This is a genomic window from Pararoseomonas baculiformis (assembly GCF_017813395.1).
GTDB lineage: Bacteria > Pseudomonadota > Alphaproteobacteria > Acetobacterales > Acetobacteraceae > Roseomonas > Roseomonas baculiformis.
Map to the genome: position 1 here is coordinate 169,204 of NZ_JAGIZB010000002.1, position 54,048 is coordinate 223,251.

Below are 54,048 nucleotides of genomic sequence, written 5' to 3' on the forward strand. Positions count from 1 at the left end.
AGCCTTCGATCCGGGCTGGCTGCTGAACCCGGCCAAGGTCTTCCCGCTCTCCGACAATCCCCTGCTCTCCGCATGAGCGCCGTGCCCGACCTGGCGCCGCGCACCGAGGAGGAGGTGGCCACCGCCCTGCGTAATGCGGCGGGGCCGCTGGCGATCGAGGGAAGCGGCACCACCATGGGCATGCTGCGGCCGGTCCAGGCCTCGCGCACCCTGTCCACGCGGAAGCTCACGGGCATCACCCTGCTGCGGCCGCAGGAGATGGTGATCTCCGCCCGCGCCGGGACCACCCTGCCGGAGATCGAGGCGGCGCTCGCCGGGCACAACCAGATTCTGGTGCCGGAACCGCCGGACCTCCGCGTGCTGATGGGCGTACCCGATGCGCCGCCGCCCAGCATCGGCGGGCTGGTCGCGGCGAATCTCTCCGGCCCGCGCCGGATCACGGGGTTCGCGCTGCGGGACGCGGTGCTGGGCATCCGCTTCGTGAACGGCGCGGGCGAGGTGCTGCGCTCCGGCGGGCGGGTGCACAAGAACGTCACGGGGCTGGATCTCTGCAAGCTGCTGGCGGGCAGCCATGGCACGCTTGGCGTGATCACCGAGGTGACGCTGAAGCTGGGCCCCGCGGCCGAGCGCGTGGCAACGCTGGTGGTGCGGGTGGCCGATGAGGCGGAGGGCGTGGCCCTTCTCTCTGCCGGGCTGACCAGCCCCTACGGGGTGACGGGGGCGGCGATGCTGCCGCGCGGCGTCTCGGCCGGGGGTGTCGCGGGGCCGGTGGCTCTCCTGCGGCTGGAGGATGTGGAAGCCTCCGTCACCTACCGGATGGCGCGGCTTCGGGCCGCCATGCCCGGTGGCGAGGTTCTGGAGGGCGAGGCCTCCCGCGCGCTGTGGCGGGCCGTGCGGGACGTGCTGCCCCTGGCGCCCGCGCCGGACGAGGCGGTGTGGCGGGTTTCGGTCCGCCCCTCCCGCGCGCCGGGCATGGTGGCCGCGCTGCGCGACGGAATCGGTGCGCGGGTGCTGCTGGACTGGGGCGGTGGCGTGGCCTGGGTGGCCGGGCCGGCAACGGCGGAAGCCCATGCGGCCGTGATGGCGGCGGCGGGGGTGGCCGGCGGCATCTTCATTCTGTTCCGCGCCCCCGATCCGCTGCGGGCTGCCATGGCGGTGATCCCGCCGGAGCCGCCGGCCCTTGCCGGACTCTCGGCAAGGGTGAAGGCCGCGCTGGACCCGGCTGGGCGGCTCAACCCGGGCCGGATGCGGGCCGGAGGCTGAAACAGGCCGTGTGCCGTCTTGCGTAACCCTCACGCAATGCTGTGTGTTCCAGGCTGAACCAAGGGGCCTACATCCCGGGCCGACGGTTACACGGGGAAGAGAAAAATGCCTTTGGCGATGCTGCGGCGGGGCGTGCTGGCGACGAGCCTCCTTCTGGCCGGGATCGCGCCTTCGATGGCGCAGAACAGCGACCCGAGCTTCAACGTCGTCAACCGTTCCGGCACGACCATCCAGGAGCTCTATGTGTCCTCGGCGGAGGTGAACACCTGGGGCGAGGACCTGCTCGGCCGGAACGTGCTGTCGAACGGGCGCTCCTTCCCTGTCCGCCTTCCTTCGGGCCAGTGCGTGAACGACCTCCGCGTGGTCTATGAGGGCGGGCGGGCCGAGGAGCGGCGGGCGGTGGATACCTGCCCGCTGAACGAGGTGGTGTTCGGCAACCAGCAGGGTGGCGCGACCGCCGGCGGCAAGCGCGGGCCGACCACCTCCGGGCGGACGGGCAATCCCTCCTTCAACCTGGTGAACCGCACGGGCAAGACCATCCAGGTGCTGCGCGCCTCGCCGACCTCGGATGGCAGCTGGGGCGAGGACCGGCTGGGGAACGACGTGGTGCCGCCCGGCGGGACCTTCGCCATCCGCCTGCCGGCCGGCGAGTGCACCTATGACATCCGGGTCGAGTATGAGGACCGGGCAGCCGAGGAGCGGCGGGGCGTGGATCTCTGCAGCGTGGCGAACGTCACCTTCCCCTGAGGGGAGCGCCTGTCTATTGGTCCCTGCACCGGGCGGCCGGCCGCCCACAGGCAGGGAACTGAGCATGCAGATCATCGGACGCCGCACGGCGCTCGGCCTTGGCGCGGGCCTCCTCGCGGCGCCGCGCCTCTCCCTGGCGCAGGCGCCGCAGCGGGTGAAGTTCACCCTGGACTGGGTGCCCCATGGCGCCTACGCCTTCGCCGTGGCGGCGGAGCGGAACGGGATCTTCCGCAAGTACAACCTGGAGATGCCGGTCAACCGCGGCTACGGCTCTGGCCGCGTGCCGGTGGATGTGGCGGCCGGGACCTATGAGCTGGGCTTCGGCGACCTGACGCCGCAGCTGCGCTTCATGGCCGAGAACCCGGATCGCGGCCTGGTCTGCGTGGCCGTCCTCTATGACCGCTCCCCCCTCTCGGCCACGGTGCGGGCCGATGGCCCGATCCGCGATCCGAAGCAGCTGGCGGGCAAGACCCTGGCGGCGCCGGAATTCGACAGCGGCCGGCAGATGTTCCCGGTCTATGCCCAGGCGATCGGGATCGACCCGGCTTCGGTGAACTGGATGAGCGTCTCGCCGGAGCTGCGCGAGCCGATGCTCGTGCAGCGCCGGGCCGATGGCATCACCGGCTTCGTCACCTCCACGGCGCTCTCGCTGAAGGCGCTGGGCATGGACCTGCCGCAGCAGCGCGTCTTCTACTACCGCGATGCCGGGATGGATTTCTACGGATCGGGGCTGGTGACCACCCGCGCCGTGCTGCGCGAGAAGCCGGAGGCGATCCGCGCCGCGGTGGCCGCGCTGATCGAGGGGATGGTCTTCGCCTACCGGAACCCGGCCGAGGCCATCAACCTGCTGAAGGCGCGCGAGGCGCTGACGGATGTGCCGATCGAGACCGAGCGGCAGAAGCTGGTCTTCGAGCAGATGCTCGTCTCGGAGAATGTGCGGCAGCACGGGCTGTCGCATGTGGAGCCGGGGCGGCTGAAGCGGCAGATCGACGCGGTGGTGGACACCTTCAAGATCGCGAACCGCCCGACGCCGGAGCAGGCCTACACGGACGAGTTCCTGCCCCCGCCCGCCGCGCGGATGCTGTAGCTCAGGGCCATGGCAGAGGCGGGAGGCGGGCGATCACCGCCTCCCAGCCCTCATCCCGCGCGCGGCGGTGGAGGCGCATGGATGGGTACCAGGGCGTGTCCGCGCGCCCGAGCATCCAGCGCCAATCCGGCAGGGGCGGGATGAGGAGGTGGGTGGGCCGGCCGAGGCTGCCCGCCAGATGCGCCACGCTGGTGTCCACGCAGACCACCGCATCCATGGCCATCAGGGCGGCGGCAGTTTCGGTGAAATCGGTGAGCATCGGGCGCAGGTCCATCAGGCCCGGTGTCCCGGCCAGGAAGGCTTCGTCAGCCTCCCGCAACTCCGTCTGGATCAGGAAACCCTGGACCCCGGGCCTGAGCAGCGGCGCGAAGAGCGCCAGCGGGATGGAGCGGTGCCGGTCCCCGCGATGCTGGGGGTTCCCGGAGCAGACGATGCCCAGGCGCCTCCCCGGCGCCGGCAGCACATGCTGCCACGCCTCGGCCCGTGCGGAAGGGAAGGGGATCGGCGGTGGGATGGTCTCCAGCACCGTGCCCAGGGCCAGCGGCAGGCTCATGAGCGGGCACTGGGCGTCATGTGGCGGTGCCGGCTCGCCGAAGGGGATCACCGCTTCCACCCCTGGCAGGCTCCGGAGCAGCGGGACGAGCGGGCGCTGCACCTCCAGCAACATGCGCGCCCCCCGGGCGGCAAGCATCGGAATGTAGCGCACCATCTGGATGGTGTCGCCGAGGCCCTGTTCGGCATGGAGCAGCAGCCTGCCGGCGGGCACGGGGCCGCCAAGCCAGAGCGGGCTTTCGGCATGCCGCCGCTCGGGATGGGCGCGGCGGCGCCACCGGGCCTCGTATCCCGCGAAGCCTTCCGGCAGGCGCCCAAGCGCGAGATGGCTGAGGGCGGCGTTCCACTCGGCATCGGCGAAGCCGGGATCGAGGGCCAGGGCCTCGGCGAAGGCAGAGACGGCCTCCTCATGCCGTCCCAGGCCGCGCAGCGCGTTGCCGCGGTTGTAGGGGATGCTGCAAGCACCCGGATGCAGCGCCTCGGCCTGCCGGAAGCAGTCCAGCGCCTCCTCGAAGCGGCCCAGCTCCACCAGCGCATTGCCCCGCCCGTTCCAGGCCTCGCCAGAGGCAGGATCGCCGCGCAGGGCGGCTCGATCGGCGGCCTCTGCCTCGCTGTGGCGGCCGAGCAGGGCAAGGGTGGCGGCGCGGTTGCGATGGGCGGTCGCGCTGTCGGACAGGGCCAACGCCGTATCGGCGCTGGCGAGGGCCTCCTCGTACCGCCCGAGGTCGCAGAGCGCGGCGGTGCGGCTGGCATGGGCATCGGCTAGGGAAGGGGCCAGGGCGATGGCCCGGTCGAAGCAGGCCAGCGCCTCCTCCGGCCGGGCAAGGGCGCGGAGGATGATGCCCTGCGTGTTCAGGAAGCCCGGATGGTCCGGACTGAGCATGAGGGCGATGGCAATGCTCGCCAGCGCCTCCGGCTCCCGGTGCAGGTCGGCCAGCGCGGTGGCGCGGTTGGCATGGGCGGCGGCATAGGTGGGCCGGCGGGCGATCGCGGCGTCATAGGCCGCCAGCGCCTCCACAGGGCGCGAAAGGCCCCGCAGCGCGTTGCCGCGGTTGTTGTGCAGCTCCGGCATGTCGGCGCCCAGGGCGCGGGCGGAGTCATGGGCGTTCAGGGCTTCCGCATGGCGCCCCAGCGCGTAGAGCGCGTTGCCCCACCCGACCCGGGCCTCCAGCAGCCCGGGCTCGAGCAGGATGGCCCGCTCAAAGGCTGCCAGCCCTTCCTCGGCCTGGCCGAGCTCCACCAGGGCGTTGCCGAGATTGCTGTGGACGAAGCCATGGCTGGCATCCTCGGCCAGGGCACGGCGGAGAAAGGGGAGGGCACCGGCCGGATCCCCGGCCGTGGCCCGGAGCAGGCCGAGCAGGTGCAGGGCCTGGAAATGGCGGGGATCGGCCGCGAGCGCGGCGCGGTAGAGGGGCTCGGCCTCCTCCAGCAGGCCCTGGCGGTGCAGGGCGAGTGCCTGGGCGGCGAGCGAGTCCGGCGTCGCGCCGGGCGGAAGGGGGCGCGCGCCGGATGGCGCGATCCCCGACTGGGTCTGGACTTGCAAGCGGGTCCCTCCGGCCATCCTGGCGGAAGGGCATGCTGCGCGACGGGGGTGAAGAAGCCGTGAAAACCGGGAGGCGGTGCCTCCACCCCCCCTGGACGCGGCCGTTAATTCCCGAGCTGCGGGGTGTTCACCTCGATGGCCACCGCCTGCATCGCATCCTCCACCCGCGGCAGGCGTGGAAGATTGCCCAGCTGCTCGAGCATCGCGGCGCCGCCCACGGGGCGAAGGGCGGCGATGGCGGCCGGGGTATCGTAGCGGTCCAGCGCGTCCACGGCGGTGGCGAAGGCGCGAATGGCGACGGGCGGTGGGACAGAGGCCGGCAGGCCCAGCGCGCCGCGCATCTCCCGCCGGGCGATCTGGAGCTTGGGCAGCAGCGTCGCGTCGCGCGGATGGGTCCAGGCCGGGTCGGTTTCGGCGGCATGGGCGAAGGCCTCCGTCTCCGCGGCCAGGCGGGCGCCCGCCCTGGGGCTGCCGGCGGTATTCGTGCCTTCAAAGGCCGCGGTGCGGGCCACGTCGCGCAGCGGGTCGGAGAGCCCGATGCGGCTGGTCACCTCGGAGACCGTGCCACCGCCGCCTCCGCCGCCGCAGGCCGCCAGCAGGAAGGGAAGGGTGAGAAGGATGCGCTTCATTCTGGGAATCCGTGGCGATTGTTGCCCGCCGGGCGGCTGGGCTGGCTTATGGGGCCGCCATGACGTGGCGGGGTGGCTGATTCGGGCGCTGCGGGGTTGCGGCGCGGGGCCGGCGCTGCCATTCACCCCGCGAAAAAGCCGCGAGCGTCCCCCTTTTCCCCCATGACCGACGATCTCCTCGATTCGGCCAACCCGGCCCTGCTGCCCGCCGGCCTGTCCGACCTGTTGCCGCCTGAGGCGGCACGGGAGGCGGCGCTGGTGGAAGCCATGATGGCCGTCTTTGCCGGCCATGGCTATGAGCGGGTGAAGCCGCCCCTGCTCGAATTCGAGGAAGGGCTGCTGACCGGTTCCGGCGCTGCGCTGGCCGAGCAGACCTTCCGGCTGATGGACCCGGTGAGCCAGCGCATGATGGGGTTGCGGGCCGATACCACGCCGCAGGTGGCGCGCATCGCCGCCACGCGGTTGCGGGAGGTGCCCCGGCCGCTGCGCCTTTCCTATGCCGGGCAGGTCCTGCGGGTGCGCGGCACGCAAATCGCGCCCGAGCGGCAGCTTCCCCAGCTGGGCGCGGAGCTGATCGGCGTGGACAGCGCCGAGGCGGATGCCGAGGTGGCGGCCCTGGGCGTGGAGGCGCTGGCGGCGGTGGGCATCACCGGGCTGGCGCTGGACATCACCCTGCCTTCCATGTCCCCCGCGCTGCTGGACGCGGCCGGGCTGGAGGGCGTGGCGCGCCACCGCCTGGCCCGCGCGCTGGACCGCAAGGATGCCGCCGAGGTCGCGCGGCTGGCCGAGATGGCCGGCCCGCCCGCGATCTTCCTGACCGAGCTCCTGGCCGCGGCCGGGCCGGCCGACGGTGCGCTGGCCGCCCTTCGCGCCGCGCCGTTGCCTGAGGGGCCGCGCCGGATCGCGGACAACGCGGCCGAGGTTGTCGCGGCGCTGCGCCGGCGGCTGCCAGGTCTGCGCATCACCCTGGACCCGGTGGAGTTCCGGGGCTTCCGCTACCATACGGGCGTGGCCTTCACCCTCTATGGCCCGGGGCGCACCGGGGAACTGGGGCGCGGCGGGCGCTACATGAGCGGGGATGAGCCCGCGACGGGCCTCAGCCTCTATCCCGATGCGGCGCTGCGCGCCGCGCCCGTGCCGCCCCTGCCGCAACGCGCCTTCCTGCCCGCCGGGCATGATCCCGAAGCGGCCGCCGCGCTGCGGCGCGCGGGCTTCGTCACCATCGCCGCCCTCTCTCCCGCCGATGACGCGCGGGCGCTGGGCTGCACGCATGAACTGCGCGGCACCGAAGCCGTGAAGCTGAGCTGAGGAGTAGTTCCATGGCCAATGTCGCCATCATCGGCGCCCAGTGGGGCGACGAGGGCAAGGGCAAGGTGGTGGACTGGCTTGCCAGCCGCGCCGACATCGTCGTTCGCTTCCAGGGCGGCCACAATGCCGGCCACACGCTGGTGGTGGGCAACCAGACCTACAAGCTGAGCCTTCTGCCTTCCGGCGTTGTCCGCGGGAAGCTGGGCATCATCGGCAACGGCGTGGTGCTGGACCCCGATGCACTGCTGGGCGAGATCGCCAAGGTGACGGCACAGGGCCTGAAGGTGACGCCCGAGAATCTGCGGATCGCCGAGAACACGCCGCTGATCCTCCCCCTGCACCCTGCGCTGGACAAGGCGCGCGAGGCGGCGCGCGGCGGCGACAAGATCGGCACCACCGGCCGCGGCATCGGCCCGGCCTATGAGGACAAGGTGGGCCGCCGCTCCATCCGCCTCTGTGATCTGGCGGAGCCGGAGACGCTCTCGAAGAAGCTCGACGAGCTGCTGCTGCACCACAACTCGCTGCTGCGCGGCCTGGGCGCGCCGGAGTTCGAGAAGGAGGAGCTGATGGAGCAGCTTCTCGGCTGGGCGCCGAAGCTGCTGCCCTTCATGGAGGCGGTGTGGGAGCGGCTGGACACGGCGCGGGCCGAGGGAAAGCGCGTGCTGTTCGAGGGCGCCCAGGCCGTGATGCTGGACGTGGACCACGGCACCTTCCCCTATGTCACCAGCAGCAACACGGTGGCCGGCAACGCGGCCGCCGGATCGGGCATCGGGCCGCACGCGATCGGCACCGTGCTCGGCATCGCCAAGGCCTACACCACCCGCGTCGGCTCCGGCCCTTTCCCGACGGAGCTGTTCGACGATACGGGCAAGCTGCTGGGCGAGCGCGGCCATGAGTTCGGCACCGTCACGGGCCGCCCGCGCCGCTGCGGCTGGTTCGATGCCTGCCTCGTGCGCCAGGCCGTGAAGGTGGGCGGCGTGCAGGGGCTGGTGCTGACCAAGCTCGACGTGCTCGACGGGCTGCCGGAACTGAAGATCTGCACGGGCTACGAGATCAACGGCGAGACCGTGAAGCGCCTGCCGGCCGCCATGGCGGCCCAGGCCGCGGCCAAGCCGATCTATGAGACGGTCGAGGGCTGGTCGGGCAGCACGCGCGGCGCACGGAGCTGGGCGGAGCTGCCGGCGCAGGCGATCAAGTATGTGCGCCGGATCGAGGAGCTGGTGGAGGCACCGGTGACGCTGCTATCCACCAGCCCGGAGCGGGACGACACCATCACGGTGACGGATCCCTTCGCGGGCTGACATTGCACGGCAGGGGCGATGTTTCGCCCCTGGCCGCCCGGCGTCAGGCAGTGCCGGCCTGGCGGGACAGGCCGCGCGAAGCGGCGGGGCCGCCCATGGGAAGAACGCGGCCCCCATCGCCGGGGAAGCGGCTTCTGTGCCGGGGCACCATCGTGAGCAGCGCCGCCTCTCTCCGGGCCTCCTGCGGTCCCAGCCGTGCATGGTCCGGGCGCAGCGGCTTGGCGCGGCGGATGGGCAGAACGGGCATCGTGCGGCTGTGTCCCTCGCTTGTTCTTTTGAAGCCCTTCGGGGCGTGTTCTACTTGATGGGAACGGACGTTCTTGTTCCGGGTTGCGCTCGCAACGGGCGCTCCATGGGGGGAAGCGGATGAAGACGGAGTTCACCGAGGCGCAGCTGGCCGATCCCGATATCCGCGAGTCCAACAAGATCCTGCGGACCTGCGTGCATTGCGGCTTCTGCACGGCCACCTGCCCGACCTTCGTGCTGCTGGGCGATGAGCTGGATAGCCCGCGCGGGCGGATCTACCTCATCAAGGACATGCTGGAATCCGGCCGCGCCGCCTCCAAGGAGGAGGTGGTGCATGTGGATCGCTGCCTCTCCTGCCTGTCCTGCATGACCACCTGCCCGAGCGGGGTGCACTACATGCACCTGGTGGACCATGCGCGGCACCACATCGAGGAAACCTACAGGCGCCCGCTGATGGAGCGGCTGATCCGGGCGACGCTCGCGGTGGTGCTGCCCCGCCCGGCGCTGTTCCGGGCCGCGCTGGCGGGGGCCCGTCTGGCCCAGCCCGTGAAGGCGCTGCTCACCGGCCGGTCCACGACCGTGAAACGCCTCCGCGCGATGCTGGACCTGGCGCCCTCCGTGGTGCCGCCGCCGGGCCCCTCGGCCACGGCCATGGTGCACCGGGCCGAGGGCGTGCGGCGCGGGCGCGTGGCGCTGCTGACGGGCTGCGCGCAGACCGTGCTCGCCCCTTCCATCAACGAGGCGACGATCCGCCTGCTGACGCGGATGGGGATCGAGGTGGTGGTGACGGCCGGGCAGGGATGCTGCGGCGCGCTGACGCACCATATGGGGCGCCAGGATTCCTCCCATGCGCTGGCGCGGCGGAACATCGATGCCTGGGTGCGGGAGGCGGAAGGCGAGGGCCTGGACGCGATCGTCATCAATGCCTCGGGCTGCGGCACGACGGTGAAGGACTACGGGCACATGTTCCGCGAGGCGGAGCCGGGGCTGCGCGACCGCGCGGCGCGGGTGGCCGAGCTGGCCAAGGATGTCTCCGAGGTGCTGGCGATGTTCGACTACCAGCCGGCGCGGGAGCCCCCCGGCATCGCGGTGGCCTATCACGCCGCCTGCTCGCTGCAGCATGGGCAGCAGATCACGGGCGTGCCGAAATCGCTGCTGGAAAATGCGGGGTTCGAGGTGCGCGTGCCGGCCGAGGCGCATCTCTGCTGCGGCAGCGCGGGCACCTACAACATCCTGCAGCCCGAGATTGCCGGGAAGCTGCGGGACCGCAAGCTGGGCTTCCTGCACAGGACCGGGGCGGACATCGTTGCCTCCGGTAATATCGGCTGCCTCACGCAATTGGGTGGTGGCGGGCTGCCGGTGGCGCATACGGTGGAGCTGCTGGACTGGATGGCAGGCGGCCCGGCGCCGGCGGCCGTGATGGCGGCGCGCGCCCGGCAGGAGACCCTGGCGGCGGAGTAGCGCCGCCAGGCCGAGAAGGAGGACGGGATGCGGCGCTTTGCTGGGATGACGGCGCTCTTGCTCATGCTCTCGGGCGCTGCCCCGGCGCAGGTGCTGCCCATACCCGGCGCGCCCGGGGTGGCCCCGGCGATCCCGCCCCCCGCCGTGCCCATGCCGCGTCCGGGCGCGGCGGAGCAGCGGCGCGAGGAGCTGAACCGGCTCATGGACGCCCTCGCCAAGGCTCCGGACGAGACCTCGGCCGCACCGCTCCAGGCCCGGATCCAGCAGCTCTGGGCCGAGGGCGGAACGCCTGCCGTCGGACTGCTCCTCCGCAAGGGGCTGCGGGCCATGGAGGCCAATGCGCTGGAGGAGGCGGTGGAGGACCTGGATGCCGCCATCGTGCTGCAGCCGGATTTCGCCGAATCCTGGGTGCTGCGGGCGCAGGCCCAGGCGGCCGCCGGAGACCGCCGCGCGGCGGCCGCGGATCTGCGGGAGGCCCTGCGGCTGGAGCCGCGGCATTTCGGCGCGCTGCTCGCCCTTTCCCAACTTCAGGAAGAAGCCGGGGACTCGCCAGGGGCGCTGCGGAGCCTGGAGGCGGCGCTGCGAATTCATCCGCAGCTGCCCGGGGGCGCGCAGCGCCGGCGGGAGCTGCGGCGCCGGGCGCAGGGGGATGCGACCTGAGCCATTCCGCCGCAACGGGCGGATGGCCCCTGCGGCGGCGCATGGGCGACATGACGGCATGCGCGACACAGCCGAACTGACCATCTCCCACCCGGACGAGGAAGCGCTCTGGCAGTCGCTCCTGCGGCGCGAGGCCGTTCCCGGCTGGTTCTATGGCGTGACGAGCCAGCGGATCGTCTGCCGGCTGGGTTGCCCGGCGCGCCCGCCCCTGCGGCGGCATGTGCGCTTCTTCCCGGGCGTGGCCGAGGCGGTGGGGGAAGGTTTCCGCCCCTGCCGCCGCTGCGATCCGGACGGGGCGCGGGCCGCGATCCATGCCGGCGCGGTGCGGATGGCCTGTGCGGCAATGGAGGCAGCGATCGAAGCGGGGGAGGATCTGCCCTCCCTGGCCGATCTGGCCGCGCGGGCGGGTTATGCGCGCCACCATTTCCTGCGGCTGTTCCGGGAGGTGGCGGGGCTGACCCCCCATGCCTATGCGGCGGCGCTGCGAGCGCGGCGGCTGGGCCAGGCACTGGCGGAGGGCGAGCGGGTGGTGGATGCGGTGATCGGGGCCGGGTTTTCGAGCGAGAGCCGGGTCTATGAGGATGGGGCGCGGCTGCTGGGCATGACGCCCGGCACCGCACGGCGGGGCGGGGCGGGCGAGGTGATCCGGACCGCTTTCGGGGAAAGCGCGCTGGGACCCGTGATGGTGGGGCTGACGGCGCGGGGGGTCTGCGCGATCGAGTTCGGGGAGGACGAGGCGGCGTTGCGGCGCTCCCTCGCGGCCCGCTTCCCCCAGGCGCGGATCGAACCGGCGGACGAGGCGGCGCAGGGCGCCGTCGCGCGCGTGCTGGAATGGGTCCGGGAGCCGCGGGCCGCCCTGGATCTCCCGCTGGACCTGCGCGGAACGGCATTCCAGAAGCGGGTTTGGGAAGCCCTGCGGTCCATTCCGCCCGGCGATACGCTGGACTACGCGGAACTGGCGACGCGGCTGGGAATGCCGCGTGGAGCGCGGGCCGTGGCACGGGCCTGCGCCAGCAACGGCATTGCCCTGGCCGTTCCCTGCCACCGGGTCATCGGCCGGGACGGGGCGCTGCGCGGCTACCGATGGGGGCTGGAGCGCAAGGCGGCGCTGCTGGCGCGCGAGGGCGGGACCGCCACGGCGAAGTAACGAGTTCATCTCGCGTGGCGCGACACGCCCTGCCAACATGCCCGGACAACAGGCCGGGCCGGTCCCGAGTCCCGGCCCGCAACGGGAGGGCAGACGCGTGCAGCGGCATCCGACCTATGATGATCCCTTCCGCCGGCGCGGCGCCCGGCCGGGGCGCGAGGCGGCCGTGGGCCGCTTCGCCGAGGCGGAGATGGCGCCCTGGGATCCCAGCGGCCCGCCGGACGAATGGACCGAGGATGAGCGAAAGGGCGCTGCCGTGCTGCGCGCCGTGCGGCTTCTGCTGTGGCTGACAGTGGTCGGCGCCATCGCCGCCCTGGCCGTTGGCCTCTGGCGAGTATTCCTCGGGGAATAGGCCTCCCCGGCTCTGCGAATGGGGCGGCGCCGGGCGAGGCGGCGCCTCACCCAGCGCTCCCCGCCACTACGGGCGGGGCCGTGTCGGCGCCGCGGCCGGCGGGGCCTGGGGCGCGGTGCGGGCAGGCGGCGCCTCGACCGGGGTGAGGTTCTCCGTGCCGATGGCGCTGCTGCCGACGATCGTCCACTGGCCGGTCATGCCGCCATCAGAGGTGACCTGATAGATGGCGATGCCGGGCGACTGGCCCAGGGTGAAGCCGATGGAGAAGACGGGCCCGGCCGACATGCCATAGCCCTCGAAGCGGTTCTCGCCGATCTGCCAGGCCACGCGCCAGGAAGCGAGGCCGACCTGCTGGATCAGCATCTGGCCGGTATAGGCCGAGCCGTCCGGGTTGGTGCCGTTGACCTGGTAGAGCCCGTTCCGCTGGGCCTGGGCCGGAACCGCCAGCAGGGCCAGGCCGGAAGCCGCCAGGGCGGCCATCGCGATACGCTTCATCATCGTCCTCATGCCACGCCATCCCAGGCGCCCCTGCCATATGCGGCGCAGGGGCGCCTCCTGTGAATGGGGATCGGTAACGCGCTAATCCACGATGGCGACGCGCAGGGCGTTTGTGGTGCCGGGTGTCCCGAAGGGCACGCCTGCCACCACCACCACCTCGTCGCCCGCTGTGGCGAAACCCTCCGTTGCCGCGGCGCGCACGCCCTTGGCCACCATGTCCGTCATGCTGGACGGCTCCTTGCTCGGCACGGGGTGCACGCCCCAGACCAGGGCGAGGCGGCGCGCCGTGCGCTCGCTGGCGGTCATGCCGATGATGGGCGCGCCAGGGCGCTCCCGCGCCACGCGCAGCACGGTGGACCCGGTGGAGGTGAAGGCGGCGATCGCCTCGGCGTCGATGGTGGTGGCCACCTGCCGCGCGGCGGCCGCGATGGCGTCGGAGGAGGTGTGGCGCGGATCGGGGCGGTTGTTGTCCGTGATGGCGCGCCAGCCCGGGTCCTGCTCGGTTCGGGCGACGATGCGGTCCATGATGTTCACCGCCTCGAAGGGGAACTGTCCGGCGGCAGTCTCGGCCGAGAGCATCACGGCATCCGCCCCGTCGAAGACGGCGGTGGCCACGTCGCTCGCCTCAGCGCGGGTGGGTGTGGGGGCGGAGATCATGCTCTCCAGCATCTGGGTGGCCACCACCACGGGCAGGCCGCGCGTGCGGGCGCCACGAATGATGCGCTTCTGAATCAGCGGCACCTCCTCGGGCGGGCATTCCACGCCCAGGTCGCCGCGGGCGACCATGACGGCATCGGCGATGTCCAGGATGGCGTCCATCTGCTCGACCGCCTGGGGCTTCTCCATCTTCACCATGATCCAGGCGCGGCCATCGGCGATTGCCTTGGCCTCGGCCACGTCCTCCGGCCGCTGGACGAAGGAGAGGCCGATGAACTCCACGCCCTGGTCCAGGGCGAAGGCTAGGTCGGCCCGGTCCTTCTCGGTCAGGGCGGGGATGGGGAGGGCGACATCGGGCACGTTCACGCCCTTGCGGTCCGAAAGCGGGCCGCCGACGAGCACCTCGGTTTCCAGATGGTCGTCGCGCTGGCGGGTCACGCCGAGGCGGAGCTTGCCGTCATCCAGCAGCAGTGTGGTGCCGATGCGGGCCGCATGGATGATCTCGGGGTGCGGGAGCTGCACGCGGCGGACATCGCCGGGGACAGGGGAGAGGTCCAGGCGGAAGGGCTGGCCGGTCTGGAGCTGGACACGGCCGCCGGCGAACTTGCCGACGCGAAGCTTCGGGCCCTGCACATCGGCCAGGATGCCGATCGGGCGGCCGGTGCGGCGCTCGATCTCGCGGATCGTCACGATCCGGGCGGCGTGGTCCTCATGCGAGCCGTGCGAGAAGTTCAGGCGGAAGATATCGGCGCCGGCGCGGAACAGGCGCTCGATGACCTCGGGCGAGGTGCTGGCCGGGCCCAGGGTGGCGATGATCTTGGTGCGCCGGCGGCGGCGGATCGGAATGCGGCTGGCCAAGCGGGACGCTCCTGGGGGCTTGGGATCGGGTTGGAAGAGCGTTTCGGGCGCGACATCCATGATGCGCGCTACCTCCTCGACACGCTCAGGCGGGATGCGGCGCCACTGGGACACGGCGGCGGTGGAGATACCCAGGCCGGCCGCAATCCGGGTGACGGCGCCGCGCTGGGCGAGCAGGGTTTCGAGGGACTTGTCGCGCATGGCCCCCACTTAGGTGGTTTAAGTTAACTCTTCGAGGGGGCTGGAGCTTACAAATACTAAGTTATGATGACAGCCCGGAAGTCGTTCACATTGGTCAGCGTGGGCCCGGTGACCACAATGTCTCCCACAGCCTTGAACACATGGTGGCTGCGGTGGTTCGCAAGCGCGCCGATCGGATCGATGCCCGCCTGCCGGCTGCGGGCCAGGGTATCCGGCGTGGCAATGGCGCCTGCATTGTCCTCTGACCCATCAATGCCGTCGGTATCGGCCATCAGGGCCCAGATCCCCGGATGCCCGGCCAGGGAGGCGGCGAGGCCGAGCAGCGCTTCGCCATTGCGTCCCCCCGCACCCTGGGCGCCGCCGAGGGTGACGGTCGTCTCCCCGCCAGAGAGAAGGACGGCCGGGCCGCGCACCGGCAGGCCGTGGGCGGCGACCGAGCGGGCAATGCCGGCGAGCAGCGTGCCGGCCTCGCGTGCCTCGCCCTCCAGCGCGTCGCCGAGGATGAGTGGCGTGAGGCCGAGCCCCTCTGCCTCGCGCGCGGCGGCCTTCAGCGCCATCAGCGGCGTGGCGATCAGGTGGTACTCCGCGCGGGCAAGTCGGGGGTCCCCCGGCTTGGGGGATTCGTCCCCGGCCGCTTCCAGATGCGCGCGGACGGCGTCCGGCAGGGCGATGCCGTAGCGCGCGACAATGGCGCGGGCATCGGCGAAGCTGCTGGGATCAGGCACCGTCGGGCCGGAGGCGATGGCAGCCGGGTCGTCCCCGGGCACGTCGGAGATGGCAAGGGTGACAATCCGGGCCGGCCATGCCGCGGCCGCCAGGCGCCCGCCCTTGATGGCCGAGAGATGGCGGCGGACCACATTCATCTCGTTGATCGTGGCCCCGCAGGCGAGCAGGGCGCGGTTGACGGCCTGCTTGTCGGCCAGGGTCAGGCCGGGGGCAGCCAGCGGCATGAGCGCGGAGCCGCCGCCGGAGATCAGGGCGAGGACGAGGTCATCCTCCGTCAGCCCTTCAACGGCCTCCAGGATCCTGGCTGCGGCCTTCTCGCCGGCGGCATCCGGAACGGGGTGGGAGGCCTCCACCACCTCGATCCGGGCGGTGGGAACGGCATGGCCATAGCGTGTGACGACGAGGCCCTGCATCGGCACCTCCGGCCAGGCGGCTTCCAGTGCCGCCGCCATGACGGCCGAGGACTTCCCGGCGCCGACCACCACGACACGGCCCTTGGGGCGCTCCGGCAGGAAGCCGGCCAGGATGGCCCGGGGATCAGCGCTGCGCACGGCGGCATCGAAAAGGCGGCGCAGCGCGACGCGGGCGCGCGCATCATCCCATTGGCTCAACTCAGGCCCTCCCGTTCGCCGGCATCATGACCAGCCTTCCCCGCCGGGCAAGGTGGGGCCGTGGTGATTTCCGCTTGTGGTATGGAAGGTTGCATGGAAGAACGTCCCCGGGTGAGGAGACGGGCCTTGGCTTCAGTGGCCGCCGAGCCGCATGAGCGGCAGGGTGAGCGTTTGCAGGATCTCGGTGCTTGCGCGCTGGCGATGGGCGGAAAGGGCTGCGCGGGCGCCATCCGCATCACCGGCGCCGATGGCCGTGAGGATGCGCCCATGCTCCTCCGCCGAACCGCGGGGCTCCGGGCGAAGCGCCGCGGTGGCCAGCCGGGCGCGCTGGGCAAGATCGGCCGCTTCCTGCGCCAGCCGGGCGAGGCGGGCATTGCCGCATCCCTGGATGAGGGCACGGTGGAAGCGGTCATCGGCGCTGGCCCAGTCACGGCGGTCGCCGGCTTCCAGCGCGGCGCGCATGGCCTGGGTCGCCTCGGCCATCGCCGCGGTGGCGGCCGGGTTCGGATGGGTGGCCAGGCGCGCGGCGGCAGCGCCTTCCAGGGCGATCAGGATCTCGTATGTCTCGGCCATCCCCGTCGGGTCGATGGGCAGCACGCGGATTCCGCGGCGGGGCTGAACCTCCAGGAAGCCTTCGGATTGCAGGCGCAGCACGGCCTCGTGCACCGGCGTGCGGCTCATGCCGAGCTGCGCCGCCAGCTCCCCCTCGCTGGCCTGGTGGCCAGGGGGCAGCGTCATTTCGAGAAGCCGCACGCGCAGGGCGCGATAGGCGGATTCCCCAAGGCTCGTGCGCGCCTTCGCGTCCGGGTCGTCGATCATCGGGCCCGGCATGCCAGCCGACGCCCGGAATTCCAACAGGCAAGGACAGGTTACTGATTATGCGCCGTCACCGCATCGCCGCCATTCCCGCCGACGGGATCGGCAAGGAGGTCATCCCCGCCGGGCTTCGGGTGATGGAGGCGCTGGCCCGGCGCGATGGCGGCTTCGCGCTGGAGGTGGAAACCCTGCCCTGGGGCAGCGACTACTACCGCCAGAACGGCGTGATGATGCCGGAGGACGGGCTGGAGGCGCTGCGGAAGTTCGACGCGATCTATTTCGGCGCCGTGGGCGACCCGGATTTGCCGGACAGCATCACGCTCTGGGGCCTGCGGCTGAAGATCTGCCAGGGCTTCGACCAGTACGCGAATATCCGCCCGACCCGCGTCCTGCCCGGGCTGACGAGCCCGCTGCGCGCAGTGGAGCCCGGCGACATCGACTGGGTGATCGTCCGCGAGAACTCCGAGGGCGAGTATGCCGGCCATGGCGGCCGGGCGCATCGCGGGCACCCGGAGGAGGTCGCGACGGAGACCTCCATCTTCACCCGCGCGGGGGTGGAGCGGATCATGCGCGTGGCCTTCGACATCGCGCGCGCTCGGCCCCGCAAGCTGCTGACGGTCGTCACCAAGTCCAACGCGCAGAAGCACGGCATGGTGATGTGGGACGACATCGCGGCCGAGGTGGCGCAGCACTACCCGGACGTGACCGTGGAGAAGGAGCTGGTGGACGCGATGGCGGCGCGCATGGTGCGCAAGCCCGCCAGCATCGACACAGTGGTCGCCACGAATCTCCATGCCGACATCCTCTCCGATCTTGCCGGCGCGGTGGCGGGCTCGCTGGGCGTGGCGCCGACGGCCAATCTCGATCCCTCGCGCCGCGCGCCCTCCATGTTCGAGCCGATCCATGGCTCGGCCTTCGACATCATGGGCAAGGGCATCGCCAACCCCGTCGCCACCTTCTGGACCGGGGCGATGATGCTGGAGCATCTGGGCGAGCCAGCCGCCGCCAAGGCGCTGATGGGCGCGGTGGAGCGGGTCTGCGCCGACGGCGTCCTCACCGCCGATCTCGGCGGGACGGCAGATACCGAAACCGTGACGCGCGCGGTGATCGCCGCGATCGAGGGAGCGAACGCTCCGGCCTGACTTCCGTGCCAGAGTGAAACCAACAAAGGAGGAATCGTCCCATGTCCAAGCTGCTGCGCCGTGCCCTGCTCGCGGCGTCCTTCGCGGTGCTGGCCGCGCCGTCCGCGATGGCCCAGTCCTTCCCGAGCCGCCCGATCACCGTCATCGTCCCCTTCGCGGCGGGTGGGCCCACCGATGTCATCGCGCGGCTCGTCGCCGAGGGCATGTCGAAGGATCTCGGCCAGCCCGTGGTGGTGGAGAATGTCACGGGCGCGGGCGGCACCATCGCTGCCGCGCGCGTGGCCCAGGCGCGGCCGGACGGCTACACGCTGCTGGTCCACCATATCGGGCACGCCACCGCCGCCACGCTGTACCGGCAGCTGCCCTATAACGTGGAGACATCCTTCGCGCCGCTCGGCCTCGTCTCCGACGCCGCGATGACGATCGTGGCGAAGCCGGATTTTCCGGCGAATGACATGGCGGGCTTCATCGCTGCGCTGAAGGAGCAGGGCGACCGGCTGAACCTCGCCCATTCCGGGCTGGGTGGCGCGAACCAGCTCTGCGGCATGCTGGTGCAGCAGGCGGCCGGCAAGGCGCTGACCACGGTGGTGTTCCGCGGCTCCGCGCCCGCGCTGCAGGAGATGATGGCGGGCCGCATCGACGTGTTCTGCGACCAGGCGACCAACACCGCTCCCTTCATCCGCGACAACCGCATCAAGGCCTATGCGGTGACGCTCGACCGCCGCGTGGAGGGGCTGAACCTGCCCACCACGGCCGAATCCGGCGCGCCGGGGATCGCGATGAGCACCTGGCACGGCGTCTATGCCCCCGCGGGCACGCCGGAAGCGGTGCAGGAGAGGCTTTCCGCCGCCATCCGCGCCGCGCTGCGCGAGGAGCGCCTGCGGGCCCGCTTCGCCGATCTGGTGACGGAGGTCGCCTCGCCCGAGCAGGCGACCCCGGCGGCGCATCGCCGCCACCTCGCGGCCGAGGTGGCGCGCTGGCGGCCGATCATCCAGGCGGCGGGGGTTTACGCGGACTGACCGGGATCCGGTCGCCAGGGCTTGATCGCTTCCACCGCGATCAAGCCGCAGCCGGGCCGGTCCTCACGGGTTTCGTCATCTGTCACGCGGAACCAGGCGAGGAGAAAGCCCGCAATGCCCGACTCGATCCTCATCGGTTTGGTGGTGGTGGCCGTCGCCATCGTCGGCCTTGTCGTGCTGCAGCGGATGGAGCTGCGCAGCGTCTTCAAGCGTCGGCGGGGGCGGGCCGATCCGCCGGGCTGACCGGGTCTCGGGCCGCGGGGCCGCGCGTGCCCCTTCGCCCAGATTTTGCGCAGCGGCCGCCAGGCCACATGAAGGACTTGGCAAACCAGATCTCCTGCCGGGGCGCGCAGGGAGAGCAGTGATCCCCTTGCCGCTGATGGGTTAGGTTTTCCCGCCCGGCAGCACGGCGCTCATCACCTGCCGTGCGGTTTCCTTGAGAACGCTGCCCCGCTCCGGCTCCCCGACCAGGGAGGCGGCGAAGCTGGCGGCCTGCTTGGCCGTGGCATGCGGCGGCAGGGGCGGGACATTCGGGTCCGTGCGGATTTCCAGCACCACGGGGCGGTCGGAGGCGAGGGCCTGGTCCAGCGCCTCGGGCAGCCTGGCCGGATCATCCACGAAGATGCCACGCAGGCCGGCGAGCTCAGCAAAGCGGTGATAGGGGAAATCAGGAATGCGCTGGGTGTCCTCGAATTTGGGGATGCCCGCCATCACGCGCTGTTCCCAGGTGACCTCGGTCAGGTCCTGGTTGTTCAGCACGATGCAGATCCAGGTCGGGTTGGACCAGCCCTGGCAGTATTTGGCGACGGTGATGAGCTCGGCCATGTTGTTCATCTGCATGGCGCCGTCGCCCACCATGGCGATCACGGGCCTGTCCGGATGCGCCATCTTGGCGGCGAAGGCATAGGGCACGGCAGCGCCCATGCTGGCGAGGCCGCCGGAGAGGGACGCCATCATCCCGCGCCGCATCTGCAGGTTCCGTGCGAACCAGTTGGAGCAGGATCCGGAATCGCTGGTCAGGATCACGCGCTCCGGCAGGCGGGGCGAGAGTTCCTGGAAGGGCAGCTGCGGGTTGATAGGATCAGCTGCGGCGCGGGCGCGGTTTTCCAGCGTTTCGCGCCAGTCCTTGTTCCAGCCGGCGATCTGGTCCCGCCACCCGGTATCCGTCTTCTGGTCGAGCAGGGGCAGCAGGGCGCGAAGGCTTTCGGCGGAATCGCCGCAGAGCGGCACCTCCATCGGGTAGCGCAGGCTGAGCATGGCGGGCCGGATATCGACCTGCACGCCCCGGGCCTGGCCCTCCTTGGGCAGGAATTCGGCCCAGGGAAAGCTGGAGCCGATCATCAGCAGCGTGTCGCACTCCGCCATCATGTCCGAGGATGGGCGGGTGCCGAGAAGGCCGATGCAGCCGGTGACCCAGGGCAGGTCGTCCGGCAGCACGGCCTTGCCGAGCAGCGCCTTGGCGGCGCCGGCGCCCAGCCTGTCGGCGACCTGGATCACCTCCGCCATCGCCCCCGCGGCCCCGGCGCCGACGAGGATGGCGACCTTGCTGCCCTCGTTCAGCACGGCGGCGGCGCGCCGCAGGTCCTCGTCGCGCGGGATAATGCGGGGCGGGTTCCATCCCACGCCGGAGTGGGTGCTGCCGTGCTGGTGCGGGGGATCCTCATAGGGCTCGTCGCCCAGGTCGTTCGGGATGATGAGGGCGGTCACGCGGCGCTCCCCCATGGCGGTGCGCATGGCGCGGTCCACCAGGTGGCGCATCTGGCCGGGCACCATGGCCTGCTGCACGAAGGCGCCGGCCACATCCTTGAAGGCGGAGACCAGGTCCACCTCCTGCTGGTAGTGGCTGCCGACCGCGGTGCGGGCGGACTGCCCGGCGATGGCGAGCAGCGGCACGTGGTCCGCTGCCGCGTCATACATGCCGGTGATCAGGTGCGTGGCGCCGGGGCCGCTGGTGGCGAGGCAGACGCCGACCTCTCCGGTGAACTTGGAATGGGCGGTGGCCATGAAGGCCGCCATTTCCTCGTGCCGGACCTGGATGAACTCGATCCGGTCGGTGCCGAAGCGCTGCAGCCCGGCGAGAAGGCCGTTCACCCCGTCCCCGGGATAGCCGAAGACGCGGCGCACGCCCCATTCATGGAGGCGTTCCCAGAAGAAATCGCCGACCTTCTTCGCCATGGAGACCTCTTGCTTGCGGGGAGGGAAGGCGCCGCCCCGGGCGGCGTTCCGGCACCGGCAGGGTGGCGCCGGCGGATCGGGGACAGGCCCCACCTGTCTGGTAACGGAAAAGTGGCGGCATGGTTCATGCCCGGCATTGCCCGGCGTTTCGCGCGCCGCCACTGGCGCGCCATGCCGGGCCGGGATGGTTCCCCGGCGGCGGGGCCGGTGTCAGTCTCCCATCCCGCTCAGGGGGGGAAGCGCCGATGCTGACAGGTGGATGCCATTGCGGCGCGGTGCGCTACGAGGCGCATGGCACGCCCTTCAACACGACGATATGCCATTGCGAGGATTGCCGCCGCGTGGCGGGTTCACCCTGTGTTGCCTGGTTCAGCGTCGCCCGGGTGGATCTTCGCGTCGTGCGCGGGGAGATGCGGCACTACGCCTCCAGCCCGCGTGCAATGCGGGGCTTCTGCGCGGCCTGTGGCACGCCCATGACCTTCGCCGCGCATGACCTGCTCGAGGAGATCGACGTGACGACGGCGAGCCTGGACGAGCCGGACCGGGTGCCGCCGGCCGACCATACGCGCACGGCCGCGCGGATATCCTGGCTGCACGTCTCCGATGGGCTGCCCGCCTATCCCGGCAGCCGGGAGGACGGGCAGGGGCGGGGATAGCGCGCCACGCCGGGCGGCACCATCTTGGGCGCCCGACGAACTGACCCGGACGCCTGGACCTTTTGGGGGAGCCCATGACCGAGATCGATGAGAAGACCCGCACGGAGCTTGAGGCGGCAGCCTTCCGCCGGTTGGTGGAGCATCTGCGCGGGCGCAGCGACGTGCAGAACATCGACATGATGAACTTGGCGGGCTTCTGCCGGAACTGCCTGAGCCGCTGGTACCGCGAGGCTGCCGAGGGGCAGGGGATCGCCCTGACCGATCCCGAGGCGCGGGAGATCATCTATGGCATGCCGTACAAGGAGTGGCAGGCGAAGTACCAGCGCGAGGCGACGGCCGACCAGAAGGCCGCCTTCGCCAAGGCGAATCCGGGGCACTGAGCGCGCGTGTCCGCTGTTCTCACCAGCCTGCTCCTTCCGCTCGGCCAGGTTTTCGACAAGGGGTTCCGCGGGCCGCTGCTGAAGGGGGTGCTCGGCGCCGTGCTCTCCCTGGGCGGGCTGATCATCCTGATGGGCTGGGCGATGGATGCGGTGGCCGGCGGCACGGGCTGGCTGGCGACCATCGCCGGGGTGCTCGGCGGGGTGGCGGCGCTTTTCGCCGCCTTCTGGCTCTTCGTGCCCTTCGTGCTGGCCATCGCGGGGCTGTTCCTGGAGGAGACGGCGGCCGCGGTGGAGCGCCGGCACTATCCCGGGCTGCCCGAGGCGCGGGGCGCCTCCCTGGCCGCGCAGGGCGTGTTCAATGTCGTGCTGGCGCTGAAGGTGCTGGCGCTGAACCTGGTGCTGCTGCCCGTGGCATTGCTGCTGCCGGTGGTCGGGGCGGTGGTTCTCTGGGTCGTGGCGGCCGTCTCGCTCGGCCATGGGTTGTTCGAGGGGGTGGCCCAGCGGCGGATGAGCGTTCCACAGGCGCGGCTGCTGCGGAAGCGGCGGGAATTCTCCGTGCTGGCGCTGGGCGGGGTAATGGCGGCGCTGGCAATCGTGCCTTTCGCCAACCTTCTGGTTCCCGTGCTGGGAACGGCGGCCATGACCCATCTGCTCCATCGCGGGTCAGAAGGTCCGGTCTCGTGAACTCTGCCGTCCAGATGATTGTTCCTGAAGGGTTCTCTCTTCCCCATTGAGGCGGGCGGATTGGGCGGGTAAGACCCGCGGCTCGCGTAGGGGGGCCTCGCCATGTCGGATATCCAGCTCGAGCTGCCGTGCCTTGACCGGGCCCCTGCCCGGTAAGCCCCTTTCAGTCCCTTCGCCTTCGTGACCCTGGCCTTGCCGCATGCCGGCCCGCACCGGGCGCAGCGGCGGCCTTTGCTAACCTTTTCTGAAAGAGCGTGAGAAGCCCATGTCTGACGTGCCCTTCGACACCATGGACGAGGCAGCCGCGAGCCGCGCGAGGCAGGAGGCTGATCCGGACCCCGCGGTGGGCGGCATCGCTGTCGATCGCCTGCGCAGCATCATCGAGCGCGTGGAGCGCCTCGAGGAGGAGCGGAAGGCCCTGGCCGACGATATCAAGGACATCTTCGCCGAGGCGAAGAGCGCCGGGTTTGACGTGAAGGTGGTCCGCCAGATCATCCGGCTGCGGAAGCAGGAGCCGGCCGAGGTCGAGGAGATGGAGACCCTTCTCGACCTGTATCGTCGCGCGCTGGGCATGTGATGCGGCGCCCTGGGGGAGGCTGGGCCTTCCCCAGGGCAGCCGGTGAAGGCTACTCCGCTTCCGCGATCCGCCCGTCTCTCCAGGCATAGACCCGATAGGCGGCGCCCTCACGGTCTCCCTTGGCGTCGAAGCGGATCGGGCCGAGGGCGGTGTTGAACTCGCGGCCCTTCATGGCAGCGAGGATCCGGGCGGGCTGTGCATTGTTCGCCGAGGTGGCGGCCTGGGCGAAGATCTGCACGGCAGCATAGCTGTAGAGGGTGTAGCCGCTCGGATCGAAATTCGCGGCCTCGAAGCGCCGGGCGATATCGGCACCGGCGGGGGTGCGGCGCGGATCGGCCTCGAAGGTGAAGAGGCTGCCCTCGCCGGCCGGGCCGGTGATGCCCCAGAAGTCGCGCACGTTCAGGTCGTCATTCGAGATGAGCTGCAGGTCCAGGCCCTGCTCCTTGGCCTGGCGCAGGATGAGCGCCGCCTCGCGATGATAGGCGGAGTGAAACAACACGCGCACCCCCGCCGATTTCAGGCGGGTGACCACCGCGTTGAAGTCCGTTTCGCCCTTGGTAACCTGGGCGCGCACCGCCTCCTGCATGCCGGCCGAGCGGAGCTGGGACTGGAAGACATCGGCGAGGGTCACGCCGGGGGCGGTAAGGTCGTTGGTGATGCCGACGGGCTGGCCGGGAAAGCGCCGGGCCACATAGGCCGCGGCCACCTGGGCCTGCTGGTCGTCCCGCCCGCAGACGCGGAAGACGTTGCCCAGCCCGCGCTCGGTGTAGCGGGGGTTGGTGGAGCCGGGCGAAACCTGGGGAATGCCGGCATCGGCATAGACATCCGAGGCGGCGATCGAGGTGGCGGAGCAATAATGGCCCACCACGAAGGAGACATTGCGGCCGACGATGCGATTGGCCACGGCCACGGCCTGGCGCGGGTCGCAGGCATCGTCCTCCATCTGCAGCACCACGCGGCGGCCGAGCACGCCGCCCGCGGCGTTCAGGTCGGCCACCGCCATCTCGGCGCCACGGCGCATCTGCTCGCCAATCGTGGCCTGGTCGCCGGTGAGCGGGCCGGCAAGGGCGATCCGGATCTCTCCGGCAGGCTGGGCCCGGGCGATGCCGGCCATGGAAAGCATGGCGGCCAAGGTGAAACCTGCCCCCAGAAGGTGGCGACGCATGGTCAAGGTGGCAGGTCCTTTGTTTCTGCGCGGGAACGCTGCGCCAGCCGGGGGGAGGGGTCAATCGGACCCACGCCGATCTCAGCCATAGAGATCGGCGATGGCCCCGGCGTTGCGTTCGAGCACGATGCGGCGCTTCACCTTCATCGTGGGGGTGAGGGTGCCGTCCTCCACCGTGAAGGGTGAAACGGCGGTCCATTTGCGGATGCGCTCGGGGCCGCTGAGCTTGCCGTTGATGCGCTGGATCGCCTTCTCGGCCGAGGCGCCCTCCGCCGGGACGACGAGGGCGACGATGCCGGGCCGGCCTTCCCCGGCGACCACGGCCTGGGCGATCTCGGGCTCCGCCATCAGCAGGGTTTCGATCCGGGCGGGGCTGACCATGTCGCCGCCGAGGGTCTTGATGAAGTCCTTCTTGCGGTCGGTGATGGTGATGCGGCCCGCCTCGTCAATCGTGCCGACATCCCCTGTGTGCAGCCAGGGATCGTCCTCGCCGGGTGGGGTGGAGAGCGCGCGGGCGGTGGATTCCGGGTCCCCCCAGTACCCATCCATCACCAGCGGGCCGCGGACGAGGAGCTCGCCATCCTCGGCGATCCTGGCCTCGACCCCCGCCACGGGGGCGCCGACGGTGCGGCGGTGATTGTCCCAGGGAAGGTTCACCGAGACGACGGGGCCCGCCTCGGTCTGCCCGTAGCCCTGGAGCACGGTCACCCCGAGGGCGAGGAAAAAGCCGGATAGGTCGGGGTCAAGCCTGGCGCCGCCGGAGACCATGGCGACGAGGCGGCTGCCAAAGCGGGCCTGGACCTTTCTGCGGACCAGGCGGTCCAGCACCGCATCCTCCAGCTTTTCGAGAAGATTCAGCGGCGGTCCGTCCATCCGGCGGAGGCCGAGGGTGACGGCGCGCTCGAACAGCCCTCGCTTCCAGGGCTTCTCCTTCTCCAACCCGGCCAGGATGCGGCCGCGCAGCACCTCGAACAGGCGGGGGACGGCGGTGATGAGTTGGGGCTGGACCTCCTGGAACTCCGCCGCCAGCCGTTCCGCCCCGCGGGAGAAGACGATCTCGATGCCGCAGGCCGGGAAGAGGAAGCCGCCCACCGTGTGCTCATAGGCATGGGAGAGGGGCAGGAAGGAGAGATAGCAGGCACCTGTCCATTCAAGCCCGAGCCGATGCAGGAAGGGCCGCACCCCCGCGGTGTTCGCGAGCATCGCGCGGTGTGGAAGCATCACGCCCTTGGGCAGGCCGCCGGTGCCGGAGGTGTAGATGAGGCAGGCCAGGCGGCCCTCCGGGATGTGCTGGACCTCCGCCACCAGCATCGCGAGATCGCCCGGCGTGGCCGCGAGGGTGGACCAGGCCAGGATGCCCGGCGCGTCCTCAAGGCAGACCAGCAGGTCCAGCCCGGCCTCGCCCGCGGCCTCGCGCAGGCGCTGGGCCAAGCGGGCCGTGCCGGCGATGGCGACGCGGGCACCGCTGTCGCGCAGGATATGGGCGTGGTCCTGGACCGTGTTGGTCGTGTAGGTCGGGACCGTGACGGCGCCGATGGCCATGATGGCCGTGTCGGCGATCAGGAATTCCGGGCGGCTGTCGCTGACCAGCACCACCCTGTCCCCGGGGGAGACGCCCTGGGCGCGCAGCCCCGCCGCCACGTTGGCAACCGCCAGGGCGAAATCCCGCCATGTCGTCCGCTTCCAGCCGCCGCCTTCCCAGTGCCGGATCATCGGCTGCTCCGGATGACGGGCGGCAAGCCCCAGCATCATCCCGGGCAGGCTCGTCCAGCGCGCCATATCCTGACTCATGCCGCTCCCTTGTCGCCGCTTTGATCCACCGACCCCGGGGGCGCGGCCTTGGCTCGCCCTCTCGGGGGCTTATATCGGGATGGAGAATCCCGATTCCACAAGGCCCTTCCTTTTGATGAACCTGCACAAGCCGCTTCCCCTGCGCGACACCGAGGCCCGGATCGGGGGTGCCCGGGAAGGAGAGGTGCTGCCGGAATGGGATCTGCGGGACCTCTATGCCCGTCCGGACGACCCGAGGCTGCTGGGCGACCTGGATGCCGCCGAGGCCTCGGCCCGGGCCTTCGAGGGGCGCTATGCGGGCAAGCTGGCTTCCCTTTCGGGTGATGCGCTGGAAGCCGGGCTGCGGGAATACGAGCGCATCGAGGAGGTGCTCGGCCGCGCGATGTCCTATGCACAGCTGCTCTTCAGCGGCGATGCGCAGAATGCCGAGAACGGGCGTTTCTACCAGACGATGCAGGAGCGGGTCACGCTCATCGGCAGCCATCTGCTCTTCTTCACGCTGGAACTGAACCGGCTGGACGACAGCCTGCTGGAATCGCGCATGGCGTCCTCCGCCGCCCTGGCGCGCTGGCGGCCCTGGCTGCGGGACCTGCGCGTGTTCCGCCCGCACCAGCTCTCGGATGAGGCGGAGAAGCTGCTGCACGAGAAGGAGGTGACGGGCCGCTCGGCCTGGAACCGCCTGTTCGACGAGACCATCGCCCATATGCGCGTGCCCGTGACGCGCGAGGGCCGGGCGGAGGAGCTGACCGTCTCGGCGGCGTTGAACCTGCTCTCCAACCGCGACCGGGCGGTGCGGGAGGCGGCGGCGGCCGGCATTTCCAAGGCGTTCGGGGAGAATGTCCGCCTCTTCTCCCTCATCACGAACACGCTGGCCAAGGACAAGGAGATCATCGACGGCTGGCGGAACTATCCGCGGCCCGGAACCTCCCGCAACCGCGCCAACATGGTGGAGGACGAGGTGGTCGATGCGCTCGTCTCCGCGGTGGTGGAGAGCTACCCGCGCCTGTCCCACCGTTACTACGCCATGAAGGCGAAGTGGCTGGGGCTGGACCGGATGAAGCACTGGGACCGCAACGCGCCCCTGCCGGGCGATGTGGACCGGACCATTCCGTGGCGTGATGCGCAGGAGCGGGTGCTGACGGCCTATGGAGCCTTCAGCCCGGAACTGGCATCCCTGGGCCGCGACTTCTTCGACAAGCCCTGGATCGATGCGGCGCTGCGCCCGGGCAAGGCCAGCGGTGCCTTCGCGCACCCCACCGTGCCTTCCGCGCATCCCTATCTGCTCGTGAACTACCATGGCAAGACGCGGGACGTGATGACGCTGGCGCATGAGCTCGGGCATGGCGTGCACCAGCGGCTGGCGGCGCAGCAGGGCTACCTGATGTCCGGCACGCCGCTGACCCTGGCCGAGACGGCGAGCGTCTTCGGCGAGATGCTCACCTTCCGCGCCATGCTGGACGGCGAGACCGATCCGGCGCGGCGGCGGCTGATGCTGGCCTCCAAGGTGGAGGACATGCTGAACACGGTGGTGCGGCAGATTGCCTTCTACCGTTTCGAGACGCTTCTGCATGACGAGCGCCGGACGGGCGAGGTTTCCTCCGAGCGGATCGCCGAGATCTGGATGCAGGTGCAGCGCGAAAGCCTCGGCCCCGCTTTCGACTTCACGCCGGATTACGGGGTTTACTGGTCCTACATCCCGCATTTCGTGCACACGCCCTTCTACGTCTATGCCTATGCCTTCGGGGACTGCCTGGTGAACGCGCTCTACGGCGTGTACCAGGACGGCCAGGTGCCGGATTTCGAGGCCAAGTATCTCGACCTGCTCAGGGCGGGCGGAACGCTGCGGCACCAGGAGCTGCTGGCCCCCTTCGGGCTGGACGCCTCCGATCCGAAATTCTGGATGCGGGGCCTTGATGTGATCGCTGGCTTCATCGACGAGCTTGAGCGCGCCGATGGCTGAGGACCGCGAGAACACGCTGTTCGGCGAGATCCGCCGGATGGCGCGCACCTCCGGCGCGGTGGGCGGCATTGCCGCCCGCGTCGCGGGTGAGCGCTTCCTCGGCATCAAGACCGACAAGGCGGCGCATGCCGAGGACCTGAAATCCATCCTTGGCGGCCTGAAGGGGCCGCTGATGAAGGTCGCGCAGTTCCTTTCCACCGTGCCGAACGCCCTGCCGGAGGAATATGCGCAGCAGCTTGCATCGCTGCAGGCGAATGCGCCGCCCATGGGCTGGGCCTTCGTGCGCCGGCGCATGGGGACCGAGCTTGGCCCGGGCTGGGAGGGCCGGTTCCGGGAATTCGGGCGCGAAGCGGCGGCCGCGGCCTCGCTCGGGCAGGTGCATCGGGCCATGCTGCCCGATGGCAAGCAGGTGGCGTGCAAGCTGCAGTACCCGGACATGCCAAGCGTGGTGGAGGCCGATCTCCGCCAGCTCCGAATGGCCATGGGCCTCTATGCGCGGATGGACAACACCATCCAGCACGACGACGTGTACGAGGAGTTGCGCGAGCGGCTCCGTGAGGAGCTGGATTACGAGCGTGAGGCCGCGCAGATGCGCATGTACGGCATCATGCTGGCCGAGGTGCCGCATGTGCATGTGCCCACGCCGGTGCGCGAGCTGACGACCAGGCGGCTTCTGACCATGACCTGGCTGGACGGGCGTTCCATCCTGACGCGGCTGGAGGAGGATCCCTCGCTGGAGGAACGGAACGCCTATGCCAAGGCGCTGTTCCATGCCTGGTACGTGCCGCTCTACCGGTACGGCGTGATCCATGGCGACCCGCATCTCGGCAACTATCAGGTGCGGCCGGACGAGGGGGGCATCAACCTCCTGGATTTCGGCGCGATCCGCGTTTTCCCGCCCCGCTTCATCACCGGCACGCTCACCCTCTATGAGGCGGTGCGGGACGGGGACAACGACAAGGCGGCGCATGCCTTCGAGCTCTGGGGCTTCAAGGACCTGAAGCGCGAGACCATGGAGGTGCTGCTCCGCTGGGCCCGTTTCCTTTACGAGCCGCTCCTGGAAGACCGGGTGCGGACGGTGCAGGAGACGAATGACCCGCAATTCGGCCGGAAGGTGGCCGAGGAGGTTCATGCCGGGCTCAAGCGCGTGGGTGGTGTGCGCCCGCCGCGGGAATTCGTGCTGATGGACCGCGCGGCGGTGGGGCTGGGCAGCGTGTTCCTGCGCCTGAAGGCGGAGATGAACTGGCACAACCTGTTCCACGAGCTGATCGACGACTACCGCGAGGCGGATCTGGCCGAGCGCCAGGCCTCGGCACTGGCTAAGGCCGGGGTGCCGCCGACGGAGACGCCCGCGGTCTGATCCGTCAGGCCGGGCCCAAGGTTTCGGTCAGCGTCACCCGGCGTGCGTCGCGCAGCGCGCGGCGCATCGCCTCCTGCTCCGTCCAGCGTGCATCGGCCGGAAGGCGGATGGCGCTGCAGTGCAGGACCAGCTCCCCGACCCGGAAGGGCCAGGGGGTGAGAAGCCAGTGCGCGGGGGCGCCGCGCGTGAGCTTCAGGCTGGCCAGGGTGCCGTCCATGGTTGGGGCTTCTCCGGCTGCGCCCTCATGGTTGAAGCAGAGCGCCAGGGAGAGGGCGTCGGCCACCGCGACCAGGGCGGCATTGGCGTTCACCAGCGCGGGATCCGCGCCGAGCGCCTCTGCCCAGGCCGCCTGCAGGGCGGATTGTTCCTCCAGGTAGCGGGTTCTGGCCTGCCGGTCCTCCGGGCTCTCGCGTTCGGGATTCGCGTAGCGCGTATAGATATGCGTCCCGTGGCGGGAGATGAGCAGGGCGGGCCAGAGACCCCATGCCGCCCGGGCCAGTTCCACCCCGCGCGCCCACATCGGGGCATGGATGGCGGGGCCGATGGCGGTGAAGGCGTGTGGAAGGCCGGTTCGCGGGTCAAGGCTTGGGGCACTCTCCCATTCCATCCAGGCCACGTCGTGCTGGGACGCCGCTAAAATCACCTCCGCCGCGGGTTCCGGGGCGGCGAAGCCTGGGCCACCCCAGGCCGCCAGGATCTGGCCGGAAAGGAGCGCGTGGGCGGGCTGGGGGATGAGGAGGCGCGCGCCGTCCTCGGCTTCGCGAAGGATCATGCCGTTCTAACGCGCGAGGCCTCATCCCGACGCGCCGCTCCCTACCGGAAGCATTGTTTCGCCCGAGGGGCATCCCGCAGGCCAGAATTGCGCCCCACGCGGGTTGTGCATCACGGGTTCGGGCTTGCGCCTTTCTGAACGCGCCGCAATCCTCGCCGCCCATAAGCGCGACGGGATCGGATGATGCGGCTTGCCGTTTTAAAGGAGCGCCGGGCGGATGAGGCCCGGGTGGCGGCAACCCCGGAGACGGCCAGGAAACTGATCGCGCTGGGCTGCACCGTCACAGTGGAGAGCGGGGCGGGCCTCTCGGCCGGCTTCCCCGACACGGCCTATGCCGAGGCCGGGGCCGAGATCGCGGCGGATGCGGCCTCTGCCCTGGCCGGGGCCGGGATCGTGCTGAAGGTGCGGGCTCCGCTGGCCGCGGGCGATGGGACGCTGGACGAGCTGGCGCTGATACCGCGCGGCGCGCTGCTGATCGGCACGATGGGCGCCGACAAGGATGCGGCCGGCCGTTACGCCGCCGCCGGGGTGGATGCGGCGGCGATGGAGATGCTGCCGCGCATCACCCGGGCGCAGAGCATGGACGTGCTCTCCTCCCAGGCCAATCTCGCGGGCTACCGTGCCGTGATCGAGGCGGCCGGAGCCTTCGATCGGGGCTTTCCCATGCTGATGACCGCGGCGGGCACCATCCCGGCCGCGAATGTGCTGGTGATGGGCGCGGGCGTTGCCGGACTCCAGGCCATCGCGACGGCGCGGCGCCTGGGCGGGCGCGTCTCGGCCACCGATGTGCGGCCGGCGGCGAAGGAGGAGATCAAGTCCCTCGGCGCCAGCTTCGTCGGCTATGAGGACGAGGAGAGCCGGGCGGCGCAGACCGCGGGTGGCTATGCCAAGGCGATGAGCGCCGAGTTCCTTGCCCGCCAGGCCGAGGTGGTGGCGGGCGCGATCCCCAAGATGGACATCGTGGTCTGCACCGCGCTGGTGCAGGGGCGGAAGGCGCCCATCCTGGTGACGGAGGCGATGGTCGCCTCCATGAAGCCGGGCTCGGTGATCGTGGACATCGCCAGCGATGCGGGCGGCAATTGCGCGCTGACCCAGCCGGGCGAGAAGCTGGTCACGGGCCAGGGCGTGACGATCCTGGGATACCGCAACTGGCCCGCGCGCATCCCGGCGGCGGCGAGCAGCCTCTATGCGCGCAACCTGCTGACCTTCCTGACCACCTTCTGGGACAAGGACACCTCCCGCCCGGTGCTGCCGGCGGAGGATGACCTGGTGCGCGGCGTGATGCTGACGCGCGGCGGCCAGGTGGTGCATCCGAATTTCGCGGCCGGCTGAGGGAATCCAAGACATGAATGCTGAGGAACTGGCCCTCCGCGCCCAGGCCATGGCCGAGCGCGCCATGGCCCTGGCCCTGGAGGCTCGCGCGGCGGCCGGAGAGGCCATGCCCGCCATCGAGCAAGGGGCGGCGGCGGCCGAGCCCTTCCTGCTGCTGCTCACCATTTTCCTGCTGGCCTGCTTCGTCGGCTACCATGTGGTGTGGAGCGTGACGCCGGCGCTACATTCGCCGCTGATGGGCGTGACGAACGCCATCTCCTCGGTGATCGTGGTGGGCGCGATGCTGGCCACGGGGCTGGGGGAATCCTGGCTCGCCCAGGCCTTCGGCTTCCTGGCGGTGACGCTGGCCGCGGTGAACATTTTCGGGGGCTTCCTCGTCACCCGGCGGATGCTTGCCATGTTCCAGCGGAAGGGCTGAGGCGATGTCCCACACGCTTTCAACCCTGGCCTATCTCGTCGCCTCCATCCTGTTCATCTTGGCGCTGAAAGGGCTTTCCCACCCCTCCACCAGCCGCCGCGGCAACCTGATGGGCATGGTGGGCATGGGGATCGCCATCCTGGCCACCCTCGCCGTGCCGGGCATGCGCCTGGGCGGGATCGGGCTGATCCTCTCGGGGCTCCTGATCGGCGGCACCATCGGTGCGGTGATCGCCAGGCGGATCCAGATGACCTCGCTGCCGCAGCTCGTCGCGGCCTTCCACTCGCTCGTGGGCCTCGCGGCGGTCTTCGTCGCGGCGTCCGCGCTCTATGCGCCGCAGAGCTTCGGCATCGGCGTGCCCGGGGATATCCATGCGCAGTCCCTGGTGGAGATGTCGCTGGGCCTTGCCATCGGCGCCATCACCTTCTCCGGCTCGGTGATCGCCTTCGCGAAGCTGGATGGGCGGATGTCGGGCGCGCCGATCCTGTTCAAGGGCCAGCACATGCTGAACGCCGCGCTCGGCGTGCTGCTGCTGCTGCTGATCGCGGTCTTCGTCGCCACGGGCGGGCCGGCCTGGCTGTTCTGGCTGATCGCGCTGCTCTCCTTCGGGCTGGGCTTCCTGCTCATCATCCCGATCGGCGGCGCGGACATGCCGGTGGTGGTCTCGATGCTGAATTCCTATTCCGGCTGGGCGGCGGCGGGGATCGGCTTCACCATCGGCAACCTGCTGCTGATCGTCACCGGCGCGCTGGTCGGCGCCTCGGGCGCCATCCTGTCCTACATCATGTGCAAGGGGATGAACCGCTCCATCCTCAACGTGCTTCTGGGCGGCTTCGGCGCGGAGGCCGGCGGCGCTCCCGCCGGCGGCGGGGCGGCGCAGCCCGCGCGGCCCGTGAAGTCCGGCAGCCCGGAGGACGCGGCCTACATCATGAAGAACGCCGGCAAGGTCATCATCGTGCCCGGCTACGGAATGGCGGTGGCCCAGGCGCAGCAGGTGGTGCGGGAAATGGCGGACCTCCTGAAGAAGGAGGGCGCGACGGTGGAATACGCCATCCACCCCGTCGCCGGCCGCATGCCGGGCCATATGAACGTGCTGCTGGCCGAGGCCAATGTTCCCTATGACGAGGTGCATGAGCTGGAGGAGATCAACCCCGAATTCGCCGAGGCCGACGTGGCCTACGTGATCGGGGCGAATGACGTGACCAACCCGGCGGCCAAGACCGACAAGGCGTCCCCGATCTATGGCATGCCGATCCTCGACGTGGACCGGGCCAAGACGGTGTTCTTCGTCAAGCGCGGCATGTCCTCGGGCTATGCGGGAGTGGAGAACGAGCTGTTCTTCCGCGACAACACGATGATGCTGTTCGGCGACGCGAAGAAGGTGACGCAGCAGATCGTGCAGGCGCTTCAGAAATAGCGCGCCGGGCCTGGGAGGGCTTGCCCCTCCCAGGCCCGCCTCGGGCGCCGCCGCGCCGGTTCAGAAGCGCGAAGCGGGATCCGGGGTGGCGGGCGTCGCCCTGGCCCGGGTGGAGGCAGGGCTCACGGGGTGTGGGATGCCGGCGAGCCGCCTGGCCACCTCGGCCTCCATGCTCTCCAGCATCGGGTCCCGCATGCCGTTCTGCCGCAGCGTCTCCGCCGCATCGAGGAGATAGGCGGCCGCCGAGCCGTTGCTGCCGCTGCTGGCGGCAAGGCATTCCGCGATGTCCCGCACCGGGAGTTCGCCACGATAGGCGGGGCAGTCCGGACGGGTGATGAAGCAGAGCGCGCGGATGGTGGTCCCGGCGGATTCGCGCCTGGGCTGCATCACCACGTCCTGCCAGCTTGGCCGGTAGAAGCCCGGCCCCATCTCCTGCTTCCATACAGGCCAGAGGCGGGCCTCCACATCCGGACCGGGCAGATGGAGGAGGAGGCCCGAGCAGGACAGGGCCGGGGCTTCTCCCAGCCCCAGTGTAAGCCCCGGCGCGGCGGGGGTGCCGCGGTCATGCACGTCCTGCAACGCATAGTGGCGGGCAAAGCCGGGGAGGCGGGCCGGGGTGACGATGTCCGGCGCGGCCTCGGCGTGGCTCCACATCAGCGCCCCATAGGCGAAGACCCAGATCCCGAGTTCCGGGTCCCGGCCATGGAGGAAGACCTTCATCTCGGCGCGCAGCCGCGCCTCGTCCGGCGGGGGCGCGGACGGGCCGGGCGGAGGCGGGCGCACGGCCCGCGCGATCAGTTCATGGGTGAGTTGGGGCATCGCTGGGGGGAACGCGCGGGCGGCTGGCAGGCTTCGGGCCGTTGCGCCTTGTCATATGCGTGACGCCCGCCGCGGGGCGTGCTGCCATGGTGCGAATCAGCGGGGCAGGGTGCGATGCGGAGACGGCAGGTTCTCTCGGGCGCGGGGCTGGCCATGGCAGGGCTGGCGGCGCCGCGGATCGGGGCGGCCCAGGGGCAGCGGGTGCTGAAGTTCATCCCGCAGGCGGATCTCTCCACGCTCGATCCGCACTGGAACACCGCCTATGTGACCCGCAACCACGGCTTCATGGTGTTCGACACGCTCTACGGGACAGATGCGGACTACGCGCCGCGCCCGCAGATGGTGGAAGGCCATGTGGTGGAGGAGGATGGCCGGCGCTGGACGCTTACCCTTCGGGAAGGGCTCCGCTGGCATGATGGAGAGCCCGTGCTGGCGCGGGACTGTGTCGCCTCCATCCGCCGCTGGGCCAGCCGGGATGGCTTCGGCGCGACGCTGATGGCAGCGACGGAGGAGCTTTCCGCCCCGGATGACCGGCGGATCCTCTTCCGGCTGAAGAAGCCATTCCCCATGCTGCCGAACGCCCTGGGCAAGTTCGGCGTCTACATGCCGGCCATGATGCCGGAGCGGCTGGCCCGCACGCCCGCCACCACGCAGGTGACGGAGATGGTGGGCTCCGGGCCGTTCCGCTTCCTTGCGGATGAGCGAATCTCGGGCGCCCGCGCGGCCTATGCGCGCAACGAGCGCTACGTGCCCGCCCCCGGCGGCACACCCAGCGGGACAGCAGGGCCGAAGATCGTTCATCTGGACCGGGTGGAATGGCTCACCACGCCCGATCCGGCCACCGCCGCCAATGCGCTGATGGCAGGGGAGGTGGATTGGTGGGATTTCGCCACGCCGGACCTGCTGCCACTGCTGCGGCGGAACCGGAACGTCACCGTCGCCGTGCTGGACCGGGCGGGCTACTGCGCCAGCTTCCGGATGAACCACCTGCACCCGCCCTTCGACAATCCGCTGGTGCGGCGGGCGGTGCTGGGGGCGCTGAACCAGCAGGACCTGATGATCGCCTGCGCCGGCAGCGACCCTGCGATGTGGCGGGTACCGGCGGGGGTGTTCACGCCCGGAAGCCCCCTTGCCAACGACATTGCCCTCGATGTTCTGAGCGGCCCGCGGGACCTGGGGCGATCAAGGCAGGAACTCGCGTCAGCGGGCTACAAGGGCGAGCCGGTGGTGTTCCTGGTGCCGACGGACCTGCCCCATGTGAGCGCGATGAGCGAGGTGGTGGCGGACACGCTGCGCAAGATCGGCATGTCCGTGGACTATCAGGCTGTAGACTGGGGCACGGTGCTGACCCGGCGCGGCAGCAAGGCGGCGCCGGGGCAGGGGGGCTGGAGCGGCTTCGTGACCTTCAGCGCCGGGGCGGACAATGCCACGCCCGCGGCCAATACCCAGCTTCGCGCCAATGGGCAGGCAGGCTGGTTCGGCTGGCCCGATGATCCTGAGATCGAGACGCTACGGGGAGAATGGTTCGATGCGCCGGACCTGCAGGTGCAGAAGACCGTGGCGGGCCGGATGCAGCGGCGGGCCTTCGAGACCGTGCCTTTCTCGCCGCTGGGCCAGTATTTCCAGGCGACCGCCCACCGGAACACGCTGCGCGACGTGATCCCGAATTTCGCGACCTTCTGGAATCTCCGAAAACAGGCCTGAACGCCGAAGCCCCGAACGCCAAAGCCGCGGTTCGCGGGGATGTCCCCGCGCCGCGGCCTCAAACGTCTCTGATGCGCCTTCCCCGGTCCGGGAAAGGCAGGGGCTCAGAAGCCCTCGCGCTCCAGGCGCTTGCGCTCGACCTTGCGGGCGCGGCGAACAGCCTCGGCAGCCTCACGGGCGCGGCGCTCGGAGGGCTTCTCGAAGTGGCGGCGGAGCTTCATCTCGCGGAAGACGCCTTCGCGCTGCAGCTTCTTCTTGAGCGCCTTCAGCGCCTGGTCAATGTTGTTGTCCCGAACGACGACTTGCACGCGGCAACGTCCTCCTTGCCAAGGGTGGTGATGACGGATGGGTTAACGGCCGGATGGACGAATCCATCCAGCGAAGGCTCGGCCGTCTAACACAGGCAGGGGGGCGGGTGGAAGCGGGAAACGCCTTTCCCTGCCGCCCTGGTGACGAATCCGGCCCATGCCCCAACATGCGAGGCGGGGTACGGTTGCCCCGAGCCCCTGTCTGGATCGCGAATGGCCATTCTGAAGATCGCCCGCATGGGGCACCCGGTGCTACTGCGCCGTGCCGATCCCGTCGCGGACCCGACCACGCCCGAGATGCGCCGCCTGGCGGCGGACATGGCGGAGACGATGATCGATGCGAACGGGCTCGGGCTGGCCGCACCCCAGGTGCATGTGCCGCTGCGGGTCTTCGTGATGCGGGACGGCCCGCGGGTCCTTGCCCTGTTCAACCCGGAAATCCTTCCCCTGGACGAGGAGGCCGAGGCGGCGTGGGAGGGTTGTCTTTCCATTCCCGGCCTGCGCGGCGAGGTCGAGCGCGCCCGTCGGGTTGCGTGGAAGGGGCTGGATGCCGAGGGGAGGCCGGTTTCGGGCGAGGCCGAGGGGATGGCCGCGCGGGTGATGCAGCACGAGTTCGACCATCTGGACGGGCTGCTCTATCCCATGCGGATGACGGATCTTTCGCGGATCGGCTTCGTCGAGGAGCTGGCCCGCAACCAGCCGGTGAATGGCCCTGGCACGACCGGTGGCGAGAAGGAGGCGAAGCGGTGATCGAGCGGAGTCCCGAGCGGGATGCGGCCATCCGCGCCACCCTGCCGCATGTGCCCCGCCTGGGCTGGACCACGGCGGCGCTGGAAGCGGGGCTTCGCGATGCCGGGCAGGAACCGGCGGCCCATCGCTGGCTGTTCCCCCGTGGGCCGGTGGGCGTGGTGGAGGCCTGGATCGACTTGAGGGACCGGGAGATGGAGGACATGGCGGCGCGCGAGGATCTCCTCGCCCTCCGCATCCCCGCCCGGATCCGGCGGCTGATCGAGATCCGGCTGCGTGCCGCGGAGCCGCAGCGGGAGGCGCTGCGCCGGGCTACGGCGCTGCTGGCCCTGCCCTGGAATGCCGGTGTGGCCGCGCGGAGCCTGGGGCGCACGGCGGATGCCATCTGGGCGGCGGCCGGGGACAGTTCCGCCGATATCTCCTGGTACACGCGGCGCGCCAGCCTCGCGGCCATCTACGCCGCCACCATGGCCTATTGGCTGAGGGAGCCCGGCGGTGTTCCAGCGGCGCTGGAATTTCTTGACAGGCGGCTGGAGGGGTTGGCGCGGATGCAGCGCCGGCGCGCCACGAAGCAGGGCTGAGCCTGTCCCCGGGCGTTTCGTGGCGCGGTGCGTGGACAGCCGGTGCCCTGTTGCCATGGCATTTCCGCCACGCCTTGTAAGTTGCTGACGTCATTCGGCTCCTGCCCTGAAAATGCCGCGTGCATCCAGGGCCGGGAATGAATAGATGTTCGGCCGCGGCGGAGTTGCCGCCCCAATTGCCTCGGGAGACCCCGGTTCAGATGTCGCCGATTCGCCTCTTTGCCGCCGGCCTCGTGGCCGCCGTTGTTGCGACCCCTGCCATTGCGCAGAGCTGCCTCCGCCCGGCCGAGAAGGCCGCGTTCGAGGTGCGTTCCCTGCAGAGCCAGCTGATGGTCGCTGCCCTGATCTGCAAGCAGGACGAGCAGTACAACAGCTTCGTCCGGCAGTTCCAGGCGCCGCTCGCCTCCGCCTGGGAGGGGATGTCCACCCATTATCGCCGCACCAATGGTGCGGTGGGCGTGCGTATGCGGGACAACTTCGTGACCGAGCTCGCCAATGTCCAGCAGATGGACAGCGGCCGCCAGGGCTCGCAGTTCTGCCAGAACGTCGCCTCCCTCTTCACCGCCGCCATGGCGGCGCCGAAGACGTCGGAAGGGCTCGCCAGCCTCGCGGTTGCGAACAACCTGTCCAACCCGCATGGGCGCAGCGAGTGCAGCGCGACCACGCCGGCTGCCAGCAGCCCCACCCCGGCTCGCACGGAGCGTCGCGCCGCGGTGCGCCGGGTTTCGACCCAGGGCCGCTGAACCCGTCCCAGGGTTCCAGGTCTTCGGAAGGGCGCCGCGAGGCGCCCTTCTGCGTTTCAGGTATCCGCCCTCTCTCAGCGCAGGGTGGCCAGTTCGTTCAGCCGCGCTATCCCGCGATCGACGCGGCAGCTGTCCCAGCGGGGCGAGCCCGGCTTTATCCCCCGGGCCCGGCAATCGGCATGGGCAGCCTGCATGGCCGATTGGGCGAGGTGCCGCTCCATCGCCGCATCCCCGGGATCCAGGAGAAGGCCGGGGGGTGTCATGGCCTCCGATCGGGCGAGGCTCTGCTCCAGCGGGCCCGCGCAGTCCGGGCCGAGCATCGCGCAGGCATGCCGCTCGTCCTGCACAGCCCGGAAGATATGCAGATAGCCGGCGAGGCCGGGTTCACCAGGTGGCGGCCGGACGCAGGCGCAGAGCGCCAGGACAGCCGGAAGGACGATCACGGGACGCAGGGCCTGATCCTCCGTTCTCCGGGAGGGGAATCAGCCCAGGAAAACGCGGAGGCGGGCCCCGGGTCAAAGCGTATTGCGCGGCACAAGAAAAGGGGCGGAGCCTTTCGGCCCCGCCCCCTCTTTTCCCTCGCGAGAGGTGCTGCGGATTAGCGCAGCACGATCTCGACGCGGCGGTTCTGCGGCTCGCGCACGCCATCGGCGGTCGGGACCAGCGGACGGCTCTCGCCGAAGGCCTGGATCGACATCTGATTGCGGGCGATGCCACGGCGCGACAGCTCGGCGGCAACCGCCTCGGCGCGGCGCATGGACAGACGCTGGTTGTACTGCGGCGTGCCCGAACGGTCGGCATGGCCGGCCACCTCGATGCGCGTCGTGCCGGTGCTCTGCACGGCCTGGGCGGCCTCGCCGATGATCTGGCGGGCGCGGTCCGTCAGGTCAGCGCGGTCGAAGTCGAAGAACACCAGGTAGGTGCGGGCCGGGGCCGGGGCAGCAGCGGCGGGAGCCGGAGCGGCGACGGCGACCGGAGCCGGGCGCGGCGCGTTGAAGGCGTAGCGGATGCCGACGAGGACGGAGTGGTTGTAGTTGTCCACCTCGACCTTGTTGTTCGCGATGGCCGCGCCCGTGACGAAGTTCGTCTCACGCGCGTTCAGCTCGGGCTGCAGGGTGCCGAGGAAGCGGTACTCGGCGGTCAGGGCCAGGCCCGGGACGCCAAGGTTGAACGCCACGCCGGCGATGCCCTGATAGGCGAACTGGCCATCGGTGTCGTCGATGGTCAGGCGGCTCGCGCCACGGTAGCCGCGGACGCTGTCATACTCGTGCCAGACATAGCCGACGCCGCCGCCGATATACGGCATCACGGGCAGGCCCGGGATGGCGATGTCGAACAGCACGTTGCCCATGGCGCCGTAGGAGCGCGCACGGCCACCGGTGGCGAGGAGGCGGCCACCCACGGAGATGTCGGAGACGTCGTTCTCGCGGAAGTTGCCCTCGACCTCGAGGCGGAGGCCGTTGCCGAAGCCGTAGCCGATGCTGCCGAGCGCCGCGTAGCCATGCTCGAACTCGACGTTGCCAACGCCACGGATCACGGTGTTCGTGCCGGGAACGGGCAGGTCGATGTCAGACTTCTGCAGCCAGTTCACGCCGGCGCCGGCGGCGATGTAGAGGCCGGTAACAGGCTGGGCCTGCGCGGCGAGCGGCAGCGACAGGATCGTCGCGGCCAGAAGGGCCTTCTTCAGGCTCATGATGTGAACTCCCGATCCACCAGGGGCGCACTGCGCGGGCTTCAGGAGTCTCCCGATTCCGGCGCGGCGTGGCTTTTATCTATCACCGTGGCGGGCCGGGTCCATTGCAGAGCACCCTGTGTCGAATGGGTTTCGGAACGCTGTGGCGTGTGCGCCACAGCGGACCCTGGCATTTCGGTCACAGATCAAGGAGCAGGTCCGAATCTGGCTTGGCAAGCAGGGTGCCGGCCGGGAACAGCCGCGTCGCATGGCCCATCTTGCGGCCCGCCCGGGCCTCGGCCTTGCCATAGAGATGGACCGAGGTGGCGGGAGCGCCGGCCAGGCCTGGCCAGCGGGCCATGCCTTCTGGACCCACGAGGTTCCGCATGACCGCGTCCGCATGACGCTCCGTGGGCGCGAGTGGCAGGCCGGCCACGGCGCGGGCATGCTGGTCGAACTGGCTGGCCTGGCAGGCATCCATCGTCCAATGCCCGGAATTATGGGGGCGCGGCGCGATTTCATTGCCCAGGAGCGTGCCATCCGGCAGCAGGAAGAACTCGACCGCGAGCACGCCGACCAGTTCCAGCGCGTCCGCCACGGCCGCCGCATGGCGGCGGGCCGAGTCCGCGGCTTCCGGCGCCACCCGGGCGGGGGCGAAGGAAAGGTCCAGGATGTGGTGGGCGTGGCGGTTCTCCACCGCGTCATAGGTGGCGGTGGTGCCATCCACGGCGCGCGCGGCCACGGCCGAGATCTCGGCGGCGAAGGGAACGAAGGCCTCGGCGATCAGCGGGTGCGGGGAAAGGCGGGCCAGGGCCGCCTCCGCTTCCTCCGCACTGCGGACCACCGCCTGACCGCGGCCGTCATAGCCGAGCCGGGTGGTCTTGAGCACGGCAGGCAGGCCGACCTTTGCCAGGGCGGCCGGAAGATCGGCGGCCGAGTGGATGGCAGCCCAGGGGGCGACCGGAACGCCCGCCTTCTCCAGGAAGGCCTTCTCCAGCAGCCGGTCCTGGCAGATGGACAGGGCGCGGGTGCCGGGGCGGCAGGGAACCAGGGCGGCGAGGAGGTCCAGTGCGGCGGCCGGGACGTTCTCGAACTCGAAGGTCACCACATCCACCGAGCGGGCGAAGCGGCCGAGGGCCTCCTCGTCGTCATAGGCGGCGATGGTGCTGGCGGCGACGACCTGGGTGCCGGGCTCGTCCGCGGTCGGGGAATAGACATGGCAGCGATAGCCGAGGCGCGCTGCCGCCAGCGCCGTCATGCGGCCGAGCTGGCCACCGCCGAGGATGCCGATGGTCGAGCCCGGGGGAAGCGGGCCGGTGGAGGCGCCGCTCACGCCGGGGTCTCCGCCACGCCTTCGGTCTGCGCGCGCCGGTGGGCCTCCAGCCGCCCAGCCAGGGCGGGGTCGGACAGGGCCAGGATGGAGGCGGCGAGCAGGGCGGCATTCACCGCCCCGGCGCGGCCGATCGCGAGGGTGCCGACCGGGATGCCGGCCGGCATCTGGACGATGGAAAGAAGGGAGTCCTGTCCCTTGAGGGCATGGCTCTCCACCGGCACGCCGAGGACGGGAAGCCGGGTGAGGCTGGCGGTCATGCCTGGAAGATGGGCGGCGCCGCCGGCGCCGGCGATGATCACCTTCAGCCCGCGCCCCAGGGCTGCCTCGGCGTAATCCACCATGCGGTGCGGCGTGCGGTGGGCCGAGACGACCCGGCATTCATGCGGAACCTCCAACCCTTCCAGCATTTCGGCGGCATGACGCATGGTTTCCCAGTCCGAGCGGGAACCCATGATGATGCCAACGAGGGGGGCGGGGCCTTTCATGGCGTCGCTCATGCGATGATATCCGGCACCAGGTGGCTCTCCAGCCAGGCAATCTCGTCCTTCAGCTTCAGCTTGCGCTTCTTCAGGCGTTGGAGCTGAAGCTGGTCGTGAAGGTTGTCCTCCAGGCGCGAGATGACGGTGTCGAGGTCCCGGTGCTCGCTTCGCAGCTCGTGGAGGCGGCGCAGAAGGCTGTCGCGTTCGGCCAGCATGATCCCCCGGATGGGTCGGGTCGCCCCGTTTCCGGCTGCCGGAAGGGCGGGTTGAGGTCAGGGTGATAAGGGCGTGAGATTTGTCGCGCCCTGGCTCAGGCTTGCCATATCATCTCCTGCGCGGCGGTGACAGACGCCGCGCATTACGACCTTACGAAGCAGGAAGAGGATAAGCGTATGCTGAACCCGCACCGGCTGCAGTCGCTCAAGGATCGTCACAATGCCCTGGACCGCCGCATTCTCGAAGAGGACGCCCGGCCCATGCCGAACACCCTCGAACTGGCGCGCCTGAAGCGGGAAAAGCTCCGCCTGAAAGAGGAAATGGAGCGCTTCGCGGCACAGCGCCGCCGGCCGCAATAGGCGGCCCATCCGCGGCGGCCCCGGCGCTATCTGGCGCCGGGCCGCCTGCCCGGACATGAAAAAGGGCGGGCCCCTTGGGACCCGCCCTTCTGATTCCGGAAGGCTTCCGGGCCGCCCTCAGGCCGCGTCGTCCTCGACCGAGGTCGGGGCGGGCTCGGCGCCGATCGAGGTGATCAGCGCGTTCAGGTCGGACTGGCTGCACAGGCCGAGGATGACGGGATCCCGCGGCTTGATATTGGCCGTGTTCCAGTGGCTGCGGTCCCGCACCTTGGCGATCGTCTCCTTAGTGGTGCCCAGGAGCTTGGCCACCTGGGCATCGGTGAGCTGCGGGTAGTGGCGCAGCAGCCAGGCGATGCCGTCCGGCCGGTCGTTCCGCTTGGCTACGGGCGTGTACTTGGCGCCCTTGCCGCGGACCTTGGGCTGGGGAAGGTGGCTCTCCATCATCCGCAGCCGGGCGTTGGGATCGGCCTCGCAGCGGACGATCTCCTCACGGGTGAGCTGGGAATTCGCGACGGGATCATAGCCGACGATGCCCTGCGCCACCTCGCCATCGGCGATGGCCTGGACTTCGAGCGGGTGCATGCCGACGAAATCCGCCACCTGATCGAAGGTGAGGGAGGTCTTGTCGATCAGCCACACGGCGGTGGCCTTGGGCATCAGGGGCGTGGGCATGTCTGGAAACCCTTGAGGGGCGTTCGTGAGGGGGCGAGGGGCCCCCTTGCTGTTGCGAGGGGATATAGAGAGGGGGAGGGGGACGGTCAAAGCCGGAAGGAGAGGGCAATGATGTTTGAGGAAGAGGAAAAGCGGCCGGCTGCCACGGCCTTCAGGCCGGCGGCGCTGGCGGACTGGTCCGAGGAGGCGCTGCGGGACTATATCGCGGCGCTCCGCACCGAGATCGGGCGGGCGGAGGCGGCGATCGCGGCGCGGGGCGCGCAGCGTGCGGCGGCCGAGGCCTTCTTCCGGAAGCCGGGCGCATAGAAAAGGGCCGGCGGATCGCTCCGCCGGCCCCTTGTTCCTGCGATTCCCCAGGAGACGGAACTCAGGCCGGGCTGCTCAGGCAGCCTTGGCCTCGCCCTCCTGGGTGTTCGCTGCCTCAACGCGGCCCTCAAGCGCGGGCTGCTGCGGACGGCCGCTGCCGATCGCGATACGGCGGGGCTTCAGGGCCTCGGGCACCTCGCGGCGCAGGGCCACATGGAGCAGGCCGTTCTCGAGCGAGGCACCTTCCACGCGGAGGTGATCCGCGAGGACGAAGCGGCGCTCGAAGGCGCGGCCGGCGATCCCGCGATGCAGGAAGCGGCTGTCATCGGAAGGCTGCGGGGCCTTGCCGGAAATGAGCAGCACGTTGTCCTGGGCGGTGATCTCGATGTCGTCCTGGCCGAAGCCGGCCACCGCCATCGTCAGCGTGTAGGCGTCATCCGCCGTGCGCTCGATGTTGTAGGGCGGGTAGGAAGGGGCATCGGCCGCGGCGCGCGCGGTGTCCATCAGGCGGGCCAGGCGGTCGAAGCCGATGGCCGTGCGGAACAGGGGGGAGAAGTCGAGAGCGTTCACGAGAGACCTCCTGCGAGAGCAAGGTTCATTCGAAAAGCGATGCGTGGCTTCCGGGCTGGTGCACCCCCGATTGGGCCGTGCTCCCGGTTCGCCTCGCGTCGGCGGCCCCGTTCGGGCACCGCTGACAGGCCGGGAGATAAGAAAAGGGCCCCGGCGCTTCAAGCGCCGGAGCCCTCCCTGACATGCATCTAAAGCATCCCAGCCTTGCGCTGGGTGCTGGTCAGCCCTTGCGGGCGCCGATGCCGGCGAACTTCTTGTTGAACTTCGCGATCTGCCCGCCCGTATCCACGATGCGCTGCACGCCGGTCCAGGCCGGGTGGGACTTCGGATCGATGTCGAGACGCAGCGTGTCCCCCGGCTGCCCATAGCAGGAACGGGTCTTGTAGGTGCTGCCATCGGTCATGATGACCGTGATCTCGTGGTAGTCGGGGTGGATGTCGGACTTCATGGGGCGGGTTCCATTACCTTGTGGCGCCGCCGATGCCGACCGGAAGCGCGAAGCGCGGCGTTTAGCGGCTGGGCGTGCCCGGCGCAACCATTCAGCGCCCCCGCCGGGCCGTTCACATGGCGGGGTCGGGCCAGAGCCACCAGACCAGCAGGACGAGCGCGGCGAGCCAGAGCGCGATGATCGCTGCGGCGCCCAGGCGGCTGACCGGGCGCTCTGCGGCAGCCCGCGCGGCGGCGCGGTGTTCGGCCATGATCCCGGGCGGGATCATCCGGATGACCAGGCTGATGGCGATAGGGAGGAGAATGACCTCGTCCAGATAGCCGAGCACCGGGATGAAGTCCGGGATCAGGTCGATGGGGCTGAGCGCGTAGGCGGCGATGGCCAGCGCGAAGGCCTTGGCATACCAGGGGGTCCGCGGATCACGTGCCGCGAGATAAAGGGCGTGGACGTCCTGGCGGATGGCCCGTGCCCAGTCCTTCAGCCGCTGCAGCATCGCCGCCCGCCCTCCAGCCGGATTGCGCCCCTATCCCGCCACCCCGCCCGGGTGCAACCCCGCCGGGCGTTGACCGGTGGGGAGACGGTTCCCAGACTGCCCCGGCAACGTCCAGGGACAGGATACCATGCGCCTTCAGGGTAAGATCGCGCTCGTCACGGGAGCGGCCTCGGGCTTCGGGGAAGGGATCGCGCGGGCCTATGCGGAGCAGGGCGCGAAGGTGGCCGTGGCCGACCTCAACCTGGAAGGGGCGAAACGCGTCGCCGGGGAGATCGGCGGGGTGGCGCTTGGCGGCGACGTGGCCAGCTCCGCCGACATCAAGGCCATGGTGGACGGCACCGTCTCGGCCCTGGGCGGGCTGGACATCGTGGTGAACAATGCCGGCTGGACCTACCGCAACCAGCCCTCCCTCGATGTTTCGGAGGAGGAGTTCGACAAGGTCTTCGCCATCAACGTGAAGTCCGTGTTCCTGATGGCAAAGGCAGCCTACCCGGCCCTCAAGGCGCGGGGGGGCGGAAGCTTCATCACCATCTCCTCCACCGCAGGGCTGCGGCCGCGGCCGGGGCTGACCTGGTACAACGGCACCAAGGGCGCGGTGAACGTCTTTACCCAGTCGCTCGCCCAGGAATGGGCGAAGGACAATGTGCGGGTGAACGCCGTGTGCCCGGTGATGGGCGTCACGGGCCTTACCTCCGCCTTCATGGGGGTGGAGGACACGCCCGAGAACCGGCAGCGCTTCCTGGCCACTATTCCCATCGGGCGCCTTTCCACCCCCGCCGACATCGCCAATGCCTGCGTATGGCTGGCCGAGGACTCCTCCTCCTTCATCACCGGTATCCTGTTGCCGGTGGATGGGGGGCGGACGGCCTAGCGAATGGCCCGGGGGAGCGCCGCTCCCCCGGGGTCCCTCCACCTGTCCCGGCCGCGTGCCAGCTGGGGCAGGAAACGGGGATGCGGGGCTTCGCCGGATCACCCGGCGTGACAGCACCATTAGCCCGGGTCTAGGGGTGGTGTCCCCTACGCCGCCCCGCGGGCGTGGGCGCGATTCGCGGTGTGTCGCGGGGTGGGTGCTGCGATGAACATCCTCTCGATCCAGTCCTGGGTGTCCTACGGGCATGTGGGCAATGCCAGCGCCGTGTTCCCGCTCCAGCGGCTGGGGGCGGAGGTATGGGCGCTGAACACGGTGCAGTTCTCCAACCACACGGGCTATGGCGCCTGGCGCGGGCAGGTCTTCGGGGCGGAGCTGATCGGGGATCTCGTGCAGGGGATCGAGGAGCGCGGCGTGCTGTCGCGCTGCGATGCCGTGCTGTCCGGCTACATGGGCGATGCCGGGATCGGGGAGGCGATCCTGGGCGCGGTGGACAAGGTGCGCGCGGCCAACCCGGCGGCGATCTGGTGCTGCGATCCGGTGATCGGGGATGTGGGGCGCGGGATCTTCGTGCGGCCGGGGATACCGGAATTCATGCGCGACCGGGCGGTGCCGCAGGCCTCGATCGTGACGCCGAACCAGTTCGAGCTGGAATGGCTGACCGGGCGCCGGGTGGTGTCGCTGGAGGATGCCAAGGCGGCGGTGGCGGAGCTGCAGGCCAAGGGGCCGCGCACGGTGCTGGTGACGAGCCTGCAGGTGGAGGACACGCCCGAGGATGCGGTGGACCTGCTGGCGGGAGAGGAGGGGCGCTTCTGGCGGGTGCGCACGCCGAAGCTGCCGATCTCGGTGAACGGGGCGGGGGATGCCATGGCGGCGCTGTTCCTGTTCCACCGGCTTCGCTGGGATGACTCGCGGCTGGCGCTCTCGGCAGCCACCTCATCCATCTATGGGCTGCTGCGCCGCACGGCGGAGGAGAAGTCGCGGGAGATCCTGACGGTGGCCGCGCAGGAGGAATTCGTCACGCCATCCCGGGTCTTCATGGCCCAGGCCTGCTGAGGGCGATGGGGGGCGGCACGGGCGTTGCTTGCCACGGGCATTGCACCCGCTGCGCCGGCACGCTCAACATGACGGTCCGGTGAACCGCCCCTCAGGAGGCCCAGATGCTCCCGATCCTTCCCCGCCGCCTCGTGCTGGGCGGTGCCCTGGCCATGCCCTTCATCCGCACGGCCTCGGCCCAGCAGACCTATGAGTTCGTGGCAGGCTCGCTCGGTGGTGGCTGGTACACCATGGGCGCCGGTATCGCGGCCCTGGCCAAGGACGAGGCGGACCTGCAGATCCGCGTGGTGCCGGGCGGCGGGCTGGCGAACCCCACGCGCATCAACAACGGCCAGTCCCAGATGGGCTGGGGCATCGACGCCTTCACGGCGGCCGCCGTGCGGGGCGAGGAGCCCTATCGCGCCAAGCACGACAAGATCCGCACCCTCGGCACGGGCTATTCCCCGACCGAGCACAACTTCCTCCGGGCGGCGGACAAGCCGCTGGAGGACATGCGGGCGATCCTGACGCAGCGCGGGCTGCGGATCGGCACGCCGCAGCGCTCCTCGACCGATGAGATGACACTGCAGCGCATCATGAAGTTCATCGGCACCTCGCCGGACAAGATCCGGGCTGAGGGCGGCACCTATCTCAATGGCTCCTACAACGATATCGCCGCCGCCTTCGCCGATGGGCAGGTGGACTACATGTATTGCGCCCTGGCCAAGCCGGCCGCGATCCTGACCGAGATCGGCCAGGGGCGGCGCGCGGCGCGGCTGGTCGCCTTCCCGGATGATGTCCGCAAGCACCTGATCGAGGCCTATGCCTACAACCAGGGCATCCTGCCGGCCGGCACCTATCCGGCGCTGCAGACCGGCGACCTGCCCGTGACCACGATGGACAGCGTGATCGTGGTGCATGAGAGCGTGCCGGAGGATGTGGCCTACAAGCTCACCAAGGCGCTGATCGCGGCGAAGGGCGCGCGGCTGACGCAGATCCATGCCTCCATGGCTGCCTATGACCCGGCCGTGGCGTGGAAGTACGAGGGCGCGCCACTGCATGCGGGCGCGGCCAAGGCCTATCGCGAAGCCGGCGTGATGCCGCGCTGAGCATACTCCGTTGCGTGAGTTGAAAGGGCCTCTGGGCCCGGTCCTGTCGGGGTGGCTGGCGCTTGCGGCGGCCACCCATCTGTATTTCGGTGGCTTCGGCTTTCCGGAGCCGATCGCCATGCGGGCCTTCCACCTGCTGGCCTTCGTGCCGCCGATCTTCCTGCTCTGGCCCGCGCGGCCGGAAAGCCCGAGGGAGCGGCCGAGCCTGCTGGACTGGGCCTGGTTCGCCGCGGCCGCGGCGCCGCATCTCTGGGTGTGGTTCCAGGCCGGCGCGGTCTCCGACCGTATGGAATACGTAGACGACTTCACCCCGGTGATGTCCGCCATGGCCATCCTGGCGATCGTCACCTTGCTGGAGGCGACCCGGCGCGCGGTGGAACCGGGGCTGGCCTGGATGGTGGTCATCAGCATCGCCTATATGGGGTTCGGCCATCTCCTGCCGGGCGTGCTCAACACGCGCCCCTTCTCGGTGGCGGAGATCCTGGAGGCCTCCTGGCTCGTGCCCACGGCGGGCGGGGTCTATGGACCACTGACCGGGATCGTGGCGACCACCATCGCGGTCTTCATCATCTTCGGCGCCTTCATGGCGGGGAGCGGCACGGGGCGGTTCTTCAGCAACCTGGGCGCGGCTGCGGCGGGGCGCTTCACGGGCGGGCCTGCGAAGGTGGCGGTGATCACCTCCGGCCTGTTCGGGACGATGAGCGGCTCCTCCGTCTCGAACGTCATCACCACGGGGGCGATGACGATCCCGCTGATGAAGCGCATCGGATACCGGCCGGCGGTCGCGGGCGGGATCGAGAGCGCGGCGAGCGTGGGCGGCGCGATCATGCCCCCGGTGATGGGGGCCGCGGCCTTCGTGATGGCCGAGATCACCAACATCGCCTATGGCGAGATCGTCGTCGCCGCTGCCCTCGGGGCGGTGCTCTACTATTTCGCCATCCTGGCCGCCGTGCATTTCGAGGCGAAGCGCATGGGCATCGCGCCCATGGCGGAGGCGGACATCCCGACCTGGCGCGAGGTGCTGGCGGATGCGCATCTCATCATCCCCATGGGCGTGCTCGCCTATCTGATGATGGAGCGCTGGTCCGGAAATTACGCGGCCTTCTGCGCCACCCTTGCCATGGTCGGCGTCGCCTTGCTGCGTCGCCGCACGCGCATGTCGCCGCGCGCCATCTTCAACAGCCTGCTGAATGCCGGGCTGACCATGGCGCCGCTGGCGGTGGCCATCGCCGGGGCAGGCATCGTTGTGTCGGCGTTGACGGCCACGGGCATGGTGGTGGCCTTCGGCGGCATCATCAAGGATCTGGCCGGCGGCTCGCTGCCCCTGCTGCTCATCCTGCTGGCGCTGACGGTGCTGGTGCTGGGCATGGGGCTGCCCACCACGCCCTCCTATATCATCGCCGCCGCCATCGGCGTGCCGCAGCTGGTGGCGATGGGGGTGGAGATGCTGCCGGCGCATCTGTTTATCTTCTATTTCGCGGTGCTGGCCGATGTGTCGCCGCCCGTGGCGGCGGCGGCCTTCGCCGCGGCCTCCATCGCCGGGGCCAAGCCCACCATCACAAGCCTGCATGCCACGCGCTTCGGCATCGCGGGATTCACCGTGGGCTTCGCCTTCATCTATGATCCCGGGATCATGATGCGGGGCAGCCTGACGGATATCCTCCTGGCGGTTGCCATCCAGGTCGGGGCGCTGGCGGCCATTACAGCCTCCTATGCCGGCTATTTCACCGCGCCGACCGGCCCGGTCCCGCGGCTGATGCTAGGCGCGGCGGGGCTGGTCGCGGCCTTCGTGCACGCGGTTCCCGGTCCGGGGCGGCTCGGGCTGGTGCTTGCGGCGATGGCGCTGGCCTGGGGGATGGGGCGCCTGGTGACGCCGGAGCGGCGCGTGGCGTAGAGGCGGCGGTGCGGGGCGTCAGCGCGTCCTGCAGGCGAAGTCGAGGTAATCGACCATGGCGGCTGCCGCGGGGGCGCCGGCGCCTGCCGGGTTCGGCAGTCGGATCGTGATGAGGGAAATCTGCCCGTGGCGGCCGGCCGGGAGGAAGACGCCTCCCGTGCGGAGCACCGCGAGGCTCGCCGGCACGCGCACCGCCTGCACGCGCACGCCGACCGGCGAAGGCGCGCGGTTCAGCATGGCGGAGCGGTACTCGACCGTGGAGTTGGCGCCTTCCGGCGTCACGACAGTGTAGACGGTGCTGAGTTCGAGGGCGCCGCAATGAAGCAGGATGGCCTCGGCCGGGCGGGGCGCGGCGATGGCCGGGAACAGGAGGCCGAGCGCCAGGGCTATGCGGCGCAGATCGGTTGAGAAAGTCATCCGCTATTCCACTCTGGGTTGTGCAAACCCTCTCACATCATTGCGGCATGATCCATAGCGCGGCGCCTATCACGCCGATCGGCGGCCCGCGGGAGTGCCGCGGGTCAGAAGGACACGCAGCCCCGGGCGAAGCTGGACAGCACGCTTTCCTGCCCGAAGCGCGTCCGGTAAGCGGAAACAAGAGGCGCCGTGCGGGCCGCCGCCTCCTCGGGAGAGGCATTCGGGATGACGAGCCAGAGGAGCTTCCCCGGCTCGCGGGCAATCACGCCATCGGCGCCCCGCCATTGTCCCTGGGTGTCATGGGTGGTGAGGCCGGAGGGAAAGCGCGGTGTCGCTTCCTCGGCCAGGAAGGCAGCCCAGTCGGCATCGGTCACCCGGAGGGCGCCGCCCTGGTTGCGGCCGAAGGCGAGGGTAGCGATCACCGCCGGCTCGGTTCCCGCTGGGCAGCGGGGTGGGGCGGCGCAGGCCGCCAGGAACAATGGCAGGAGCGCCGCCGCCCTCATGCTCCGGCGAGGACGACGACGCCGGCGCTGATAAGCAGGATCGCGAGGATCTTCTGCGTGCCCAGCCCCTCGCCGAAGAAGAAGTGCCCGACCAGCACGGCCACAACATAGGAAACGGCGGTGAAGGGAAGGGCGACCGACATCGGGATCTTGCGCAGGGCCACGATGTAGAGGAGCGCGGCCCCGCCATAGAGGCCGAGGCCGATGATGGTCTGCGGGCGGAAGAGCTGGGCAATGAAATTGCCCTCGCCCGTCGCGCCGCTCTTCAGCAGGACCTGGCCGACCATGGAGGTGAAGATGGCGGCGAGGAGGGTGAGCCAGTAGGCGTTCATGCCGCATCCTCGATGCGGGCCGGGCCGGCCGGGCGGGCCTGCACCACCTCCCGCACCACGCCTTGGGGCGTGCCATTGGCCGAGAGGAAGGCGCGGCCGACATATTCCCCGAGCACGCCGAGGATGAGGAACTGCACGCCGGAAATCAGCAGCGTAACCGTCATCGTCGAGGCCCAGCCGGAGGGGGTCTCGCCGGTCAACGCCTCCACGATGACGAACAGGGCGGCGAAGACGCCCAGCACACCCATCGCCAGGCCGGCGAAGACCGCCAGACGCACCGGCAGTAGCGAAAAGTTGGTGGCGAGGTTGAGCCAGAGGCGTACCAGGCGGCGCAGCGTGTAGTTGCTGCGGCCTTCCACGCGCTTGAGATGCAGCACCTCGATGGAATCGATGCGCTGGGTGACCTGCATGATCAGGCCGTCGATATAGGGATAGGGGCCGGAATAGCGCGTGATCTCGCGCACCACGAGGGCGGACATGCAGCGGAAGGAGGAGAGGTAGAGGCCCTTGGGCTTGTCGATCAGCAGGTCCGCCACGCCATTCGCGAAGCGGCTGCCAAGGTTGCGCCAGCCCTCATGCTCCTTCACCGCGTAGCGGGTATAGACCACGTCGAAGCCGCCGAGACGGGCGTGGTCATAGAGCTTCAGCACCTCCTCGGGCGGGTTCTGCAGGTCGTCATCCATGGTGATGACATAGCTGCCGCGCGCCACGCGAAGGCCGGACATGACCGCGTTGTGCTCGCCGAAGTTGCGGGCATGCTCAACATAGGTGAGGGGAACGGTCGCCTCGGCGGCAAGCCGGCGGCAGACCTCGCCGGAATTGTCGGGCGAGCCGTCATTCACCAGGACGATCTCGATCCCGCCCGCAGGCTTCAGGGCGGAGAGGGCGGCCACGAGGGTGCCGACCGTGGCAGCGCCCCGGTAGACCGGCACGACGATGGAAAGGCCGACTGTCTCGCCGGCCGTGCTGCTGGTGATGGGCGCCTGGGTGATCTCGGGGCGCATGGGGCGTGGTCCTCTAGGAACGGGTCGCTGTCAGCAGCACGGAGCCGCCGGCCGGAAAGGGGAAGGGGCTGCGGCGCTCGATTTCCGTCACGCCGTGCAGCAGGCGGTTCAGCCAGGGGGAGAAGTCCCCCACGTCGCTGGCATGGTCCTGTCCACGGGCCAGCACCTTGCGCTGCAGCACCATCAGGGGAAGGAGGAGGCTGTTCCAGTAGCGCGCCGAAATGTCGGAGAAGCCCGCCTCCCGCAGTAGCGCGGCCGCGTTGGCGGCGGTGTAGCGGCGGGCATTGTGGACCCGTATGTCATGCGCCGAGAAAAGCCAGGCGAAGGCCGGCAGATTCAGGATGAGGGTGCCGCCCGGGGCGATCACCCGGCGCAGCTCCGCGAGCGCGGCTTCCTGGTCCACCCCAGCATGGCAGATCACGTCCACCGACACCGCGGCGCCGAAGGCCGCATCCGGGAAGGGCAGGGCATTGATCGTCCCGCCCGTGATGGGGCGACCGGATTTGGCGGCGGCGCGGGCAGCGGCGCGTGGGTTGTAGTCCAGGCCGAAGGCCGGCCGTCCCGAGCTTTCGGCCAGGCGTGCCAGGAAGCCGCCCGTGCCGCATCCGGCATCCAGCACGGGCAGGCAAGCCAGCCCGGGCCGGGCCTGGAGCGCGCCGAGCAGGCGGGCATGGATGGCGCGGTACCACCACATCCCGTCCTCGGCGGCGTCCATCAGGGTGTATTCGGCGTCTTCCAAGGCTGGTTCCGGGCAGGAGCGCGGGCGCGGTTGGGCCGGCGTGACGAGCACGGGGTGGGCGGCGCCGGGGCAGCCTTGTTCTGGCAGGGGGCTGCGGCAGGGACAAGGCAGCTTCGCCCATCGCGTGCCTCAATCGTGGCAGAGAATGGTGTCTAACCCCGGTTTCCGCCGGGCGGCGGATTGCGCGGCGAAACCGCGCCACCCAGGATGCGCACGCAGAAACGCCAGGCATGAACGCTCCCCTTCCCACCTCGCCTGGGCCTGAGACGGCGGGCGCTTCCCATGGCGGGCTGCCGCCGCTGGACGGGCTCCTGGGTCCGCTGACCTATGGCAGCGGGCTGCGCGCGCGGCTGTGGCGCGCGGTGGCGCTGGTGCCGGCGGCGCTGTTCCTGCTGACCGTCCTCTCCCCGCCGCTGAACCACGACGTGGCGGCGGTGCTGAACTTCACGCAGCGCTGGATCTCGGGTGAAAGGCTGTACTCGCAGCTGATCGACGTGAACCCGCCGCTGATCTTCGTGCTCAACCTCATCCCGGGCTACCTGTCCGAATTCACGCCCCTGGATGGGGTGAGCTCGCTGCTCTTCTGCCTCGTGGCGCTGTGCGGGCTGTGCTGGTGGCTCTCGCTCCGTCTTCGGGAGGGCATGGCGGAGGGGCCGGTCGAATCCGCTGCCCTGGCCGCGCTGGTGCCGCTGGTCCTGGTGATGCCGGGCTATGATTTCGGCCAGCGCGAGGTGCTGATGGCGACGGTCGCCATTCCCTATGCGGTGCTGGCGGCGCGGCGCATGCAGGAGCTGCCGACCTCCAGGGCCATGACCTTCGGCGTCGCCTTCCTGGCGGCGCTGGGCTTCGCGCTGAAGCCGCATTTCCTGGGCGTGCCGCTGCTGGTGGAGGCGGCCGTCCTGTTGCGGCCGCTGGTGCCCGGGCGCTTCTCGGGGCCGGCCTGGCGGCGCGCCGCGGCGGGGCTGAAGGATCCGGTGCCCTGGACCATGGCGGCGATCTGGCTGCTCTATCTCGCCTCCATACCCGTCTTCTTTCCGGATTTCTTCGGCCATGTCGTGCCGCTGGTCTGGGAGTATTACATCGACCTCGGCGGTCTTTCGGCCTTCAGCACCCTGCTGACGGAGCAGATGGCGCCCGCCACGCTCCTGCTGGCCATGCTCTCCGCGCTCTGCCTGCTGCTGCGTTT

Annotated in this window: 59 protein-coding genes and 1 pseudogene (2 of these 60 cut by a window edge); 33 read left to right on the forward strand and 27 right to left on the reverse strand. The window is 70.3% G+C overall.

The annotated features are described in order from the left end of the window. The 4 genes from J8J14_RS02835 to J8J14_RS02850 all read left to right on the forward strand — a co-directional run. Positions 1–76: the 3' portion of an FAD-linked oxidase C-terminal domain-containing protein gene (locus J8J14_RS02835; protein WP_209377923.1), read on the forward strand. Its footprint begins 1,364 nt before the window's first position; the window shows 76 of its 1,440 coding nt (coding positions 1,365–1,440); its start codon lies off the left edge, out of view; its stop codon occupies positions 74–76. Then, positions 73–1,263, forward strand: coding sequence for an FAD-binding protein (locus J8J14_RS02840; RefSeq protein ID WP_209377924.1), 1,191 nt, complete (start codon positions 73–75; stop codon positions 1,261–1,263). The genes J8J14_RS02835 and J8J14_RS02840 overlap by 4 nt, the downstream gene beginning before the upstream one ends. 105 nt (positions 1,264–1,368) lie before the next feature. Continuing rightward, positions 1,369–2,010 carry a hypothetical protein gene (locus J8J14_RS02845; protein WP_209377925.1) on the forward strand — a complete coding sequence of 214 codons (642 nt, stop codon included), beginning with the start codon at positions 1,369–1,371 and terminating at the stop codon, positions 2,008–2,010. A 64-nt stretch (positions 2,011–2,074) separates the two neighbouring features. Beyond that, on the forward strand, positions 2,075–3,097 hold the full coding sequence (locus tag J8J14_RS02850; RefSeq protein WP_209377926.1) for an ABC transporter substrate-binding protein: 1,023 nt from the start codon (positions 2,075–2,077) through the stop codon (positions 3,095–3,097). A 1-nt stretch (position 3,098) separates the two neighbouring features. Here the strand turns inward: J8J14_RS02850 and J8J14_RS02855 are convergent, their stop codons facing one another. After that, positions 3,099–5,192, reverse strand: a complete 2,094-nt coding sequence (locus tag J8J14_RS02855; protein ID WP_209377927.1) for a tetratricopeptide repeat protein — start codon at positions 5,190–5,192, stop codon at positions 3,099–3,101. 104 nt (positions 5,193–5,296) lie between these two features. Beyond that, positions 5,297–5,821 (reverse strand): hypothetical protein, encoded by a 525-nt coding sequence (locus J8J14_RS02860; protein ID WP_209377928.1) that lies wholly within the window; start codon positions 5,819–5,821, stop codon positions 5,297–5,299. A gap of 162 nt (positions 5,822–5,983) precedes the next feature. On the opposite strand from J8J14_RS02860, the gene J8J14_RS02865 reads away from it, so the two are divergent. After that, the gene (locus J8J14_RS02865) at positions 5,984–7,129 is read left to right on the forward strand and encodes an ATP phosphoribosyltransferase regulatory subunit (protein WP_209377929.1); all 1,146 of its coding nucleotides are present in this window, start codon (positions 5,984–5,986) and stop codon (positions 7,127–7,129) included. An 11-nt stretch (positions 7,130–7,140) separates the two neighbouring features. After that, complete coding sequence (locus tag J8J14_RS02870; protein ID WP_209377930.1) at positions 7,141–8,430, forward strand: adenylosuccinate synthase; 1,290 nt, start codon at positions 7,141–7,143, stop codon at positions 8,428–8,430. Positions 8,431–8,473: 43 nt separating this feature from the next. Here the strand turns inward: J8J14_RS02870 and J8J14_RS02875 are convergent, their stop codons facing one another. Next, positions 8,474–8,677: a hypothetical protein gene (locus tag J8J14_RS02875; protein ID WP_209377931.1), complete on the reverse strand. Its 204-nt coding sequence runs from the start codon at positions 8,675–8,677 to the stop codon at positions 8,474–8,476. 119 nt (positions 8,678–8,796) lie between these two features. Between J8J14_RS02875 and glcF the strand changes: the two genes are divergently transcribed. From glcF to J8J14_RS02895, 4 genes are all read left to right on the forward strand, one after another. After that, on the forward strand, positions 8,797–10,137 hold the full coding sequence (gene glcF / locus J8J14_RS02880; protein ID WP_209377932.1) for a glycolate oxidase subunit GlcF: 1,341 nt from the start codon (positions 8,797–8,799) through the stop codon (positions 10,135–10,137). A gap of 27 nt (positions 10,138–10,164) precedes the next feature. Then, on the forward strand, positions 10,165–10,797 hold the full coding sequence (locus tag J8J14_RS02885) for a tetratricopeptide repeat protein (RefSeq protein ID WP_209377933.1): 633 nt from the start codon (positions 10,165–10,167) through the stop codon (positions 10,795–10,797). A gap of 58 nt (positions 10,798–10,855) precedes the next feature. Next, a complete protein-coding gene (locus J8J14_RS02890) occupies positions 10,856–11,944 on the forward strand; it encodes a methylated-DNA--[protein]-cysteine S-methyltransferase (RefSeq protein WP_209377934.1) in 1,089 nt (362 codons plus the stop codon). Positions 11,945–12,041: 97 nt separating this feature from the next. Continuing rightward, a complete protein-coding gene (locus tag J8J14_RS02895; RefSeq protein WP_209377935.1) occupies positions 12,042–12,296 on the forward strand; it encodes a hypothetical protein in 255 nt (84 codons plus the stop codon). 66 nt (positions 12,297–12,362) lie between these two features. On the opposite strand, the gene J8J14_RS02900 is transcribed toward J8J14_RS02895, so the two are convergent. The 4 genes from J8J14_RS02900 to J8J14_RS02915 form a co-directional block, all read right to left on the reverse strand. Continuing rightward, on the reverse strand, positions 12,363–12,803 hold the full coding sequence (locus J8J14_RS02900) for a hypothetical protein (protein ID WP_209377936.1): 441 nt from the start codon (positions 12,801–12,803) through the stop codon (positions 12,363–12,365). Between the two features lie 72 nt (positions 12,804–12,875). Then, complete coding sequence (gene pyk / locus J8J14_RS02905; RefSeq protein ID WP_245215333.1) at positions 12,876–14,309, reverse strand: pyruvate kinase; 1,434 nt, start codon at positions 14,307–14,309, stop codon at positions 12,876–12,878. A gap of 257 nt (positions 14,310–14,566) precedes the next feature. Further along, the gene (locus tag J8J14_RS02910) at positions 14,567–15,847 is read right to left on the reverse strand and encodes a glycerate kinase type-2 family protein (RefSeq protein WP_209377937.1); all 1,281 of its coding nucleotides are present in this window, start codon (positions 15,845–15,847) and stop codon (positions 14,567–14,569) included. A 132-nt stretch (positions 15,848–15,979) separates the two neighbouring features. Next, positions 15,980–16,666: a GntR family transcriptional regulator gene (locus J8J14_RS02915; protein WP_245215307.1), complete on the reverse strand. Its 687-nt coding sequence runs from the start codon at positions 16,664–16,666 to the stop codon at positions 15,980–15,982. A gap of 59 nt (positions 16,667–16,725) precedes the next feature. Between J8J14_RS02915 and J8J14_RS02920 the strand changes: the two genes are divergently transcribed. From J8J14_RS02920 to J8J14_RS25355, 3 genes are all read left to right on the forward strand, one after another. Beyond that, the gene (locus J8J14_RS02920; protein WP_245215308.1) at positions 16,726–17,805 is read left to right on the forward strand and encodes a tartrate dehydrogenase; all 1,080 of its coding nucleotides are present in this window, start codon (positions 16,726–16,728) and stop codon (positions 17,803–17,805) included. A gap of 41 nt (positions 17,806–17,846) precedes the next feature. Beyond that, complete coding sequence (locus tag J8J14_RS02925; protein ID WP_209377939.1) at positions 17,847–18,824, forward strand: tripartite tricarboxylate transporter substrate-binding protein; 978 nt, start codon at positions 17,847–17,849, stop codon at positions 18,822–18,824. A gap of 114 nt (positions 18,825–18,938) precedes the next feature. After that, on the forward strand, positions 18,939–19,067 hold the full coding sequence (locus J8J14_RS25355) for a hypothetical protein (RefSeq protein WP_280842834.1): 129 nt from the start codon (positions 18,939–18,941) through the stop codon (positions 19,065–19,067). 141 nt (positions 19,068–19,208) lie between these two features. Here the strand turns inward: J8J14_RS25355 and J8J14_RS02930 are convergent, their stop codons facing one another. Then, entirely contained in the window at positions 19,209–20,999 is a 1,791-nt protein-coding gene (locus tag J8J14_RS02930; RefSeq protein ID WP_209377940.1) for a thiamine pyrophosphate-requiring protein, read from the reverse strand. 245 nt (positions 21,000–21,244) lie between these two features. Here J8J14_RS02930 and J8J14_RS02935 point away from each other — a divergent pair, with 245 nt between their 5' ends. From J8J14_RS02935 to J8J14_RS02950, 4 genes are all read left to right on the forward strand, one after another. Beyond that, complete coding sequence (locus tag J8J14_RS02935) at positions 21,245–21,655, forward strand: GFA family protein (RefSeq protein ID WP_209377941.1); 411 nt, start codon at positions 21,245–21,247, stop codon at positions 21,653–21,655. A 74-nt stretch (positions 21,656–21,729) separates the two neighbouring features. Then, a complete protein-coding gene (locus J8J14_RS02940; protein WP_209377942.1) occupies positions 21,730–22,035 on the forward strand; it encodes a DUF1244 domain-containing protein in 306 nt (101 codons plus the stop codon). 6 nt (positions 22,036–22,041) lie between these two features. Next, positions 22,042–22,719: an EI24 domain-containing protein gene (locus tag J8J14_RS02945; protein WP_209377943.1), complete on the forward strand. Its 678-nt coding sequence runs from the start codon at positions 22,042–22,044 to the stop codon at positions 22,717–22,719. Positions 22,720–23,008: 289 nt separating this feature from the next. Further along, a complete protein-coding gene (locus J8J14_RS02950; RefSeq protein ID WP_209378080.1) occupies positions 23,009–23,296 on the forward strand; it encodes a DUF2312 domain-containing protein in 288 nt (95 codons plus the stop codon). 49 nt (positions 23,297–23,345) lie between these two features. Here J8J14_RS02950 and J8J14_RS02955 read toward each other — a convergent pair whose 3' ends face one another. Next, on the reverse strand, positions 23,346–24,461 hold the full coding sequence (locus tag J8J14_RS02955) for a branched-chain amino acid ABC transporter substrate-binding protein (protein ID WP_209377944.1): 1,116 nt from the start codon (positions 24,459–24,461) through the stop codon (positions 23,346–23,348). Between the two features lie 81 nt (positions 24,462–24,542). Continuing rightward, positions 24,543–26,252, reverse strand: a complete 1,710-nt coding sequence (locus tag J8J14_RS02960) for an AMP-dependent synthetase/ligase (protein ID WP_209377945.1) — start codon at positions 26,250–26,252, stop codon at positions 24,543–24,545. Between the two features lie 115 nt (positions 26,253–26,367). On the opposite strand from J8J14_RS02960, the gene J8J14_RS02965 reads away from it, so the two are divergent. Continuing rightward, positions 26,368–28,212: a M3 family oligoendopeptidase gene (locus J8J14_RS02965; protein WP_209377946.1), complete on the forward strand. Its 1,845-nt coding sequence runs from the start codon at positions 26,368–26,370 to the stop codon at positions 28,210–28,212. After that, positions 28,205–29,572, forward strand: coding sequence for an ABC1 kinase family protein (locus J8J14_RS02970; RefSeq protein WP_209377947.1), 1,368 nt, complete (start codon positions 28,205–28,207; stop codon positions 29,570–29,572). Before J8J14_RS02965 ends, J8J14_RS02970 begins: the two co-directional genes overlap by 8 nt. Before the next feature lie 4 nt (positions 29,573–29,576). Here J8J14_RS02970 and J8J14_RS02975 read toward each other — a convergent pair whose 3' ends face one another. Then, positions 29,577–30,344 carry a DUF3891 family protein gene (locus tag J8J14_RS02975; protein WP_209377948.1) on the reverse strand — a complete coding sequence of 256 codons (768 nt, stop codon included), beginning with the start codon at positions 30,342–30,344 and terminating at the stop codon, positions 29,577–29,579. A gap of 183 nt (positions 30,345–30,527) precedes the next feature. On the opposite strand from J8J14_RS02975, the gene J8J14_RS02980 reads away from it, so the two are divergent. The 3 genes from J8J14_RS02980 to J8J14_RS02990 are packed head-to-tail and all read left to right on the forward strand — an operon-like array spanning position 30,528 to position 33,511. Continuing rightward, entirely contained in the window at positions 30,528–31,676 is a 1,149-nt protein-coding gene (locus J8J14_RS02980; protein WP_209378081.1) for a Re/Si-specific NAD(P)(+) transhydrogenase subunit alpha, read from the forward strand. Between the two features lie 13 nt (positions 31,677–31,689). Further along, a complete protein-coding gene (locus J8J14_RS02985) occupies positions 31,690–32,094 on the forward strand; it encodes an NAD(P) transhydrogenase subunit alpha (RefSeq protein ID WP_209377949.1) in 405 nt (134 codons plus the stop codon). Between the two features lie 4 nt (positions 32,095–32,098). Beyond that, on the forward strand, positions 32,099–33,511 hold the full coding sequence (locus tag J8J14_RS02990; protein WP_209377950.1) for an NAD(P)(+) transhydrogenase (Re/Si-specific) subunit beta: 1,413 nt from the start codon (positions 32,099–32,101) through the stop codon (positions 33,509–33,511). A 60-nt stretch (positions 33,512–33,571) separates the two neighbouring features. On the opposite strand, the gene J8J14_RS02995 is transcribed toward J8J14_RS02990, so the two are convergent. Then, positions 33,572–34,330, reverse strand: a complete 759-nt coding sequence (locus J8J14_RS02995; RefSeq protein WP_209377951.1) for a gamma-glutamylcyclotransferase — start codon at positions 34,328–34,330, stop codon at positions 33,572–33,574. A gap of 114 nt (positions 34,331–34,444) precedes the next feature. Here J8J14_RS02995 and J8J14_RS03000 point away from each other — a divergent pair, with 114 nt between their 5' ends. Beyond that, the gene (locus J8J14_RS03000; RefSeq protein WP_209377952.1) at positions 34,445–36,034 is read left to right on the forward strand and encodes an ABC transporter substrate-binding protein; all 1,590 of its coding nucleotides are present in this window, start codon (positions 34,445–34,447) and stop codon (positions 36,032–36,034) included. Between the two features lie 104 nt (positions 36,035–36,138). Here the strand turns inward: J8J14_RS03000 and rpsU are convergent, their stop codons facing one another. After that, positions 36,139–36,342: a 30S ribosomal protein S21 gene (rpsU, locus tag J8J14_RS03005; protein WP_043829268.1), complete on the reverse strand. Its 204-nt coding sequence runs from the start codon at positions 36,340–36,342 to the stop codon at positions 36,139–36,141. A 213-nt stretch (positions 36,343–36,555) separates the two neighbouring features. Here rpsU and def point away from each other — a divergent pair, with 213 nt between their 5' ends. The 3 genes from def (at position 36,556) to J8J14_RS03020 (ending at position 38,413) form a co-directional block, all read left to right on the forward strand. Continuing rightward, the gene (gene def, locus J8J14_RS03010) at positions 36,556–37,092 is read left to right on the forward strand and encodes a peptide deformylase (RefSeq protein ID WP_209377953.1); all 537 of its coding nucleotides are present in this window, start codon (positions 36,556–36,558) and stop codon (positions 37,090–37,092) included. After that, on the forward strand, positions 37,089–37,670 hold the full coding sequence (locus J8J14_RS03015) for a COQ9 family protein (protein ID WP_209377954.1): 582 nt from the start codon (positions 37,089–37,091) through the stop codon (positions 37,668–37,670). Before def ends, J8J14_RS03015 begins: the two co-directional genes overlap by 4 nt. Before the next feature lie 200 nt (positions 37,671–37,870). Continuing rightward, on the forward strand, positions 37,871–38,413 hold the full coding sequence (locus tag J8J14_RS03020) for a hypothetical protein (protein ID WP_209377955.1): 543 nt from the start codon (positions 37,871–37,873) through the stop codon (positions 38,411–38,413). Between the two features lie 74 nt (positions 38,414–38,487). Here the strand turns inward: J8J14_RS03020 and J8J14_RS03025 are convergent, their stop codons facing one another. The 5 genes from J8J14_RS03025 to J8J14_RS03045 all read right to left on the reverse strand — a co-directional run bounded on the left by J8J14_RS03025 (position 38,488) and on the right by J8J14_RS03045 (position 42,112). After that, on the reverse strand, positions 38,488–38,856 hold the full coding sequence (locus tag J8J14_RS03025; RefSeq protein ID WP_209377956.1) for a hypothetical protein: 369 nt from the start codon (positions 38,854–38,856) through the stop codon (positions 38,488–38,490). A 155-nt stretch (positions 38,857–39,011) separates the two neighbouring features. Continuing rightward, a complete protein-coding gene (locus tag J8J14_RS03030; RefSeq protein ID WP_209377957.1) occupies positions 39,012–40,106 on the reverse strand; it encodes an OmpA family protein in 1,095 nt (364 codons plus the stop codon). 178 nt (positions 40,107–40,284) lie between these two features. After that, entirely contained in the window at positions 40,285–41,418 is a 1,134-nt protein-coding gene (locus J8J14_RS03035) for a 5-(carboxyamino)imidazole ribonucleotide synthase (protein ID WP_209377958.1), read from the reverse strand. Then, the gene (purE, locus tag J8J14_RS03040; RefSeq protein WP_209377959.1) at positions 41,415–41,915 is read right to left on the reverse strand and encodes a 5-(carboxyamino)imidazole ribonucleotide mutase; all 501 of its coding nucleotides are present in this window, start codon (positions 41,913–41,915) and stop codon (positions 41,415–41,417) included. Before purE ends, J8J14_RS03035 begins: the two co-directional genes overlap by 4 nt. Next, positions 41,912–42,112: a YdcH family protein gene (locus J8J14_RS03045; RefSeq protein ID WP_209377960.1), complete on the reverse strand. Its 201-nt coding sequence runs from the start codon at positions 42,110–42,112 to the stop codon at positions 41,912–41,914. The genes purE and J8J14_RS03045 overlap by 4 nt, the downstream gene beginning before the upstream one ends. 126 nt (positions 42,113–42,238) lie before the next feature. On the opposite strand from J8J14_RS03045, the gene J8J14_RS03050 reads away from it, so the two are divergent. Further along, positions 42,239–42,472, forward strand: coding sequence for a YdcH family protein (locus J8J14_RS03050; protein WP_408895398.1), 234 nt, complete (start codon positions 42,239–42,241; stop codon positions 42,470–42,472). Positions 42,473–42,589: 117 nt separating this feature from the next. Here J8J14_RS03050 and J8J14_RS03055 read toward each other — a convergent pair whose 3' ends face one another. Beyond that, positions 42,590–43,144 (reverse strand): DUF1013 domain-containing protein, encoded by a 555-nt coding sequence (locus J8J14_RS03055; RefSeq protein WP_209377961.1) that lies wholly within the window; start codon positions 43,142–43,144, stop codon positions 42,590–42,592. A gap of 108 nt (positions 43,145–43,252) precedes the next feature. On the opposite strand from J8J14_RS03055, the gene J8J14_RS03060 reads away from it, so the two are divergent. Then, entirely contained in the window at positions 43,253–43,450 is a 198-nt protein-coding gene (locus tag J8J14_RS03060) for a DUF1192 family protein (protein WP_209377962.1), read from the forward strand. A gap of 75 nt (positions 43,451–43,525) precedes the next feature. On the opposite strand, the gene J8J14_RS03065 is transcribed toward J8J14_RS03060, so the two are convergent. From J8J14_RS03065 to J8J14_RS03075, 3 genes and pseudogenes are all read right to left on the reverse strand, one after another. Continuing rightward, positions 43,526–44,020 carry an Hsp20 family protein gene (locus J8J14_RS03065; RefSeq protein ID WP_209377963.1) on the reverse strand — a complete coding sequence of 165 codons (495 nt, stop codon included), beginning with the start codon at positions 44,018–44,020 and terminating at the stop codon, positions 43,526–43,528. Between the two features lie 220 nt (positions 44,021–44,240). Beyond that, positions 44,241–44,468, reverse strand: a complete 228-nt coding sequence (gene rpmE / locus J8J14_RS03070) for a 50S ribosomal protein L31 (protein ID WP_209377964.1) — start codon at positions 44,466–44,468, stop codon at positions 44,241–44,243. A 166-nt stretch (positions 44,469–44,634) separates the two neighbouring features. Continuing rightward, positions 44,635–44,952 (reverse strand): annotated as a pseudogene (locus J8J14_RS03075) (YkvA family protein); the annotation flags it as partial. A 136-nt stretch (positions 44,953–45,088) separates the two neighbouring features. On the opposite strand from J8J14_RS03075, the gene J8J14_RS03080 reads away from it, so the two are divergent. The 4 genes from J8J14_RS03080 to J8J14_RS03095 all read left to right on the forward strand — a co-directional run bounded on the left by J8J14_RS03080 (position 45,089) and on the right by J8J14_RS03095 (position 49,867). Then, entirely contained in the window at positions 45,089–45,832 is a 744-nt protein-coding gene (locus J8J14_RS03080; protein WP_209377966.1) for a glucose 1-dehydrogenase, read from the forward strand. Between the two features lie 204 nt (positions 45,833–46,036). After that, a complete protein-coding gene (gene pdxY / locus J8J14_RS03085; RefSeq protein WP_209377967.1) occupies positions 46,037–46,885 on the forward strand; it encodes a pyridoxal kinase PdxY in 849 nt (282 codons plus the stop codon). 104 nt (positions 46,886–46,989) lie between these two features. Beyond that, positions 46,990–47,973, forward strand: coding sequence for a TAXI family TRAP transporter solute-binding subunit (locus J8J14_RS03090; RefSeq protein WP_209377968.1), 984 nt, complete (start codon positions 46,990–46,992; stop codon positions 47,971–47,973). A 19-nt stretch (positions 47,974–47,992) separates the two neighbouring features. After that, the gene (locus tag J8J14_RS03095; RefSeq protein ID WP_209377969.1) at positions 47,993–49,867 is read left to right on the forward strand and encodes a TRAP transporter permease; all 1,875 of its coding nucleotides are present in this window, start codon (positions 47,993–47,995) and stop codon (positions 49,865–49,867) included. A gap of 18 nt (positions 49,868–49,885) precedes the next feature. Here the strand turns inward: J8J14_RS03095 and J8J14_RS03100 are convergent, their stop codons facing one another. From J8J14_RS03100 to J8J14_RS03120, 5 genes are all read right to left on the reverse strand, one after another. Beyond that, positions 49,886–50,284: a hypothetical protein gene (locus tag J8J14_RS03100; RefSeq protein WP_209377970.1), complete on the reverse strand. Its 399-nt coding sequence runs from the start codon at positions 50,282–50,284 to the stop codon at positions 49,886–49,888. Positions 50,285–50,388: 104 nt separating this feature from the next. Beyond that, positions 50,389–50,706 carry a DUF3574 domain-containing protein gene (locus J8J14_RS03105; protein ID WP_209377971.1) on the reverse strand — a complete coding sequence of 106 codons (318 nt, stop codon included), beginning with the start codon at positions 50,704–50,706 and terminating at the stop codon, positions 50,389–50,391. A gap of 77 nt (positions 50,707–50,783) precedes the next feature. Further along, positions 50,784–51,119: a DMT family transporter gene (locus J8J14_RS03110; protein WP_209377972.1), complete on the reverse strand. Its 336-nt coding sequence runs from the start codon at positions 51,117–51,119 to the stop codon at positions 50,784–50,786. Then, positions 51,116–52,123, reverse strand: coding sequence for a glycosyltransferase family 2 protein (locus tag J8J14_RS03115; RefSeq protein WP_209377973.1), 1,008 nt, complete (start codon positions 52,121–52,123; stop codon positions 51,116–51,118). The genes J8J14_RS03110 and J8J14_RS03115 overlap by 4 nt, the downstream gene beginning before the upstream one ends. 13 nt (positions 52,124–52,136) lie before the next feature. Beyond that, positions 52,137–52,862: a class I SAM-dependent methyltransferase gene (locus J8J14_RS03120; RefSeq protein ID WP_209377974.1), complete on the reverse strand. Its 726-nt coding sequence runs from the start codon at positions 52,860–52,862 to the stop codon at positions 52,137–52,139. Positions 52,863–53,092: 230 nt separating this feature from the next. Between J8J14_RS03120 and J8J14_RS03125 the strand changes: the two genes are divergently transcribed. Next, positions 53,093–54,048: the 5' portion of a hypothetical protein gene (locus J8J14_RS03125; RefSeq protein WP_209377975.1), read on the forward strand. The gene runs 706 nt beyond the window's last position; only the first 956 of its 1,662 coding nucleotides appear in the window; its start codon is at positions 53,093–53,095; its stop codon lies beyond the right edge, outside the window.

What these genes read in the sequence shown, in the direction of transcription:
- J8J14_RS02930 (WP_209377940.1), bottom strand. Translation starts at nt 20,999, where the DNA reads ATGGCGAAGAAGGTCGGCGATTTCTTCTGGGAACGCCTCCATGAATGG.
- J8J14_RS03055 (WP_209377961.1), bottom strand. Translation starts at nt 43,144, where the DNA reads ATGCCCACGCCCCTGATGCCCAAGGCCACCGCCGTGTGGCTGATCGAC.
- J8J14_RS02990 (WP_209377950.1), top strand. Translation starts at nt 32,099, where the DNA reads ATGTCCCACACGCTTTCAACCCTGGCCTATCTCGTCGCCTCCATCCTG.
- J8J14_RS02975 (WP_209377948.1), bottom strand. Translation starts at nt 30,344, where the DNA reads ATGATCCTTCGCGAAGCCGAGGACGGCGCGCGCCTCCTCATCCCCCAG.
- J8J14_RS02980 (WP_209378081.1), top strand. Translation starts at nt 30,528, where the DNA reads ATGCGGCTTGCCGTTTTAAAGGAGCGCCGGGCGGATGAGGCCCGGGTG.
- J8J14_RS03090 (WP_209377968.1), top strand. Translation starts at nt 46,990, where the DNA reads ATGCTCCCGATCCTTCCCCGCCGCCTCGTGCTGGGCGGTGCCCTGGCC.
- J8J14_RS02890 (WP_209377934.1), top strand. Translation starts at nt 10,856, where the DNA reads ATGCGCGACACAGCCGAACTGACCATCTCCCACCCGGACGAGGAAGCG.
- J8J14_RS02965 (WP_209377946.1), top strand. Translation starts at nt 26,368, where the DNA reads ATGAACCTGCACAAGCCGCTTCCCCTGCGCGACACCGAGGCCCGGATC.
- J8J14_RS02915 (WP_245215307.1), bottom strand. Translation starts at nt 16,666, where the DNA reads ATGATCGACGACCCGGACGCGAAGGCGCGCACGAGCCTTGGGGAATCC.
- J8J14_RS02885 (WP_209377933.1), top strand. Translation starts at nt 10,165, where the DNA reads ATGCGGCGCTTTGCTGGGATGACGGCGCTCTTGCTCATGCTCTCGGGC.
- J8J14_RS02875 (WP_209377931.1), bottom strand. Translation starts at nt 8,677, where the DNA reads ATGCCCGTTCTGCCCATCCGCCGCGCCAAGCCGCTGCGCCCGGACCAT.
- J8J14_RS02970 (WP_209377947.1), top strand. Translation starts at nt 28,205, where the DNA reads ATGGCTGAGGACCGCGAGAACACGCTGTTCGGCGAGATCCGCCGGATG.
- J8J14_RS02865 (WP_209377929.1), top strand. Translation starts at nt 5,984, where the DNA reads ATGACCGACGATCTCCTCGATTCGGCCAACCCGGCCCTGCTGCCCGCC.
- J8J14_RS02985 (WP_209377949.1), top strand. Translation starts at nt 31,690, where the DNA reads ATGAATGCTGAGGAACTGGCCCTCCGCGCCCAGGCCATGGCCGAGCGC.
- J8J14_RS03030 (WP_209377957.1), bottom strand. Translation starts at nt 40,106, where the DNA reads ATGAGCCTGAAGAAGGCCCTTCTGGCCGCGACGATCCTGTCGCTGCCG.
- J8J14_RS02955 (WP_209377944.1), bottom strand. Translation starts at nt 24,461, where the DNA reads ATGCGTCGCCACCTTCTGGGGGCAGGTTTCACCTTGGCCGCCATGCTT.
- rpmE (WP_209377964.1), bottom strand. Translation starts at nt 44,468, where the DNA reads ATGAAGTCCGACATCCACCCCGACTACCACGAGATCACGGTCATCATG.
- glcF (WP_209377932.1), top strand. Translation starts at nt 8,797, where the DNA reads ATGAAGACGGAGTTCACCGAGGCGCAGCTGGCCGATCCCGATATCCGC.
- def (WP_209377953.1), top strand. Translation starts at nt 36,556, where the DNA reads ATGGCCATTCTGAAGATCGCCCGCATGGGGCACCCGGTGCTACTGCGC.
- J8J14_RS02920 (WP_245215308.1), top strand. Translation starts at nt 16,726, where the DNA reads ATGCGCCGTCACCGCATCGCCGCCATTCCCGCCGACGGGATCGGCAAG.
- J8J14_RS02935 (WP_209377941.1), top strand. Translation starts at nt 21,245, where the DNA reads ATGCTGACAGGTGGATGCCATTGCGGCGCGGTGCGCTACGAGGCGCAT.
- J8J14_RS02950 (WP_209378080.1), top strand. Translation starts at nt 23,009, where the DNA reads ATGGACGAGGCAGCCGCGAGCCGCGCGAGGCAGGAGGCTGATCCGGAC.
- J8J14_RS02845 (WP_209377925.1), top strand. Translation starts at nt 1,369, where the DNA reads ATGCCTTTGGCGATGCTGCGGCGGGGCGTGCTGGCGACGAGCCTCCTT.
- pdxY (WP_209377967.1), top strand. Translation starts at nt 46,037, where the DNA reads ATGAACATCCTCTCGATCCAGTCCTGGGTGTCCTACGGGCATGTGGGC.
- J8J14_RS25355 (WP_280842834.1), top strand. Translation starts at nt 18,939, where the DNA reads ATGCCCGACTCGATCCTCATCGGTTTGGTGGTGGTGGCCGTCGCCATC.
- J8J14_RS03100 (WP_209377970.1), bottom strand. Translation starts at nt 50,284, where the DNA reads ATGACTTTCTCAACCGATCTGCGCCGCATAGCCCTGGCGCTCGGCCTC.
- J8J14_RS02900 (WP_209377936.1), bottom strand. Translation starts at nt 12,803, where the DNA reads ATGAGGACGATGATGAAGCGTATCGCGATGGCCGCCCTGGCGGCTTCC.
- J8J14_RS03060 (WP_209377962.1), top strand. Translation starts at nt 43,253, where the DNA reads ATGATGTTTGAGGAAGAGGAAAAGCGGCCGGCTGCCACGGCCTTCAGG.
- J8J14_RS02940 (WP_209377942.1), top strand. Translation starts at nt 21,730, where the DNA reads ATGACCGAGATCGATGAGAAGACCCGCACGGAGCTTGAGGCGGCAGCC.
- J8J14_RS02850 (WP_209377926.1), top strand. Translation starts at nt 2,075, where the DNA reads ATGCAGATCATCGGACGCCGCACGGCGCTCGGCCTTGGCGCGGGCCTC.
- J8J14_RS03115 (WP_209377973.1), bottom strand. Translation starts at nt 52,123, where the DNA reads ATGCGCCCCGAGATCACCCAGGCGCCCATCACCAGCAGCACGGCCGGC.
- J8J14_RS03020 (WP_209377955.1), top strand. Translation starts at nt 37,871, where the DNA reads ATGTCGCCGATTCGCCTCTTTGCCGCCGGCCTCGTGGCCGCCGTTGTT.
- J8J14_RS03045 (WP_209377960.1), bottom strand. Translation starts at nt 42,112, where the DNA reads ATGCTGGCCGAACGCGACAGCCTTCTGCGCCGCCTCCACGAGCTGCGA.
- J8J14_RS02860 (WP_209377928.1), bottom strand. Translation starts at nt 5,821, where the DNA reads ATGAAGCGCATCCTTCTCACCCTTCCCTTCCTGCTGGCGGCCTGCGGC.
- J8J14_RS03000 (WP_209377952.1), top strand. Translation starts at nt 34,445, where the DNA reads ATGCGGAGACGGCAGGTTCTCTCGGGCGCGGGGCTGGCCATGGCAGGG.
- J8J14_RS02925 (WP_209377939.1), top strand. Translation starts at nt 17,847, where the DNA reads ATGTCCAAGCTGCTGCGCCGTGCCCTGCTCGCGGCGTCCTTCGCGGTG.
- J8J14_RS03110 (WP_209377972.1), bottom strand. Translation starts at nt 51,119, where the DNA reads ATGAACGCCTACTGGCTCACCCTCCTCGCCGCCATCTTCACCTCCATG.
- J8J14_RS02840 (WP_209377924.1), top strand. Translation starts at nt 73, where the DNA reads ATGAGCGCCGTGCCCGACCTGGCGCCGCGCACCGAGGAGGAGGTGGCC.
- J8J14_RS02960 (WP_209377945.1), bottom strand. Translation starts at nt 26,252, where the DNA reads ATGAGTCAGGATATGGCGCGCTGGACGAGCCTGCCCGGGATGATGCTG.
- J8J14_RS02995 (WP_209377951.1), bottom strand. Translation starts at nt 34,330, where the DNA reads ATGCCCCAACTCACCCATGAACTGATCGCGCGGGCCGTGCGCCCGCCT.
- purE (WP_209377959.1), bottom strand. Translation starts at nt 41,915, where the DNA reads ATGAGCGACGCCATGAAAGGCCCCGCCCCCCTCGTTGGCATCATCATG.
- J8J14_RS03080 (WP_209377966.1), top strand. Translation starts at nt 45,089, where the DNA reads ATGCGCCTTCAGGGTAAGATCGCGCTCGTCACGGGAGCGGCCTCGGGC.
- J8J14_RS02870 (WP_209377930.1), top strand. Translation starts at nt 7,141, where the DNA reads ATGGCCAATGTCGCCATCATCGGCGCCCAGTGGGGCGACGAGGGCAAG.